Raw genomic sequence first — 56,965 nt, 5'->3', positions numbered from 1 at the left:
GCCTGTGAAAAGTACGAGGGCCGCGACGACCTGCCGCGTTGGGCGGCCGAGGGCTTGCGCTGAGTCCCGGTGAGCATCCGGTCGGCGGTCTTGGTCCAGCGGAACCGGCTGGCAGCGGCCGTTGCGGCCGTAGTTGGCCGGTACTCGCCCATCGAAACCGGCTCGATCGGCCCCGACGCGGTCCTTGCGGCACCTTTCGCGCGCAGCCGGCGGTGTGGGGTGCCGGGATCAGGCCGCGGGCAGCAGGTCGGCGTAGCGGCCCAGGTCGGTGGCGCGCAACAGGCGGGCCTCGCGCTGGAACTGGCGGGCGACGCCGCCGACCACGTGGCGCATCGAGATCGCCGGGTCCGGGGTCGCGGAGACCTCGGCGGCCTCCGCGGCCAGCAGCGCGGCGCTGCGGGCGGCGGACGCGATGGCGGCGCCGGTGAGGTCGAGGCGGGACAGGGCGTCGAGGTCGACGTCCGGGGCGAGCGGCGCGGCGGGTGGGAACGCCAGGCGCCACAGCCGGCGTCGTTCGGCCGGGCCGGGGCGGGTGAAGTTGACGGCGAAGTGGAAGCGGCGGGTGAACGCCGCGTCGATGTTCTCCCGCAGGTTGCTGGCCAGGATCGCCAGCGCGGGGCTGCCCTCCAGTCGCTGCAGCAGATAGCCCACCTCGAGGTTGGCGTAGCGATCCGTGCCGTGCTTGACCTCGCCGCGCTTGCCGAACAGCGCGTCGGCCTCGTCGAAGAACAGCACCGCCTGGCTCTCCTCGGCCTGCCGGAACGCCGCCTCCAGGTTCTTCTCCGTCTCGCCCACCCACTTCGACACGACCTGGGACAGGTCGATCGCGAGCAGCTCCATGCCGGCGGCGCCGGCCAGCACCTCGGCGGTGAGCGTCTTGCCGGTGCCGGACTCGCCGGTGAACAGCACCTTCACGCCGGTCTCCCCGGACCGCCCGCCGAATCCCCACGCCTCCGCGACCCGGGGCCAGGCGCGGAACGCGGCCGAGATCTCCCGGACGTGCGCGAGCTGTTCCGGTGGCAGCACCAGGTCGTCGAACGAGCGGCGCGGCGCGATCGCACGCAGGTAGCCGCGGGCCCGGCCGCGCGTCACCGCGGCCACCGCCGGGCCCACGTGGTCGGCCAGCGGCGAGTCCCCGGCCAGCCGGGCCCCGGTGGCCGCGACCGCGGCGACCGCGCGCAGTTCCTCGCCGTTCATCCGGTACCGGACCGCGAGGTCGTCGCGGACCGGTTCGGGCAGGCCGGGCAGCGCGGCGGCCCACGCCTCGCGCCGCGTCCGGTAGCCGGCCGGGGCCAGGTCGAGTTCCCCGTACGCGCGGGCGGACAGCAGCGACACCGGCCGCCACGGGGTCACACCGGTCAGCACGACCGGCACCCGGGAACGGGCGAGCAGGCCGGCGACCGGCGCGTCCGCGGGCAGGTCGTCGGTGCGCACCCAGACGATCGCGCCGAGCGCGGCGGCCGTGCGCAGCCCGGTGGCGACGGTGTCCGGGTCGGCGCCGGCCGGCAGCCGGCGCAGCGGCCGGCCCGCGTACGTGGCCAGTGCGAGCGCGGCGTCGCCGGGCGCGCCGCCCCACAGGCCGGCCACGTCGAGCCGGCCCGCCTCCAGCGCCGACGCCAGCCGCCGCAGCGCCGAGGTGCCGGGCGGCGCTGCGTCGCGCGGCACCACCTCGGCCGGGTCGTGGCCGATCAGTCCGGCGTCGGCGGCCTCCCCGAGCAGCAGGTCGACCAGGCCGGGCGCGGGCGTCAGCTCCTGCGCGACCCAGCTCGGCGCGCCGGGCAGCGGGCGCACCAGCCCGTAGCGCAGCAGCGGCGCGGCCGGGCCGAGGCGGCGCCGGATGCCGGGCCCGAACAGCGCGATCAGCAGTTCCGGGCCGGGCAGGCCCCGGTTCACGTTGTCGACGACGTACGCGTACAGCCGCTCGTAGGCCGGGTTCAGCTCCGGCGCGACGAGCAGCAGCAGCGCGTCCTGGTCGGCGCGGCCGAGCCGGAACCGGGCGGCCAGGTCGTCCAGCGGCAGCGTCATCCCGGCTGCGGCGGCCGTCCGGCGCAGCGCCGTCTCGGCCGCGGCCTCCCCCGGCTCCGCGATGGTCGGCGGCACGTCCGGCGGCAGCACCTGCCCGATCTGGCCGAGCAGCTGTTCGGCCTGGTCCGCGGCGACACAGTACGGCGTGAGGTCCGGCCGGGCGAGCCGTTCGGTCAGCTCGGTCCGCCGGTCCACCGCGGCGGCGAGGGCCCGGTGCAGCGGCGCGAACCGCAGGCGCAGGTGGGCGAGCGCGGGCTCGGAGCGGTCGGGCACGGTCATCCCCCGTCGAACGTCAGGGTCCGGCCGCCGAGCCAGACCGCGTGCCGGACGTCGGTGAGCAGCCCGTGCGCGGCCAGGTCGGCGTGCCGGCGGCCGAGCGGCAGCCGGACGCGTACCTCCTCGGCGGTGAACCGGACCCGGGCGCTCAGGTCACCGAGCCGGTCCAGCGCGAGCTGCGGGTCGGTCGGTTCGCGATGCCGCCACAGCAGCCACGCGATCGTGCCGAGGCCGACGCCGGCGGTGACCATCAGCGCGCGGGCGAACGCGTCGTCCACGGCGAGCGGAACCGCCGTGCGGGCGCCGAGCGCGTCGGTGAGTTCCCCGAGCCGGCCGATCAGATCAACGACCTCGGCGGTACGGGGTGGGCGCCGGCCGTCCAGCTCCGGCGCGTCCGTGCCGGGTGTGGCCAGCACCGTGGGCCGGCCGGCCGCGTGCCAGAACGGCACCAGCGCGGGTACGTCCGCGGCCCACGCGACCGGGAACAGCCCGTCGGCCTCGGCCAGCAGCACACCACCCCGCTCGGGGCGGGTCACCAGCAGCGGGCGGCCGGGCGGGTGGCCGGCGCACACGGTCAGGCCGACCGTGGCGGCCAGCGCGGGCAGCACCGGCCGGGTCCGGTGGGCCAACGCGGTGAGCGCGTCCTCGGGCGGCGGCTCGGCCAGGCCGGCGAACGCGGCGGCGGCGACCCGGTCCGCGTCCGCGCGCAGCCATCCGCGCCGGGGCGGGGACAGCACCTGGTAGGCGAGCGCGGCGGCGAGCAGCGGCGCGTCCCCGCCCGGAACCGCGTCGAAGATCGCGTCGAGCAGGCCGATCCGGGCGTACGCGGCGGCCGCCAGGAACGGCAGCGCGGAGTCGACCTCGACCTCGCTCCGCTGCCGCCGGGCCGGCGGGACGGACGCGGCGACAGCCGTCCCCGGCGCGGTGCCGCCGTCGCCGGGCGGCAGGCCGAGCGCGGCGAGCTGGTCCGGGGCGAGACGGTCGAGCACGCCTCCGTCGCGCAGCGCGGCGACGGCCGTGGCGAGCGCGTTCGCGCGTACCCTCGGCGGGCCTTCCGGGTTCTCCGGATCCTCGGCCGTGAGCCCGGCCGGTGCCCGCGCGGCCCCGTCCCGGTGGGCCGGCTCGCCGTCCGGGGCGGGCGCGGTGCGGTGGTGTCCGGCCGGGCCGCCCGGCGTCGGCTCCGGAGCCGCCGGCGTCGGCTCCGCGAGGCCCGCGAGCAGGTCGGCGAGCGTGATCGTGACGTCGAGCGTGACCGGCTCGGTGATCTCCACGTCGTGGCCGGCCTCGGCCGCGGCGGTGACGTGCGCGGGCAGGTGGGCGAGCAGCAGCTCCGGCAGCGCGTCCAGCACGCGGGCGGGCAGGGCCCGGGGGTCCGGCCCCCAGCTCCACCCGCCGCGCCGGACCACGCGCACGGTGCAGCGGTCGATCACCAGGTCCACGCCGGTCATCCCACCGTCAGCGGGTCGAGCCGGCCGGCGTACCCGGTGACCAGCGTGAGCAGGACGTAGTCGCCGTCCGGAAGGGACAGCCGCAGCGTCAGCGAACGGCCGGTCATCCGCGCCGGCAGCAGCGCGACCGGGCCGTCCTCGCCGGCCACCACGACCAGCACCGGTGTCGCGTCCGGCACGTCGGCGGGCAGCGACACGGTCACGCCGTCCGCGTCCAGCCGCACGCCGCCGCCGCCCCACGTGGCCAGCCGCAGCAGCTGCGACCGGGGCGCGCCGCCGACCGTCTCGACGCCGAAGCCGAGCGGGCCGGCCAGCAGCCCGGGCGTGGGCACCACCGCGGCCGCGGACAGGCGCTCCGCCGGCACCGTGACGTCGACGCCGGACCAGAGCGGCAGTTCGGTCCCGACCAGGTCCGCGACCGGCGGCACCCCGGCACCGGCGCCCGGCGTGGCGATCGCGCCCAGCACGTGCCCGGTCGTCGACTCGTAGACGATCGTGTCGCTCATGCCGCACTCTCCTTCGGACCGCGTCCGACGCGGCCGTTCGTGCCCGGCCGCGCGGGACGGCCCGGCCCGGCCGGCATGCGCGCCGGGTGCGCGCGGCCGGTCATGGCGTGCCCGCCGCGGTCGCGACGACCATGAAATCGGCCGCGGACGGGCGGTCGGCCGTCTCCCCGGGTGTGTCGACGCGCACCCAGCGGGTGCGGCAGCGCAGGCGGCGATCGGCGCCGACCGCGCACTCCAACGGCACGGCCAGCCAGACGCCCGGCAGGTCGGCCGGGGCCGGGGTGACGTGCGGCGTCACGGTCGTGTGCAGCAGCACGTCGCCGTCGGCGACCTCGTCGGCGCGGAACCCGGCCGGCAGCGGCAGCAGCATGCCGTCCGTGGCCACGCCGGACGCGACCGCGACGCCGAGGCTCTGCCCGCCCGTGATGCTGCCGGCCGCGCTCAGGTCGCCGCGCGGCGACACGGTCAGCAGCGGGTCGACGGTGCCGTCCGCGCGGTACCGGCCGAAGACCAGGCCGCGGGTCTCGTCGATCGTGACGACCGGCCCGCCCTCGCTCGCGGACGGCCGGGCCCGCAGCGCGAGCGTGCCCTCCCGGGCGGAGACGGTGCCGGCCCGCACGCCGGCGTGGCGCCGCCGGGCACCGGGCGCGTCCGGCTCGACCTCGGTGAACCGGCCGCCCCGCCAGCGGACGAAGCCGAGCAGGATCAGCCACGGCCGGCTGCCGTCGCCCGGCCCGTCACCGACGCCGGGCGGGCGCTGCTCGCCGACGAGCCGCTCGTCGCCGGGCCGGCCGAACAGGATCTGGTACGACTCGTCGACGCGGCCGCCGGTGTGCCGGTCGAGACCGGCCAGGAACACCGGGAACGGCCCGTCCGTGCCCGGGTCGGCGCCGTTGACGTCCTGGAAAGCGGACTCCTGCAACGCGACGTCGGCCGGGACGACGACCTCCCGGCCGGTGCCGTCGATCGCGACGCCGGCCCGCAGCGTCACCTCCACCGAGGCGAGCCCGGTCTCCGGGTCGGTCAGCGACGCCCCCGCGAGGTCCAGCCCTTCGGCGATGCCCCAGTCGTGCAGGTACCGGTCGTGCCGGGCGGCGCGGTGCCGGGCCGCGTCGACGATGGCGGACAGGTCGGTGGCGGCGAGGATCTGACCCTCGCTGAACACCGGCCGGGCGGTGACCGTCATCGCGTGCCACCCCCGCCCCGGCGGCGCGGCGTCGTCTTCTTGGCCGGCGCGGTGGTCTCCGGCTCCGCCTCCGCCTCGTCCGGCGTGGTCTCCGCGCGGGCGGCCTCGGCACCGGCGGCCAGCGCCTCGATCTGCCGGGTCAGCGACGCCACCTGCTCGCGCAACGCCGCCGTCTCCGCATCCGGCCGGCTCAGCGCGGCCACCTGCGCACGCAGCTCCTCGACCTCGGTACGGGAGTCGCTCAGCTCCGCCACCCGGGCACGCAGCGTCTCCACGTCCGCGCTCGGCCGGCTCAGCCGCGCCACCTCGGTCCGCAGCGTCGCCACCGCGGCGTTCTGCCGGGCCAGCTCCGCCACCTGCTCGCGCAGCGTGCCCACGGCCGCGCCCTGCCGGGCCAGTTCCGCCAGCTCGCCGCGCAGCTCGGCCACGCCGGACCGGTCGGTGCCCGGGTCGACCCGCCGGCTCAGCTCCGCGACCTCGTCCCGCAGCGCGTCCACGTCGGACGGCCCGGACCCGTGCCGCAGCAACCGCAGCAGCCGGTCGAGGTCGCCCGCGGGCGGTCCGGACAGCAGGTGTGCCAGGTATCCCAGCGCCACCGGCCCGTCGCCCGGTTCCCGGTCGTCGCCGTCCGGTGCGGGCAGCGGCGGCAGCACGCCGCAGCCCAGCCGGGTGGCCAGTTCCCGCGCCTCGGCCACCGACGGCGCCCAGGCCGCGTACCCCGGCCCGCCGGGCAGCACCTGCTCGCGGCCGGTCGCGCAGACCCGGACCACCTCGCAGTCGGTCACCTCGACCTCGGCCAGCAGCACGTCCGGGTCGGCGCAGTCGGCGCACGGCGGCCGGACCGCCGCGGTCGCGGTGTCGGTCACGTGCCGGGACAGCGCGCCGCCGAGCGTGACGGCCGCGCGGCCGAGCAGCGTCAGCGCCGTCATCCCCGCGGTCGCGTCGTCGCCGGACGGTTCCGCCGGCAGCGGGCGCGGCAGCGTCAGCGACTCGACCGCGCGGAGCAGGCCGCAGTCGGCCGGGTCGCCGGACTCGAGCGCGCCCAGCAGCCACCGCCGCATCCGGTGCGCGTCCGCGATCAGCGCGGCCCGGAGCGCGTACGTCAGCGGCAGTCCCTGCGCCAGCATCCGGGTCTCCAGGCCGTCGCCGGGCCCGTCCGCGTGCCGCCGCCCCTCGTCGAGCACGGCCAGCGCGATCTGCTGCCGCGTGCGGGCGGGCCAGACACGCTCCACCGCGACGCGGGGCACCGCGGCCACGCCCACGCCGAGCACCCGACGGCCCTCGGCGAGGTCCACACCGGCCTCGCCGGCGATCCGGTCCCGGTCCGCGTCCGGGTACGTGTCGAGCCGGGCCAGCGCGCTGCCCAGCGCCCGGATCTGCTCGACCAGGTCGGGCACCTCCGCGTCGGACGGCGTCTCCGGTGCCGCGCCGAGCACCGCGACCGCGTCCCGGAACCGGTCCGCGGTCTCCGCGTCGAACTCGATCGGTCGCGCGCCGGTCCAGGTGGCGTGCCGCATCGCGGTGCCGTACACGCCGAGCCGCCAGCCCTGCTCGCGCAGCCCGGACAGCTTCTCCTCGTCGCCGAGCCGCGCGGTCAGCCACACGTCCGGCCGGTAGCGGTGGCCGGCCGCGTCGTCGACCGGTTTGACCACGAAGCGGTACGTCTCCCGGACCCGGGACGGCTCGCAGCCGGCCGGGGCGCAGGTGTCCACGGTCGGGTACGCCGAGATCGGCTCGACCCGCTCCTCGGTGTAGCGGGCGTACAGCCCGAACGCACGGTCGCCGCACGGATCGCCGCAGTCCACGCCGAGCTGCCGGACCCGCAGGTCGTTGACGAGCGCGACCACGTCGACCTTCTCCGGGCAGCCGACCACGATGTCGTGGCCGGCGCAGTCCAGCGCGTAGCCGGGCCGGACCGTGACCGTACCGCCGCCGCACGGGTCGCAGGCGACCTCCAGGCCGCACACCACGCCGGACCCGGCCAGCCGGCTGTTGTGCAGGCGGTCCTTGCCGCTGACGTACGCGGTGAGCGCCCGCAGGTCGTCCTCGGTGAGCAGCATGCCGGCGAACCAGCGGGGCCGCACGAACGCCGTGCCGACCCGGGTGGCCGCGCCGCCGCACGCACCGCCGCACCCGCCGCCGCATCCGCAGCCGCATCCGCAGCCCATCAGTAGCCCTCCCTCACGAAGAACCAGCTCTCGAACACGTCGCCGCCCTTGCCGGTGCCGGACGTCCACGGCCCGTAGCCGGACGGTGGGGTCGCGCAGCCGGACGGGCGGCAGTCCTCGGTGCGCGGGTCGCCGTAACCGTTCTCGATCAGCGGGACGAGCCCGCCCACGTGGGTGCCGTCGACCGGGTGACAGCAGCGGTCGAGCAGGAACGCGCTGCGGACCGTGATGTGCACCCGGTCGTCGTCCTGCAGCGTTTCCCGGGTGGTCTGCCGGAAGCGCAGCTCACGGGTGAACTCCGTGTCCGGCACGCCGGTGAACTCGCCGCCCATGAACCAGGAGTCCGCGTTCTTCCCGGCACCGCCCTCGATCACCTGCACGTCGACCACGCCGCGGCGCAGGCACTCGGTGCGGATGTCGTCGGAGAAGCGCACCACCAGGCCGCCGTCCGGGTCGGTGGTGCCGAGCAGCTCCTTGGCCTCCTGCACGGTGTACGTCTTGCCGTGCACCCAGTTGATCCCGGTGATCACGGTGGGCACCCGGCGGCCGAACGGGCGGCGCACGGTCGGGTCGACGTCGTCCGCGCCGACCGGGCGGTGCCGTTCGGCGTTCTCGATCCGGGCCAGCCACAGCACGTCGTGCCCGTCGTCGCAGTCCGCGCAGCCGCCGCAGGAGTCGCAGGAGCGGTCCGGTTCCGGCGCGGTGGTGCTGACCACGATCGTGTAGCCCTCGCGGATCCAGCCGGGCTCACAGTCGGAGGTGTCGCCGCAGTCGGAGGTGAAGACCGTGCGGGTCGGGTCGACCGCGTCCTCGTCGTAGCGGACGCCCAGCCAGATCGTGCAGGCCTCGCCGCCGCGGTCCGCGCCGGCCAGCGCCTCGAACAGGTCGATCTCGCAGTCGTTGCGGACCACGACCTCGTTGCCGCACCGGTCGACGCCGAGGCCCGCGGTGAGGCGCACCCGGGCCCGGTTCGGACGCGGCCGGCCGCTCGCGTCCACCTCCCCGGCCTGCTCCGCCGTACCCGCCTGCTCCGCCGTCCCCGCCTGGCCGGCCGGTTCGCCGGAGGCCGCGTGCGGGTGCGGGTGGCCGGTGGCCTCGACCAACAGGCCGCACACCACGCCGTACCCGAGCAGGTTACGGACCCGCAGCCGGAGTTTGTTCCGGATGTACTCCTGCTCGCCCTGCAGATCGCGGGCGCCGAGCATCCGCCCGTGGAAGTAGCGCAGCCGCCGCAGTTCCGGAGCGTCGAAGTCGTTCTCTGTCGTGGTCATCGCCTCTCGTCCCTCCCCGTCCTCATCGGACCGTTGTCAGAAAGCCACCGTGTCCGCGCCGACGGTCGCGCGTTCGCCGACGGTGATCCCGCGGTGCGGGCCGCGCCGGCCGTCCGCCAGCACGGCGTCCCCGCCCAGCCGCGCCCGCCCGGTCACCGGCGGCGGCAGCACGGTGAAGCCGGTGTCGACGCCGACCGCGGACGCGACCCCGACGACCCAGCCGGTCCCGCCGGTCCGCACCGCGCCGAGCGTGTGCGCCGGTGCGTGCGCCGCGACCAGCTCCCGGACCGGCCCGGCCGCGACCGGCGCCGGCACCACCACCTGGAATCGGTACGCGTGCTCGGCCAGCGGGTCCGCGTGCGGGTCGCCGGTGCTGTGCAGCGGCGCGGTGTCCAGCGCGGACGTGCCCAGCCGGAACCGGGCCGCGGACCGGCCGAAGAGCCGCCCGGCCCCGAGCGCACCGCGCGGTGCGGTGCCGGGGCCGCCGAGGCCGAGCCAGGCACGCTCCCGGGCCGACTCCGCCAGGTGCGGGCGCACGCCGGTGACGATCCGGATCACCTCCTGCAACGCCCACGGCGTACCGCGCCGCCGGTACAGCTCGGGCGCGGCGGCCAGCAGCCGTCGCCGCACGTCCGCGTCCCAGGCACTGTCGAAGCCCAGCCCGAGCAGCTCACCGAGCCAGGGCAGAGCCGCATCGGGTACGCCGTCCGCGTCCAGCAGCGCCGGATAGCGGTCGATCACCCGGTCGATGCCGGCGAGCGTGGTGTCGAACAGCGACAGGAACCGCTCGGTGAAGTCGTCCGCGGCCGGATCCTGCCGGAACGCCGCGGGCAGCAGCTCGGCGCTGGTCACCCGCGGGAAGTCGAGCCGCACCCGCCGTACCACCGGCGTGTTCGTCCCGTCCCCGGCGAGCGCGAGCCGCAGGCGCAGGTAGCGGCCCGGAGGCTGGTCGATCAGGAAGTCGGTGGCACCGGCCGGCGCGGTCTGCCAGTCGGCCGCGTCCGGTGCCGGCTCCTCCGGCCCGGCCTCGGTGACCGCGACCGCGATCCGCACGGACGTGCCCGCGGGCAGGTCCACGTCGAGGCTGACCCGGTGCCATCGGCAGCGCGACAACCCGCCGTCGACCGCCTCGGTGCGCAGTTCGCCGTCCGTGTGCCGGTCGGCCACCGGTGGCGGCGGCCCGTCCAGCTCGCAGCCGTCCCAGTCGTAGCACCGGTCCGCGGCGATCCCGTCGGCACCGGGCTCCCGCAGGCAGAAGCCACCGTCCCAGGCGGCCGTCAGCGCCGAGCGGGGCAGCGCGGCCGCCAGCTCGGCGATCGTGGCCGGACGCGGTGCCCCGCCGTGCCGCGACCGCCAGAGGCGCGGGGTGCCGTCGTCGTCGGTGAGCAGCCACAGCTCGCCGTGCCGGCCGGCCCGCAGGCCGACGATCGGGTCGCGCAGCCCGGTCTCGACGCGGCCGGCCGGCGCGCCGCCGGGCGCGAACCGGCGCAGCACACCGCCGTCGGTGAGCACGGCGCCGGCGCCGTCCGGGGCCAGCGTGACCAGCCGGGCGCCGCGGACCGGCAGCACCGCGATCAGGTGCTCGCCGTCGCGCCACCACAGCCGCACCCCGTCCGCGCCGGCGATCGCCAGCCAGTGCCCGGCGTAGGCGACCGCGTCGCCGGTGGCCCGCAGCGCCGGGACGAACCCGGTGCCGCAGGCGGCACGGCGCCGCAGACCGCCCGGGGTGAGCAGGAACCAGCTTCCGGGCGCGCCGCCGGGCGCCAGCCGCGGGTCCGGGAACCAGGGCAGCAGGTCCGGGCGGCCGGGCGCGTCCGGGTCCGTCCCGAGCCGGGCCAGCCGCAGCCCTCCGGGGTCGGTCAGCCCGGCCAGCCCGGCGGCGCCGCCCTCCTCCGGGTCCCACCCGACGTGCGCGTCGAGCAGCCGAAACGTCGGTCCCGTCGTCCCACAGCTCATGCCGGACCTCCCCCCGGACCGCACGGCGGCCGGAACCGCACCGCCGTCCCACCCGGACCGGATCCCACGATCCGGCGCCGCACCGACGATTCGCACGCACGCCTGTCCACGCCGCGGGCCCGGCGTGGCCGGCGCCGAGCCGACGATGCGCACGCACGCCCACGGACGCCGGGCATCGCCGCCACGCCGCGGGCCCGGCGTGGCCGGCGCCGAGCCGATGATTCGGTCGCGAACGCGCTCATGGCGTCACCTCCGGGTCCGCTGGGAAGATCAGGGGCCGGGACGGCCAGGGCAGCGCGTGCCGGGGCAGCGCGTGATCGCCGCAGCTCGGGACCGCGACGCCGGCCACGATCAGCCGCAGGCGCGGGACCGCGCGGACGCCGGGCACCGCGAGCAGCCGCCGCATCAGGTGGGTGTGCCGGATCGGCCCGCCGAACGGCCAGCCGTCGCCGGCCGGCCCGCCGCGCACCGGGTGCAGGAAGGTCACGAGCGCGTCGGCCGCGGCCGCGAACACGGCGGCCCGGTCGGCGTCCGGATCGGGCACGATCCACGCCTCCGTCGCGACCCGCCGGTAGTCGGGCGCACCGGCCACGACACGCACGCCGGCCGGTGCCGCCTCGGCGCTCAGGTACTCCGCGACCGCGCGCAGCGTCGCCGCGCCCGGCACCGGCGGCTCCTCGCCGTCGGGCAGCGCCGGCACCACGAGCACGCCGACCACGCCGGGCCGTGGCGCACCCGGTCGTTCCGGGTCCAGCCCGGCCACGCCGTGCGCCCGGGCGACCAGAGCACCGGGGGTACGCAACGCCAGCAGCGCGTAGTCCCCCGGCGTCACCGCCCGGCCGCCCGAGCCGAGCTGCGCCGCGCCCCGCCGTGCGGCCCGCTCCGGCGGCTCCGCGTCCGCGCCGCCCCGCGCCGGGAACGGGTTCGTCACACCGGTCACGTACGCCTGCGCCGTGACCAGCGCGGCGACCGCGCCGGCCGGGACCGCGCCGGCCGCGCCGCCACCGGCCCGGTAGCGCTCCGCGACGACCGTACGGAAGCCGAGCGGCACCCGCGCGCCGTGCACGCCGTCGCCGAACGTGAGCACCCCGGCCGTGTGGTCCACCGTGAACACCCGCTCGTCCGGCGACCGGCCGGCCAGGCTCGCCACCTCGCGCCAGGTGGTCACCGGCGCCACGACCGTGCCGAACACGTCCGCGGCGTCGTCGCTCTCCACGGCGAGGCGCACGCTGCCGGGCACGATCGGGGTCTGGCTGAGCGTCATCCGGGTCCGCCCGTCGACCGGGCCGCCCTGCACCGCCTGCGGCACCTCGTCCCGGACGGTCCGCGCGGCGGTCGCGGCGACCATGTTGAGCCGGACCGCGGCCAGCACCGGCACGGTCGCCGGCGGGCCGTCGAGCAGCACGCGCAGCCAGCGCAGACGCGGCGCGGTGCCGGTGCCGGCCGGGCGGCCGGGACGCCACGTGCGCGGCGTGCGCAACGCGATCACGCCGGTGCCGCGCAGCCCGCCGGTGCCGTCCGCGACGACCTGCGCGGCCACGAACCGGTCGCCGTCGAGCACGTCCCAGCGCAGCGTCACCGGGCTGTTCGCGTCCGGCACGACGACGCCGAGCGTGAGTTCCGGGTACGGCGTGGCGTCGCCGGTCAGCCCGATCCACAGCGCGGTGCCGACCGCCGGCCGTGGCCCGAACGGCGCGAACGGCCGGTTGCCGCTGGTCGCGCCGGACACGGTCTGCAGCCGCCCGCCCTCGCCGACGAGGACCGCGCCGATCGTGGCCTCGGTGGCCCACAGGTCGGCCGCGGTCTCGAAGACGACCTGTCCGCCGGTGCCGGTCGCGGGCTGCGCGCCGGCCTGGAACCCGGCCGGGATCAGCAGCGAGTCGGTGCCGGGCGGGCTGACGGTGAACGCCAGCAACGCGGTCGCGGCGGCCGCGGGCAGCGGTCGTACCCCGGCGATGGTCAGGTGTTCGGCGCGCACCTTCTCCGGCAGCCGGTTGACGCGCTCCAGCACCGGCTCGGCCTGCGCGCCGAACACGCGGACGAGCGCGACACCGGCGTCGTGCCGGTCCGGGTCGGTCCACTCCGGCGTGTACGCCGGGATCCGCGCCCCGATCGCGGCCCGCACGCTCTCCCGGGTCGCGTCGACCAGGTCGGGCCGCCACGTCCCGCTGCCGGCCCGCTCCCACCAGACGTCGGTCACCGCGTGCCCTCCCTCACCGTGATGTCACCGGCCGCGACGAGCTCACCGGCGCGCAGCGGCACGTCGGCGCAGTCCTCGGCCGGTGGCGCGCCGTCCAGGCCGATCGCGACACCGGTCACCTCCGCGGTGTCGCCGGCCGCGTCCTGCGCGACCCGGCGCAGCGCGGACGGCCGCAGCGGCCCGCCGAACGGCCAACCCGCGCCGCCGTCGCCGACCACCGGGTCGAGGTGGCGGCGCAGGCCGTCCCGGATCCGGCGGGTCACCGCGGCCGGGTCGGCCGGCCGGGACGCGAGCGTGACGCGCAACGCGACCCGCCGGTAGCGCGGCGGGCAGACGAAGACCTCGGTGCCGATCAGCCGCGCCGCGGCCAACCGCTTCCGGACCGCGGCGAGCATGCCGGGGTCCGGCCGCACCGGGGAGCCGAGGCCGTCGTCGCGGCGCACGTCCGGCACGATCCGCACGGTCACCGCGCCCGGCACCGGTGTGCCCGGATACGCCGGGTGACCACCGACCTGCGCGTGGGCGCGGGCGATCGCGACCCCGGGCGTACCGGCGGCCAGTTCCTCGAAGTCGGCCGCGGTCACGGCCCGGTGCACGGCCGCGAGTTCGTCACCGGCCCGGGCGCGCGCCTCGGCGACGGTCTCCGGGTCGCGGCCGCCCTCGGCCGGGACCGGATTGTGCGCGGTGACCAGCACGTCGTCGCCGACGCCGCGGACGGCGACCCAGTTCGCGGTGCGCCCGCCGTTGCCGGCCGTGCCACCACCCAGCCGGTACCGCACCGCGACCGCGCCGCCGTCGCGGTCGGGTACCGGGATCGCGCCGGTCAGGCCGTCGCCGAAGCGCAGCTCGCCGGTCTCCCGGTCGAGCCGGAACACCCGGTCGCCGGGACCGGCGAACGTGAACGCGTCCACCCGCCGCCACGTCTGCCACTCGCCGCCGCGGCGGATGCGCAGCACGGCGTCGAGCAGCCGGCCCCGCGCGTCCGGCAGCGTCAGGTGCTGCCCGGGCAGCCGCAGCCACGCACGGGTCTGCTCGTCCAGTTCGGCGTCGGCAACGCGGGTCTCGGACTGCTCGGCCGCGCCGGCGTTCGGGACGAGCGCGAGCAGCACCGGCGGTGCCGCGAACGTCGCGGACCGAGCGCGCACCCGCAGGCCGTACACCGGCCGTTCGCCGGGCAGCGTCAGCGTGACGATGCCGGAGCGGCGCAGCCCCGCGGTCCCGTCGACGACGTCACAGGCCGCCTCCGCACGGCCCGGCCCGTCGCCGCCGGGCCGCGAGCCAGCGGACGACCCGCCGCCGGGACGGGAGCCACCGGTCCGCGAGCCGTCGCCGTCCGGCCGGTACCACGACCAGGTCAGCGCCGCCGGAGCCGGCACGTCGGCCGCCTGCGCCGACCACGACGGCGGGTGCCGCACGCCGGCGTCCAGCTCGACCAGCAGCGACAGCGTCGCCCCGGCCGGCACCGGCCCGGTGGCCCGCAGCTCGACCCGGAACTCGGCCGGCTCACCGGTCGTGGCCAGCAGCGGCACGCCACGCCGGGCCGCCAGGTCCGCGGCGCGGTCCCGGCCGCCGGCGATCAGGCGGGACACCTCCACCGGCAGCACGGTGACGTCGTCGCGGAGCGTGAACGTGACCCGCGCCAGCGGGTCGCGGGAGAGGACCGTTCCGGCCGGTACGGTGCCCGCGTGCGACGTGCTCAGGGCCAGCACGGTGCCGGCCGGCCGGGCCGGGAGCGGGCCGGGCACGCCGAGCAGCCGCAGCACGGCCACGACCAGCTCGTCCGGCACCTGGTCGAGCCGGTAGAGCTGCTGCTCCAGCAGGTAGGCGAGGAGTTCGACGAGCGTGATGCCGGGGTCGACCGGCGCGTGCAGCGTCCACTCGCCCAGCGACTCCGCGGGGATGCGGCGGCGGGCCGCCTCCACCATGGCGTCCCAGGTGAGGTCGTCGAGGACCGGCGGGGTCAGGCTCACGACGGGCTCCCGGTGAGGCCCAGGTAGTACGGGAAGACGAGGTTCGCGCGGGTGTTGCTGCGCCGCACCCGGTAGACGACGGTGACCGTGACGTGTCCCTCGGCGCCGGCGACCCGCTCGGCGCGCACCTCGTCCAGGTCGACGCGCGGCTCCCAGCGGCGGACCGCGTCGCGCAGCGAGTCCTCGAGGTCGCCGAGGTGCTGCGGGCTGTCCGGCGCGAACACCAGCGCGGGCGCGCGGGTGCCGAGCTCCGGGCGCATGACGCGTTCGCCGAGCGCGGTCAGCAGCAGCGCGCGCAGGCAGTGCTCGATGCTCTCCGCCCCGCGTGCGTAGGCGAGCCGTCCGGTCTCGTCCGGCAGGATCGGGAACCGCCATCCCGTACCGAGGAAGTCGTCACTCATGCCGTCGCCCCGGTCGGCAGGCCGCTGGTCCCGCCGGAGGGCGGCACCGGGTGGACGTGCCGAAGCAGTGCCGACAGCAGGTCGGTGCGCTCGCCGACCGTGATGCTGTTGCTGTCCAGGTGGATCGCGCCGGCCTGCAGCGTGATCCGCCCACCGTTCGCGGCCCGGACCCGGATCTCGTTGCCGGCGTCGTCCAGCTCGATCTCGTGCCCGGCCGCCGACGTGATCCGCACGGCCGCCCGGCTCCGCGTGTCGTCGAAGACCAGCCGATGACCGTGCCGGGTACGGATGATCTTCTCGTCCCGGCCGCCGGTGCGCGCGGTCGGCGGCCGGTCGACGCCGTTGTAGACGCCGCCGAGCACCACCGGGAAGCGCATGTCGCCCTGGTAGAACGCGACCACCACCTCGTCGCCGGTCTCCGGGACGAACACCGCGCCGTAGCCGTTGCCGGCGTAGAACTGGCTGACCCGGCACCAGTCGCTGACGAACGCCGGGTCGAACCACGGGTAGCGCAGCCGCACCCGGGTCTCGTCGTCGCCGTCGACCTCGTCGACCAGCGCGGCGACGACGCCGTAGTAGCGCCGGTCGGTGCTGAACGAGCGGGGTTCGATGCCGTTCATGCCGTTCCTCCGTCGTGGATGCGCCGCGCCGTGAAGTCGGTCAGGAATCCGCCGGTGCCGAGCGAGTGCTCGACCCGTTTGACGTAGTACGACCCGGTGAAGCGGCGGCCCAGCCCGTACACCTCGAGGTTGTCGCCGGGCCGCAGCTCGGGGAGCCCGGCGATCCGGCCGGTCGCGGTGATGAACTCGTACGCCCGCTCGCGGAGCAGGCTGATCGCCAGCTCCCGGGCCTCCTCGTCGCTGGCCACCGGCGCGTCCACGATCACGTCCTGCCGGTCCGGGATGGCGGACGCGGCCGCGGCCGGCCCGCTCTCGCCGTCACCGCCGCCGGGCGGCAGGTTCTCCGCGGTCGCGGTGAACGCGATCGGCTGCTTGGTGCGCGGGTCCCAGCCGCGCACGGTCACCTTGCCGACCTGCCGGGAGATGGTGAGCGTGGGCGTGAAGCTGATCAGGTTGGGCACCAGCCCGGCCGGTTGCGCGCCCGGGCCGGTCGCCAGGCCCGGCGCGTACGCGAGGCGGTAGACGCGGACCGGCCGCCCGTCCCGCCCGTCGGTGGGCCGGATGAAGTAGAGCGTGTCCTGGCCGGTGTCCGGGTCGGTGAGCAGGAAGCAGTCGAAGTCGACGCGTTTCGCGCGCTCCATCAGGAACGTGGCGTCGTCCTGGTTCTTCTGCACCACCACCTCGTGCGTGGGCCCCTCCCGGGTGACCTCGATGCGCAGGTGGTTGCGGGCCGCGATCTGCTCGGCGATCTGCCAGTCCGCCACGTTCCGGTAGATCTTGGCCTCGTTCTCGGCCGGCTTGCGCTCCTTGAGCTTGACCAGCCCGTCGACGCCGCTGATCGCCACCGTGGGCGAGGCGCCGTCCGGGAACGCCGGGCTGACCGTGGTGATCATCCCGGTGACCACGGTGATCAGCTTGTCGGCGTAGCCGAGCCGGACCGCGACCCGGCGCCCGGTGCCGAACCGGGGCGCGTCACTGTGCTTGAAGGTCAGCGCGACGTCGTCCCAGTTGTTCAGCGTCAGGTCGAAGCCGGACATCTCGTCGAGGTCGCGGACCACCTTCAGGTCGATGATGTCGTTCTTCGTCGACGGGTCCAGCTCCAGGCCCTCGATGTCGACGCGGAACTCCGGCGCGTACCGGTCCGCGGGCGCGACCTCGACCAGGTTCGCGGGCGCGGTCATCGCAGCCGCGGCACGGTCAGGACCTGGCCGGGGCGCAGGTCACGGGGGTCGGTGATGCCGTTCGCGCGGGCCAGCTCCCGCCAGGCGCCGGCCCGGCGGTAGAGCGCGGCCGCGATCGACGGCAGCGTGTCGCCGCGGCGCACCACGTAGCTCTTCTCCACGGTCGGTGACGAGCGGGGCGGGTCGACGGCCTGCGGCGCGACCTGGCGGTACTCCTTCAGGCCGAGGTCCAGCTTGGCGCGCAGCGGCACGCCGCCGGGCAGGAACAGCTGGTAGGTGACGTCCAGCTTCTCCAGCACGCCGGTGAAGACGGACCGGTCCCAGACGAACCGGACGATCGGTGGCGCGTGCTCGCGGCTGTCCGGCGTCATCAGCGACCGCAGCCGGTCGACGTAGCGCTCGCGGACGTCCTCCAGCGTGTCGGACGTGTCGGCCAGCGCCTCCAGCGTCAGCGTCTCGCTGCCGCCGCGCACGTACTGGATCGGTGGCGTCTCCAGCCCCGGGATCGGCACCTCGGCGAACGTGTTCGCCTTGCTCAGCTTGTAGTCGGCCGGGTTGAACCGCAGCGGCACCCGCCGGGCCCGCTCGTCGGCGATCTCCGGGCGGACGATCTCCAGGTGCGCGACCGCGATGCCCCGGCCCGCCGCGACGGCCGGCGCGGTCACGGCGTCACCCGCCGGTCACCGAAGCTGCGGTCGGCCGCGCCGCGCTCCCGCCGGGCGCACTCCTGCTGGTAGGCGCGGTCCCAGGCGCGCATGTGCCGCTCGAACAGCCGGGTGAAGACCGCGTTGTCGTCGCCCTCGACGGTGAACCGCACCTCGAGGTTGTGGATGGTCACGGACGCCATGCCGTCTCACCTCAATCCGCTCAGCCGCGACAGCGCGGCGTCCGTGCCGACCTTGGTCAGCCCCTCGTGCGCGATCTCCAGCGCCTCGACCGCGACCGCGTTCTGTTCCGCGTGCAGGTCCGGGCCGGTCCACTTGGCCGCCAGACCACCCCGGAAGGCCCAGGCCACCGCGGGTACGCCGCTCGGCGCGAGCAGCAGCACGGCGCCGTCCCGGCGGGCGCCGAGCGAGTCCGCGAGACCGGCCACGTACCAGGCCCAGAGGCCGGCGTCGCGGGCCACGCCGCGCTTGAGCGTGATCCGGTTCCAGCTGTGCCGGACCGGCAGCTGGTGCACGGAGTCGTTCCGCCCGCCCTCGGCGTGGGAGATCACCTCCAGTTGCGCGCCGAGCCCGGTCACCTCCTGGAACGCGCCGGCCGCGACCATCGGCAGCAGCTGCGCCTGCGCGGGCGGCAGGTAGGCGTCGCCCGGGTCGAGCGTGACCAGGAACCGGTACTTCGGCAGCGGATCCAGCGGCGTCGTCATCGTTCGATCACCTCCAGGCCGCGGTCCTGGCCCAGGACGAGCCGGATCTCGATGAACTCCATCGGCGTCGCCGGCAGCACCTCGACGTCGCAGACGACCCGGCCGGGGTCGCCGCCGGGCGGGTTGTTCTCCTCGTCGCACCGCACCCGGAACGCCGCCTCGGGCCGGTCACCGGCGAGCGCACCGGCCCGGTACGCGTCCAGCAGCACCGACGTCACGCCGCGCACCAGCGCCAACCGCAGCTCCGGCCCGTTGACGTCGAAGACCAGCGGCCCGGCGATCCCGCGGATGGCGCGCACCAGCACGTGCATCAGGCGGCGGTGCGCCACGTACCGCCCGCCGGGCACGGCCGACGGTGTGCGCCCGCCCCACACGCCCAGGCCCTGGCCGGGCGCGCAGCGCAGCAGGTTGACGCCGCCGGTGAACAGCCGGGTCTGCTGCGGCGCGGGCAGTTCCTCGGCCAGGTCGACCGCCTCGAGCAGCACCGCGTTCGCCGGGGTGTGGTGCGCGCCGCGTTCCGCGTCCAGCCGGGCGATCAGCCCGGCCACGTGCCCGGACGGCGGCACCGTGCGCAGCGGCGCGCCGGCGTCGGGCACCCGTATCCACGGGTGGTAGACCGCGGCGGCCCGCACGTCGTCGGTGGACAGCCCGGCCAGCCAGTCCAGCGCCGCGTCCGCGCCGCGCACCGGCACGTCGACGAGGACCAGCCGGTCCTTGGCCGCCTCGGCCGCGGCGAGCAGGGCCCGCACCGTCCCGGTGCGCACCGGCTCGGCCAGGTCGCCGGCCAGGTCCGGCGCCGCGACCAGCGCCGGTTCGGGCAGCTCGGCCTGGGTCTCGATCGCCCGCGCGTACTCCTCCGGCGTCGGCGGCTCGTCCGTGCCGCCGGTGAGGGACAGCTCCCAGCGCGCGGTCAGCGGGCCGGCCGGCTCGGTCGCGCCGGCCGGCACCGGGTCGCCGGCCGGCAGCAGCCGAATCAGCCGGGATTCGGCGAGCCGCCGCTCCACGTCGGCCGGTGGCACGTCCGGGAACACCTCGGCGGGCTCGCCGGGCAGGCTGACCCGCACGGTCAGCGACGGCGGCCCCGCCACGCTGCTGGCCCGGAACCGGATCGACACCCGCACCCGGCCGCCCCACGCGCCGGGGCTGGCCGCCACCACCCGGTAGCGGGCGTACCGGAAACCGCCGCGCGCCGGGCCGCCCGGCAGCCAGCGCCCGTCCCGCACCTCACCGAGGACCCAGTCGGCGGCCGCGGTTCCGCTCGCACCGGCCAGCCGGATCACCCAGGCGGCCCGGCCGCCGTTCTCGAAGAACCCGCGCAGCGCGTACGGCGTGGCGGCCGCGCCGTCCGGCGGGCCGAACGCGCCGGCCGCGTCGTCCCGGCCGGTGACCCGGACCGGCTCACCGGCCGGCCCGCGCGTGGTCCGGCCGAGGAACACCGCCACGTCGGTACGCAGCGGCGCGGGCTCGGCCGGCGGCGGCACCGCGGTGAGCGTGAGCCCGGGCAGCGAGGTGACGGTCATGGTGGCCCGCTACGCGATCGTCAGGCTCTCGACGCTCAGCACGAGCGTCTCCATGGCGATCTCGTTCTTGCCCGCGGCCAGTGACGGCCCGGTGTACTTCGTCGGCCAGGCGCGGTCGAAGTTCCACCGCATGACCTCCTGCCGGTTCTCGTCGAGCAGCAGGATCGACCCGGACGTACGCCGGACGCGCCCGTTGAGGGCCTCGACGATCCACTGCCAGAAGCCGACGTGCCCGGTGATCCCGCGCTTCAGCGTGATGTTGGTGAACTTCTTCAGGCCCGGGATCTTGCGGACCGTGATGTCCTCCGCCCCGGTGCGGTACTCGATCGGCGGTATCTCCAGCTCCAGGCCGCTCACCTCGGTGAACGCGCCACTGACCGCGACGCCGTCGTCGCTGACGTTGGTGACGATGACCTGGAAGTTGTATGCGGCGTACGGGTCGTCCCGGACGACGGGCGGCATCGCTCCCCCTCTCTGTCGAAGGTGCCGGCTCAGGCCAGCTGGGTCTCGCGGGTCTTCTGCTGCACGCGGAACACGACGAACTCGGCCGGATGCACCGGCGCGACGCCGACCACGCAGATCAGCCGCCCGTTCAGCACGTCGTCCTCGGTCATCGTGGTGCGGTCGCAGGCGACGAAGAACGCCTCGTCCGGCGTGGTCCCGGCGAGCGCGCCGCTGCGCCAGACGGTGCCGAGGAAGTTCTCCACGGTCTGCCGGACCAGCGCCCACAGCGACTCGGCGTTCGGCTCGAACACCACCCACTGGGTGCCTTCGTCGATCGACTCCTCCAGGAACAGGAACAGCCGGCGCACGTTGACGTACCGCCACGCCGGGTCGGACGACAGCGTCCGCGCGCCCCACACCCGATGGCCCTGCCCCGGGAAGAAGCGCAGCGCGTTGATCCCGCGCGGGTTGAGCAGGTCCTGGTGGCGGCGGGTCAGGTGCTGGGCGAGCCCGTCGCGGGCGCGGATGCCGCGGATGATCGCGTTGGCCGGGGCCTTGTGCACGCCGCGCTCCACGTCGACGCGCGCGTAGATGCCGGCCACGTGCCCGGACGGCGGCAGGTCGACGGCGGCGCCGGTGACCGGGTGCAGCGTCGTCACCCACGGCTGGTAGAGCGCGGCGTAGCTGGTGTCGAACGGCTCCCGGAACTCCAGCACGCCGTCGACGCCCAGGCCCTCGCGCGGGTCGAGGATCGCGAACCGGTCCTTCATGTACTCGCAGTGCGCGATCAGCGCGGACTGCACCGTGCCGGACCACATGCCGGGCACCGCGACGATCGCCACCTCGTCCACGTCCTCCAGTGCCACGATGCCGGTACGGGCACCGCTGCCGCCGTCCGCGCCGGCGAAGTCCGCCACGCTCAGCCCGGCGTAGCCGTCGTCGCCGTCGGCCAGGCCCAGCCCGCCGCCGTCCGGCAGGCTCGGGAACAGCAGCGGCTCGCCGTCGCCGGCCGGCAGCGCGACCAGCGGGCCCAGCCCTTCGGCGCGGACCAGCTGGGATCGGCTGTTGACCGCGGTCACCAGGCTCGACGGGCCGTCGCCGAGCAGCCGCAGGTTGCCCAGGCGCTCGGTGACCGCGTCGCCGCGCGCGTCCGAGTAGCCCGCGGTGACCTCAGCCTCGACCAGCGTGAGCCGGTCGTTCTCCAGCAGCCCGGCCGGGAGCGTGCCGTCGATCGTGACCTCGTCGCCGCGGATCGCGGTCACCCGCCGGGTGCGGATCGTCCCGGCGGAGTCGATCTGCACGAGCGCGTCCGGGTAGAGCCGGGACGCGCCCGCGACCCGCACCGCGGCGCCGTCGGCCGAGGTGGCCCGGCGCACCCGCTGCACGGCGGTGCCGGCCGGCCACGCCGGATGGTCCGCGGTGGCGAACGTCAGCACGACCTCGCCGTCGGACGGCGCGCCGACGGTCACCCGGTGCCGGCCCGCGCCGACCCCGACCCACACCTGGTCCGGCAGCTCGTCCGGGTCGAGGCCGGGAACGGCGCGCACGGTCACCGTGGCCGAGTCCGCCGCCGCGGCCTCGGCCAGCGTGGTGACGAACGGACGGCCCTCGCCCGGGTCGGCCTGCAGCGGCAGCGTCGCACCGGCGACCGGCGTGACGTGCACGCGCAGGCCCTGGCCCCACACGCCCGGGCTCGCGGCGGTGAACCGGACGCTGTCGCCGGTGCCGCCGCCGGCCACCCGCAGGTGGTCGCCGCGGGCCGCGCTCAGCCCGGCGACCAGCGGGTCGGCCAGCTCGACCCGCGGGCCGGACGCCGAGTAGGACGCGATGGACGTGGTCTGCAGCGCCGCCGTGCCGTCGCCGCGCCACACCTCGACCGGCTGCCCGGCACCGGCGAACCCGATCAGGCTGCGCACGTCCACCGTGGTGCCACCGGCCGCGGCGTCCCGCGTCACCGCGGTGGTCAGCCCGAGGCCGAGCACGCCGGACGCGGCGGTCGCGCCGCCCGGGACCACGCGCTTGACGTACAGCCGCTGCCCGCCGTTCTCGAAGAAGCCCTTCACCGACAGCGGGAACGTCCACCACCGCCCGCCCTCGGCCGCGTCGTCCGCCCAGAGCGCGGCGGCCGGACCGGGGTCGGGCAGGTAGCCGCCGAACGTGCTCTGGAACTCCAGGAAGTTGGTGACCAGCACCGGTTTCCCGGTGGCCGGGCCGCGGGCGGTCACGCCGACCATGCCCGCCGTGCTGGTGCTCACGCCGGCGATGGGCCGTGGCCCCGCGTCGACCTCCTCGACGTACACGCCAGGGCTCAGGTATTCGGGCATCGGCGTCGCTCCTCACTCACTGATCTCGATGGGGTGGGACAGGGCGGCGTCCTCCGGCAGTCTCAGCTCGGCCTGCCCGGTGCGGCCCGGCCGCTCGGTCGCCGTGAGCGTGACGAGCTCCCCCGGTGTCCCGGCGAGCCACCGCAGCGGCAGCCGGAACGCCCCGGTCTCGTCACCGAGCACGCGCTCCCGCCAGCCCCGCAGCCCGCCGTCGGCCGTGCCGGCGGTCTCGACCAGCGCGTTCGCCACCGGAGCGCCGGTGCCGGCACGGCGCACGACGCCGTGCACCACGGGCAGCCCGGGCGGGAACGCGAACGCCGGCCCGGGCAGCAGCCGCACGGTCTCCGGCTCGGCCGCGATGCGCGGCGGACGGTCGTCGTCGAACGGGTAGGCCAGGAACTCTCGGCCGACCTTGGCCGCGTCGAACGGCTCGTCGTCCGCCGGGTACATCGGGCGGAGTCCGGGCGCCGCGAACCGGGCCCGGTAGAGCACCGGCTCGGCCGTCCACGGCTCACGCCGCCGGCCCAGCCCGGGGTACGCCACCACGCCGCTCGGCGTCACCACCGGTGCCACACCGGTCGGCTGCCACGCGGCGCCGTCCCACCGGTCCAGCTCGACCACGAGGCGGGCCGCGACGTGCCGGCGGTGGAACTCGTCCCACGGCATCAGCCAGGCCGGGCTGTGCAGCAGCCGCCGCCCGACGCCGATCACCGCGGCACCGTCCCCGTCACCAGCGACCGCCGCAGCACCGGCGACGCCGCGGACTCCGTCGTGGAGTCCAGGTTGACCACCCGCACCTCGTAGTTCAGCGAGAGCCGGTAGGGCTTCTGCAGCGCGTACCACACGTAGGACTTCTGGTCGAGCGTCAGCGGGGTGAGCGTCAGGTGCAGCGCGTCGGTGCTGCCGGCCAGCCCGCCGCCGAGCTGCGCGCCGTTGAAGATCGCGTCGTCGTACAGCGTCTGCATCACCCGGCCGAGCATCTGGTGCTGGGTGACCTGGTCGCCGCCCCACGCCGTGAACAGGTATCGCAACAGCAGCGCCATCGGCGGTTTACGGGTGCGCAGCGGGCTGCCGGCGACCGGCTCGACGCGCACCGGCGGCCGGTTGCGCGACGCCGGGTCCTCCGCGATCTCGTACAGGAAGATGGTGAGCTTGGGCGTCGGGTACTGCACCGGCTCGGAGAGATCGTTGAGTTCGGCCGCGATGCCCATCGGGCTGAGCGCGGCGTTCAGCACGTCGCGCAGCGTCGTGGACACGTCCGCGATGACGTTGTGATCCCCCATGAACGGCCCCCCGAGTGCCGGCGTCCTGCACCCGGAACGGTAGGACCGCGTGGGCACCCGGGGCGCCGATGAAATCCCTAGTCGGCTCCCTGGGGTATCTGCCCGATCATGTGGGCCAGCTCGGCCCGGGACCGCACGCCGACCTTGCGGAAGACGCTGCGCAGGTGGAACTCGATCGTCTTCGGGCTGACGTAGAGCGCGCCGGCCGCCTCCCGGTTCGTGGCGCCGTGGCCGACCAGCAGCGCCACCTTCCGCTCCTGCAGCGTGAGGCCCGCGATAACCGGCGCCGGCGCGGCCGGGGCCCACGCGCCGCCCGGCAGCGCACGCCGGGCCCGGTCCGCCCAGGGACGCGCGCCGAGCCGGTCGAACGTGGCCGCGGCCGCGGCCAGCACCTCGGCCGCGCCGGGCCGGTCGTGCGCGACGCGCCACTCGCCGAGGCAGAGCTCCGTGCGGGCCCGGTCGAACACCGGCAGGTCCCGCGCCAGCGCCGCGGCGAACGCGTCCTCGGCCCCGGCGGGCGGGGCGAGCAGCGCGGCACAGCGCGCGTCGTCCGCGCCGTGCTCGCGGTGCGCGGCCACGGCGCTGCGGGCCACGTCCCGGTGCCCGGCCGCGATCGCGGCCTCCACCAGGTCGGGCAGCCAGGAGAGGTCGGCCGGGCCGCCCCGGGTCAAACCCTGCAGCCGCGCGTACGCCGCCGCGTGCTCGCCCGCGCCCAGTGCCAGCAGGCCCTCCACCACGTCCACCGCCCGGCCCAGGCCGTCCAGCCGCCGGTGCGCGCAGACGTCCCGGAACCGCTCCAGCGTGGCCGCGCACTCCGCGTGGTCGCCGCGCGCCGCCGCGACCTGGGCCAGCGTGAGCAGCGCCGCCGCGCCGTCCGTCGCCTGACCGAGCTCGTCGGCCAGGTCGGCCGCCTCGGCCGCGAGCGCCCGCGCCCCGTCCCAGTCGCCGGTGTAGCGGTGCAGCTCCGCGCAGAGCGCCAGCAGCGACGGCAGGATCCCGTACGCGGACAGGTCCCGGGCCCGGCCGAGCGACTCGAACGCCAGCCGCGCGGCCGCCTCCCGCTCCCCGAACGCGGCCAGCACCGCCGGCGCGGTCACCCAGAGCACCCGCCACCAGGTCACCGGCGCGTCCGCGTCGGTGACCACCCGGTCCAGCGCGGCCCGGCGATCGGCCAGCACCCGCCGGGCCTCGTCCAGCGCGCCGCCGCGGGCCAGGATCGCGGCGTGCTGCACCGCGCACAGGTCGCGCAACCCCGGTGCGCCGTTCGCCGCGATCTGCCGGGCCTGCTGCGCCGCGACCGTGGCGCCGTGCGGCGCGCCGGCCAGCCAGGACGCCTCCGCCGCGTCGAGCAGCATCAGCACGGCCGCGTCCGGGTCGTTGTCCCGCACCCGCACGGCCTCGCGGATCAGCAGCCGGTACGCCTGGGCGGGGCAGCCGCGCCGGTACTCCACGCGCGCGGCCAGCGCCTGCACGTTCGCCCGCACCCAGACGTCGTCGCCGAGCCGGCGGGCGCCCTCGAGCACCTCGTCGGCCGCGACCGCGACGCCGGCCGCCTGCCACAGTTCCGCGGTGCGCACGCACCGCTGCGCCCGGGTCCGGCCGTCCTCACTGAGCTCCGCGGCCCGCTGCATGAGCTGCGCGGCGTCGCTGACCGCGGCCGTACCGACGGACGTCCGGGCCGCGCGCTCCAGCTCCGCGGCCGTCTCCTCGCCGGGCCCGAGCGCGGCGCAGCCCAGGTGCCGGGCCCGGGTGCCACCGGACGTCACGGCCGCGATCGCCCGGTGCACGGCGCGCCGGTGCGCGACCGAGGCCTCGTGGTACGCGACCGCGCGCAGCAGCGGATGCCGGAACGTGACGCCGCCCGCGCCCAGGTCGATGACGCCGTGCGTCTCCGCGGACTCCAGCGCCGCGGCCGGCAGCCCCTGCGCGTCCAGCACGGCCAGCACCGCCGGCAGCCCGATCTCCCCGGCGGCCGCGGCCACCACCAGCGCGGCGCGCTCGACCGGTCCGAGCGGCGCCAGCCCGGGCAGCAGCGCCCGGTGCGTCGCACCGCCGACCGGTGGCGGATCGGGCAGCGGGTCGGTGCCGGCGCGCTGGCCCGGGGTCAGCACGCCGGGCAGCTCGGCCAGCGCCAGCGGTACGCCACCGGCGGCCGCGACCAGGCGGTCCGCGACAGCCGGCACGATCGGGTCCGCGCTCGCGCGGCGCAGCAGCTGCCGGCTGGCCGCCGCGTCCAGCGGCGGGATCCGGTACGTGGGCACGCCGCAGTCGTCCTCGTCCAGGCATTCCCGGCCGGAGGCGAGGATCACGCCGACCGGCACCGTGCCCGCGCGCCGGGCCGCGAACAGCAGCGCGGCCTGCGAGGTCTCGTCCCACTGGTGCACGCCGTCCACCAGGACCAGCACCGGTACGTCGTCGGCCGCGGCCGCGAGCAGGCTGAGCGTGCCGGCCGCGATCGCGAAGACGTCGTCGGTGGACTCCGCGGAGACCGCGAGCCCGGCCGAGAGCGCGGTGCGCTGCCGTTGCGGGATGCGCGGCAGCAGCGGCAACAGCGGCCGGAGCAGGCCGTGCAGCCCGGCGAACGGCAGGCCGGTCTCGGCCGGCACCCCGGCGGCGGTGAGGACCCGCAGATCGTGCGCGCGGTCCGCGGCGTACCGCAGCAGCGCGGTCTTGCCCATGCCGATGTCACCGGTGAGCATCAGGCTGCCGCCGGCCCCCGCGCGCAGTTCGTCAATGACGGTGCCGAGTAACCGGCATGCCGTTTCTCGCCCGAAAAGTTCTACTCCCCCCGAAAGCATGAGAACGATTCTAATGAGATCGGTGCAACCACCCCGGAGCCGCGGAGATCCACATATTCCGGAACGCATCCTTACCGTTACGCAGGGCATCCAAGGGCGTCACCCGGACCACCCCAGGTGCGACATATGGGCTGCTCACGCCTTTGCTTGCGCGGGGTTAAGCAATTACTCCGCATTCACTGTGTCCAATCTTTTACATGCTGAGAGCGTCGCCCTTAGATCATTTACCGCCTCCGGCGCGCCCATTGTGATCACTGATCCCAGGGACGATCCTGGGGATTTCATCGGTCCACGATGGAGGCCGGCGTGTCGGTGGTCAGCGGCGCCGGCGCGGACTCGGCGATCAGCCGCCGGTCCGCGGTGTAGAGCGCGACGCGGTGCCCGGTCCTCGTGCCGAGTTGTCGCAGCAGGGGGCCGACCTCGTCCCACGACCGGTGCGTGGCCGCGAAGCCGCGTAGCTCCTCGTGCACGGCCTTGTCGTCGGCGAGGGAGCGGCCCTGCTGTCGTGCGATGGCCTGGGTGGTGGTCTTCACCGCCGGCCAGGCCGTGCCGGTGACCGCGCAGACGGCCACCAGCGTCGAGGTGGCCAGCAGCCGCACCAGGATGCTGCGGTGCAACGGGACCGAGTGGCGGCGGCCCATCAGGCGCCGCCGATCCGGCGGAGGCCGGCCGGGTCCGGCGGTGTCACCGACCGGCGCGGCAACCCGCGGACGCGGGCCGTCAGCACGCGCGAGCTGTACGGTTCCGCCGGGTAGTCGTCCACGGCGACCAGCACAGATGCACTCACGCCGGGCACTATAGGCGGATCATGTCGCTGATGTCGCCATGCGAATCGTTGTCGTCGGCCAACAGGTTCCTGACTCCTCGCCGTGAGGATCGCTGCGATGAAAACACGCATCGCACTCATGCTCATCGCGGTGGCGGTGACGGCGGCGGCCGGTGGCGCGCTGCTGATCTGGAACACCCAGCGCGATGTCGCCCCGGACCCGGCGGCCGACGCCGTCACGGCCGCGACCGCGCAGGTCGTCCGCACCGATCTGAGCGACACCCGCACGCTGCAGGGCACGCTCGGTTTCGGTGCCTCCCGGCCGGTCAAGGGCCATGGCGGGACGGTCACCTGGCTGCCGGCGGCCGGCGCGACGATCACGCGCGGTGAGCCGCTGTTCCGGGCGGACGACCGGCCGGTGACCCTGCTCTACGGCGAGGTGCCGCTGTTCCGCGAGCTCCGGGACCCGCTGTCGACCGGGCAGGACGTGCGGGTGGTCGCGAACAACCTGAGTGCGTTCGGCTACACGGTCGGCAGTCTCGGCGGGAACCCGCAGGCGCCGCGCTACACCGAGACATTGATCCTCGCGGTCAAGGCCTGGCAACACGACACCGGCCGCACCGCCAACGGTGTGATCAACCCGGCCGACTTCGTGGTGCTGCCCGGCGAGGTCCGCGTCGACTCGCTGTCCGCGCAGACCGGCGACGCCGCCGCGGCACCACTGATGTCGGTGACGCCGACGACGAAGGTCATCTCGATGGACGTCGAGGCCGCCGACCTGACCGTCGCCAAGGTCGGCGGCGCGGTCACGGTGACGCTGCCGGACGGGAAGACGGCCCCGGGCCGGATCACGGACATCAGCGCCACGCCGCAGCAGGCGGCGACTGCCGTGCAGGCACCGGACACGTCCACGGCCATGATCAAGCTCGACGATCCCGGCGCGCTCACCGCGTTCGAGTCCGGGACGGTCAGCGTGGACGTCGTCTCCCGGACCGTCCGGGACGTGCTGGCCGTGCCCGTCGGGTCGCTGCTGGCGCTGGCCGAGGGCGGGCACGCGGTCCAGCTCGCCGACGGCACGCTCGTCGCGGTCGAGACCGGCATGTTCGCCGGCGGCCTGGTCGAGGTCAGCGGCCCCGGCCTGGCCGAGGGTCAGACGGTGGTGACCACGTCGTGACCGCGGTCATCGAGGTCCGGGACGCGCGGATGGACCATCCCGGCGGCGTCACCGCGCTGCACGGCGTCTCGATCACCATCGAGGCCGGCGAGTTCGTCGGCATCGTCGGCCCGTCCGGCTCCGGAAAATCCACTCTGCTCAACATCATGGGTACGCTCGACCGCCCCACCTCCGGCACCGTGCACCTGCACGGCGAGGACGTCGCCACGCTCAGCGACCGGCGGCTCTCCGCGCTGCGCGGCCGCGCGCTCGGCTTCGTGTTCCAGCAGTGCCACCTGACCGACGGGCTGACCGCGGCCGAGAACGTCGCCACCGGGCTGCTCTACGCGGGCGTGCCCCGCCGGCACCGGCGCGCGACCGCGCTCGCGGCGCTGGAACGCGTCGGGCTCGGGCATCGCACCGGCCACCGCGCGCATCAGCTCTCCGGCGGTGAGAAGCAGCGGGTCGCGATCGCCCGCGCGCTGGTCAACGATCCGGCGCTGGTACTGGCGGACGAGCCGACCGGCGCACTGGACACCCGGAACGGGCAGGCCGTTCTGGACCTGCTCCGCCGCCTGCACGAGGAGGGCACCACCATCGCCGTCATCACCCACGACCGGGACATCGCCGCGCGCCTCCCCCGCCGCATCGAGATCCTCGACGGCCGCGTGGTCAGCGACGCGCGCACCCCGGCAGCCGCCGCGCCCACGGTCGTGCTGCCCGCCGTCGACCGGACGCGCCGATGAGCCGGCACGACAGCCGGGACCTGACCCGGCCGGCCCGGCTCTCCCCGCGCGACCTGCTCTCCCTGGGCCTGGTCGGGATCCGCACCCGGATGGCCCGCGCCGCCCTGTCCGCGCTCGGCATCTCCATCGGCATCGCGACCATCATCGTGGTCACCGGCATCCCCGCGTCCAGTCAGCGCGCGCTCGCGGAGGAACTGTCCCGGCTCGGCACCAACCTCCTGCAGGCGGTGCCCCGCGACCCGGACAGAGGACAGTTCCCGCAGAACGCCGTCGAGACGGTCGCCAGGATCGGCCCGGTCTCCGGCGTCAGCGCGGTGGCGAACGTGCACAGCACGGTACGCCGTTCGGACGCGGCCGACGACCACTCCGGCACCGGCCTGACCGTGCTGGCCGGGCGCCTCGACCTGCTCCCCGTGCTCGACGCGCGGATGGGTCAGGGCAGCTGGCTGTCGCCCGCGACCGAGAAGTACCCGGCGGTCGTGCTCGGCGCGGTCTCCGCGGCCCGGCTCGGCATCACCTCGGTCGTCATCGACGGGACCGCTCCACAGATCCTGATCGGTGACCGGTTCTTCACCGTCGTCGGCATCCTCGCCGCCACGCCGACCTCACCGGACATCGACCGGTCGGTGCTGGTCGGCTGGCCCGCCGCGGCCACCTACCTGGGCTTCGACGGCCACCCCACGGTCGTCTACGTACGGTCCCGGGAGGACGCGGTCGAGGCGGTCCGCGCGGTGCTGCCCGCGACCATCGACCCGGAGAGCCCGGGCGGTGTCCAGGTCAGCCGCCCGTCCGACGCGCTCACCGCCAAACGTGCCGCGGATTCCACGTTCTCGTCGCTGTTCCTCGGTCTCGCCGCGGTCGCCCTGCTGGTCGGCGGCATCGGCGTCGCCAACACCATGGTGATCTCGGTGCTGGAGCGCCGCGCCGAGATCGGCCTGCGCCGCGCGCTCGGCGCCAGCCGGGGCCAGATCCGCGGCCAGTTCATGACCGAGTCCACCGCGCTGGCCCTGCTCGGCGGCCTGGCCGGCGTCACGCTCGGCCTGCTCGCCACGGTCGGTTACGCCACGGTCCAGGGCTGGCCGGTGGTCGTTCCGCTCTCCTCGGTCGCGTCCGGTCTCGGCGGCGCGCTGCTCGTCGGCGTGCTGGCCGGCCTCTACCCGTCCGTGCGCGCGTCCCGGATGACCCCGACCGCCGCGCTCGCCACCTGAGCGCACATCCCACGTGCCGGGGCGTGGCATCGCGGTGTCCCGTAAGGTCGCGGCGTGTTCGCGTACGAGGTGGGCGCCGGCCGCCCGGTGGTGCTGATTCATGGGTTCGGGCTCGATCATCGGAGCCTGCTGCCGCTGGAGGCGACGTTCACCCGGGTGGGTGGCTGGCGGCGGATCTATCTCGACCTGCCCGGGGCCACCGGGTCGCCGGCCGGCGATGTGGCCGGCTCGCAGGAGGTGGCGGACGCGGTGGTCGCCGAGATCCGCGGGCGGCTCGGTGAGGAACCGTTCGCGGTGCTGGGGTGTTCGTTCGGCGGGATGATCGCCCGCCACGTCGCCCATGAGCTGCGGCCGCGGGTGCTCGGGCTGGCGACCCTGGTCGGCGTCTTCGTCGCCGCGCACGACCGCCGGGCCGTGCCGCCCCGCACGGTGCTGCGACGGGATCTCGACGTGGCGGCGCTGCTCGGGCCCGCGGTCACGCAGTACCGGGAGGACGCCGTGGTCGAGTCGGTGGACGACGCACGGGCGTTCCTGGAGTACCTGCTGCCCGGGCTTGACGGCGCCGATCAGCGCGCCCTGGAGCTCGTCGCGCGGCGCTACTCGCTCGACCGGGAACCGGAGGACGCGCACCCGGAGCCCTTCCGGCAGCCGGCACTGCACGTCACGGGCCGGCAGGACCACGTCGTCGGGTACGCCGACGCCTGGCGCCGGGTCGAGCACTACCCGCGTGCGTCGTTCGTGACGCTCGACGCGGCCGGGCACAACCTGATGTTCGAACAGCGGCAGCTGTGCGCGGCCCTGGTCGCCGACTGGCTGGAGCGGATCCGGCGGGACGCCTGACCTTCGAAAGTTTCGGTCTCTTATCGGCAGAATCCACATATCGCAGGCAGTGAGCATTGACGTTGTTCGCTGCGTTGCTTAGCGTGCGATGCGGTCGCTTTCGGGGAGAATTCCGGAACTTTGACAGGGAGGGGTCTCGATGAGGAGGAACCGTGTCGCCGTGGCCGCGATGGCGGTCGTGGTGCTCGCCGGCGGCTGGACCGCGCCGGCGCAGGCGGGCGGGCGGGAGGACACGCTGCGGAAGGCGGCGCCGCACGGGCTGCGGATCGGCACCGCGGTGGCCGGCGGCGGGCACCACCTGGAGCAGGAGTACCCGGATCCGTTCACCGCGGACCGGGCGTACCGGCGGGTGCTGGCACAGCAGTTCAGCTCGGCGAGCCCGGAGAACCAGATGAAGTGGGAGTTCATCCATCCCGGGCGGCACGAGTACCGGTTCGGGCCGGCGGACGCGATCGTGCGGTTCGCGCGGCAGAACGGGCAGGCGGTGCGCGGGCACACGCTGCTCTGGCACAGCCAGAACCCGGCGTGGCTGACCGAGGGCACGTTCACCAAGGCGGAGCTGCGGGCGATCCTGAAGGACCACATCCTCACCGTGGCCGGACGGTACCGCGGGCAGATCCACCAGTGGGACGTGGCCAACGAGATCTTCGACGACAACGGCGCGTACCGGCAGGAGAACATCTTCATCCGGGAGCTCGGGCCGGGCATCGTCGCGGACGCGTTCCGGTGGGCGCACCGGGCCGACCCGCACGCGCAGTTGTTCCTCAACGACTACGGCGTGGACTGGCCGGGTGCGAAGGTGGACGCCTACGAGGCGCTGGCCCGGCAGTTGCTCGCGGACGGCGTACCGCTGCACGGTTTCGCCTCCCAGGCGCACCTGAGCACGCGGTATCCGGCGCCGGACCAGCTCCGGACCGTACTGCAGCGCTTCGACGACCTCGGTCTGCACACCGCGATCACGGAGCTGGACGTGCGGATGGACCTGCCGGAGGGCGGCGTGCCGACCGCGGAGCAGCTGGCCACGCAGGCGACGTACTACACGACCGTGCTGGACGCGTGCCTCGCGGTCGACGGCTGCAACTCGTTCACGATCTGGGGCTTCACGGACAGGTACTCGTGGGTGCCGCACTTCTTCCCGGCCGAGGGCGCCGCGACCGTGATGTGGGACGACTTCCGGCGCAAACCCGCCTACTACGCGCTGCGGGACACGCTGGCCGCGGCGTAACCCGGGACGGGCATCAGCGGGTCCCACCGTCGCCTCGCCGGCGACGGTGGGACCCCGCCCCTGTTACCCGAACGCGGGTCTGCCGGGGCGCGCCGGCCCGGTCGTACGCTGGCCGCCGTGAACGAACATGTGACCAGGCCACGGGCGCTGACCTGGGCGGTCGTGCTGCTGATCGTGAGTGCGGTGCCGTGGACGCTGGTGTTCCTGGACAACACGGTGGCCGCGGTGCGCGAACCGGTCTACGGCGGGTCCGAGGGCGGGCTGCTGCTGCTCAACCTCGGCTACCTCGGCCTGGTCCTGACGCTGCCCGGCGGGCGTCGGGGCGCGCTGTGGACGGTCACCGTGGGCACGGTCCTGTTCGACGTGGCGATGGCGGCCGGCACGGTGACGCTGTTCGCCGAGGGCCAGGCGGCGGTCGCGCTGCTCAGCCTCTTCACGATCCTCACCTCCGGCGCCGGCCTGGTCCTGCTGTGGAGCCCGGCGGCCCGCGACCACCTGGAGTTCCGCCGCGCGCGCTGAGCCCCCGCGGCCGACAGCGAGCGTCGGCCGTCAGCGAGCGTCGGCCGTCAGCGGCCGTCAGCGGGCGTCGGCCGTCAGCGGGCGTCCAGGCGGGCGACGCGGCGTTTGCCGGCGGTCCGGCGATAGCTGGCGTCGAGCAGTTCCGCGACCTCGGCCCAGTCGGTGCCGTCGTCGAGGTCGACGCCGACCCAGCCGGCCGGGCCCAGGTAGGCGGGCAGGTAGCCGCGGTCGCCGCCCAGCAGCGCGGCGCGGTCGTCCGGGTCTGCGAGCACCAGCAGCGACCGCTCGTGCTGCACCCACTCGCCGTCCACCTTCAGCGAGCCGCCGTAGTAGGCGAAGACCTTGGTCGTGTAGAACGCCGGATGGCCGTGCGAGATCTTCTCCGCCGCGTCCGGGAACGCGAGCGCGATCTCCCGCACCCGCCGCAGCAGCGGATCGGCGTCGTCGAACATGATCGGATGCGTCATGCCCCACAGTGTGCCGGGGCGTGATGTCGGTTTGGGCGGGAGTCGCCACAATCGACGGTTCCGTAACGGCCCGGGACGCGCGAAGCATGGCGGTGACAGCGGCGTAAAGGGAGGCAACGATGCCAGCCAATCGCGCGGTGATCTATCAGGGGCCGGGGCAGGTCGGGATCCGGGAGATCGACTACCCGGGGTACGAGTTGACGGACGGGCCCGGAGTCAACAAGGCGAACGTGGGGCGGCGGACGCCGCACGGCGTGATCCTGCGGACCGTGGCCAGCAACATCTGCGGCAGTGACCAGCACATGGTGCGCGGGCGGACCACCGCGCCGGAGGGGCTGGTGCTCGGGCACGAGATCACCGGCGAGGTGGTCGACGTCGGGCCGGACGTGGAGTTCATCAGGGTCGGCGACATCTGCTCGGTGCCGTTCAACATCGCCTGCGGGCGGTGCCGCAACTGCAAGGAGGGCAAGACCGGCGTCTGCCTGAGCGTCAACCCGGACCGGCCCGGCTCGGCGTACGGGTACGTCGACATGGGCGGCTGGGTCGGCGGCCAGGCCGAGTACGTGATGGTGCCGTACGCGGACTGGAACCTGCTGCGGTTCCCGGACCGGGACCAGGCGCTGGAGAAGATCCTGGACCTGGCGATGCTGGCCGACATCTTCCCGACCGGCTACCACGGGTGCGTCAGCGCGGGCGTGACCACCGGCTCCACGGTCTACATCGCGGGTGCCGGACCGGTCGGGCTGGCCGCGGCCACGTCCGCCTGGCTGCTCGGCGCGGCCGTCGTGATCGTCGGTGACCTGAACGAGGAGCGGCTGGAGCAGGCGCGCAGCTTCGGGTGCGAGACCGTGAACGTGGCCGACGGCGACCCGGCCGAGCAGGTGCAGCAGATCCTCGGCCGGTCCGCGCCGGCGATCGGGCAGCCGCTGGTCGACGCGGCCGTCGACGCGGTCGGGTTCGAGGCGCGCGGCCACGGGGCCGACGCGCGCACCGAGATGCCGGCCACCGTGCTGAACTCGCTGATGGACCTCACCCGCGCCGGTGGTGCGATCGGCGTGCCCGGGCTCTACGTGACCGGCGACCCCGGCGGCGTGGACGAGGCCGCACGGGTCGGGTCGCTGTCGCTGCGGCTCGGGCTCGGCTGGGCGAAGTCGCACTCGTTCGTGACCGGCCAGTGCCCGGTGATGAAGTACAACCGGGGCCTGATGATGGCGATCCTGCACGACCGGGTGCGGATCGCGGAGAACGTGAACGCGACCCCGATCCCGCTGGACCAGGCCGCCCGCGGCTACCAGGACTTCGATCGGGGCGCGGCCCGCAAGTACGTCCTCGACCCGCACGGCATGTGCGGCTCCCGCGCCTGAGTCACGCGGCGGTCGTGGCGCCCACCCGGGGCCACGACCGCCGCGCTCCGGCCCCGACACGTCGGCCGTCACAGGTCGACTGTCGCACCGCACCGGCTGTCGCACCGCATCGGCCGGAAGAGCCCCGGAAGTTCCGGTGACCAGCAGTCGCACCATCTGACATTCACGCACTTGAATGCATCGATAGTGCTCCGTAACGTCGGCCCGGCGACCGGCGCGCCCCGCGCACGGCGGGGAGGAGTGCGGAGTGAGGACGGCAGCACTGGCGACGGTCATCCTGATGCTCAGCGCCACGGCGGCGACCGCCGCGACACCCACGGACGACACCGGCACGGTACGCGGCCGGTGGTCGATGGGCGGCCACGACCTGGCGAACAGCCGCTCCAACCCGGGCGAGCGGGTCCTCGGCCCGCGGACCGCCGGGCGGCTCGCGGTCGACTGGACCGCGACCACCGCCGGGGACGTCTCGGCCACGCCGGCGGTGGCCGACGGCGCCGTCTACGTCCCGGACTGGGGCGGCACGCTGCAGAAACTCGACGCGCGCACCGGCGCGGTGCGGTGGACCCGGTCGGTGCCGGAGCTGTCCGGCGTGGCCGGCACGTTCTCCCGGACCAGCCCGGTCGTGCACGGCGACACCGTCTACCTCGGCACGCAGGCCGGCGCCGTGCTGCTCGCGCTCGACGCCCGCACCGGTGACCTGCGCTGGCGTACCGCGACGGACCCGCACCCGCAGGCGATCCTCACCTCGTCGCCGGTGATTCACGACGGCGTGCTCTACCAGGGCGTGTCGTCGCTGGAGTTCCTGCTCGCCGGCGACCCGGCGTACGACTGCTGCACGTTCCGCGGCAGCCTGGTCGCGGTCGACGCGCGCACCGGCGCGGTCCGCTGGAAGTCGCACACGCTGCCGGACCAGGGCCCGGGCGGCGATGTCTTCAGCGGCGCGTCCGTCTGGGGCAGCACGCCGACCGTCGACCCGCGCAGCGGCACGGTCTTCGCCGGCACCGGCCAGAACTACTCGGTGCCGGACAGCGCCCGGGAATGCCAGGACAACGGGGGTACGCCCGCCGAGTGCCTGCCGGCGTGGAACGCGAAGGACTCGATCGTCGCGTTCGACCTGCGCACCGGGCGGATCAAGTGGTCGACCGGGCCGGAGCGCTTCGACGAGTGGAACCTCGGCTGCGTGCCCGGCTTCCCGCCGAACAACTGCCCGAACCCCGGACCGGACCACGACACCAGCGACGGTACGCACCTGTTCACCCTGCCCGGCAAGCACGGAGAACCACGGCCGGCGGTCGGCGCCGGGCAGAAGAGCGGCGAGTTCTGGATGCTCGACGCCGCGACCGGGGAGATCATCTGGAGCGCGTCGGTCGGCCCCGGCTCGGTCCTCGGCGGCATCGAGTGGGGCACGGCCACGGACGGGCGGCGCATCTACTTCGCGGAGACGAACAACGACCGCGTCCCGTACACGCTGCCGGACGGCCGGACGATCGACTACAGCTCGTTCGGCGCGCTGGACGTGGCGACCGGCCGGGTGCTGTGGCAGGTGCCGGAGCCGCACGGCGGGCTGGCGGTCGGCCCCGCCACGGTCGCGAACGGCGTCGTCTACCACGGCGCGCTCAACGGGTACATGTACGCGCTGGACGCCGCGACCGGCGCGGTGCTGTGGGAGTTCCAGGGCGCGGGCGCGTCGAACGCCGGACCGGCCGTCGTGGACGGACGGCTCTACTGGGGCAACGGCTACCAGCGGCTCGGCGCGGCCAGCACCACGTTCTACTCCTTCGCGCTGCCCCGGCCGTGAGCACGACCCGGCCGTGAGCACGACCCGGCCGTGCACGCGACCCGGCCGTGCACGCGACCCGGCCGTGCACGCGACCCGACCGTGAACGCGACCCGGCCGTGCGCGGACTCCCGGGGCGGGCCGGAACCCGGCCCACCCCGGGGGGGTGGTCAACGGCTGGCCCGCAGGCCCCGCAGCGTGAAGTCGAGGCGGCGGCGGTAGTCGTCGCGGGTCTGGCGGTCGCAGGCCCGGATGATCGCGCCGCGTTCCAGGATCAGCTGCACCAGGTCCTCCGGCGTGATGTCCGCGCGCACCACGCCGGCCGCCTGCGCGTCGGCCAGCAGCCGCCGGCCGACCTCGCAGGACCGGTCGAACAGCGTGGTCAGCGGCGCCGAGTCGGGCAGCACCCGCATCAGCACGTCGTTCGCGGCCGGCTCGTCGAACTGCAGCAGCCAGGTGCGCAGCAGGTACTCCTCGAACCGTTCCAGCGGCCCGTCGAGCGCCTCGACCGCGTCGATGATCTCGCCGATCCGCGCGGCGACGAGCTCGTCGACGACCGCGTCGATCAGCCCGCGCCGGCTGCCGAACCGGTGGTAGATCGTGCCCTTGCTGACCCCGGCGGCCCGCGCCACGTCGTCCAGCGGCACGGTCAGCCCGCCGGTGCGGAACGCGTCGATGGCGGCCCGGCGGATGCCCTCGATGTTCCGCCGGGCGTCCGACCGCAGCGACGTCATGCCGGGGTGGCGGCGCGGTCCTGCCAGCTCACGTCGAGCGCGTGCCGGAACGTCTCCAGCGGCTGGGCACCGGAGACCGCGCGCTTGCTGTCGAAGACGAAGAACGGCACGCCGGTGATCCCGTACTGCCGGGCCTGCCGCAGATCGGCCTGGATCTCCTTCTCGTACCCCTTGGTCTCCAGCGTTTTGATCGCCTCGTCCCGGTCCAGGCCGAGCTCGACCGCGAGGTCGGCCAGCACGGTGTGGTCGGAGACGTCGAGGCCGTCGGTGAACTCGGCCTTGAACATCCGCTTGACGGCGTCGATCTGCCGGCCGTGCGCGTCGGCCAGGTGGATGATCCGGTGCGCGTCCATGGTGTCGGCCATGAGCGCCTTCTCGAACCGGTAGTCCAGGCCGACCTCGGCACCGCGCGAGGCGATCTGCGCGTGCGACGCGTCCAGCTGCGCCTTCGGCAGGCCGAGCTTCGCCACCACGTAGTCGTCCGCGGGGACCGCCCGCGTGATGCCCGGGTGCAGCTGGAAGCTGCGGTAGCGGACCCGCACCGACGAGCCGTGCGGGAACTGCGCGATCGCCTGCTCCAGCACGCCGTGGCCGAGGTAGCAGAACGGGCACACGACGTCGCTCCAGACGTCGATCACGATCGGCTCCGCGGCCGCGCCGAACACGCTCGCGCTCATCAGGCGCACACTCCGTCCACGTCACAGACCGCGGCGTCGTCCGCGGGCTCCAGCATGATCAGGGCCGGGGGCGCGACGGTCTCCGCGTCCTCCGGGACGTCGTCGAGAACGTCCGTCGCTGTACTTGACTCCATGGTCAAGAAGCCTGCACCCAACTTGACGCCGCCGTCAAGATTGTGTGACGTGGAACCACGGCCCGCGCCCGTGCGACGCGGGACCGGCAGGGAGGCCCCCCGGGGCCGACCGGTGCCCGCGGGAGCACCGGCGGCCGAGCCGCCGGGAGCGGGACATGTCAATGCACCTGGATCGCGCCCGACGGGCAGCGGTTGACCGCGTCCTCCACCACGCGGCGCGCGTCCTCCGGCGGTGTCTCGTCGCGCAGGATCACCATGGCCTCGTCCTGGTCCTGGTCGAAGATCGCCGGCGCGGTGAGCACGCACATGCCGGCGCCGATGCAGCGGTCACGGTCCGCGGTGACCTTCATGACCAGGCCACCGGCAGTTCGGCCGGGCCGCGCACCACCGAGTCCGACTTCCAGTCGACCTCGGCGAGCGGCACCGCCAGACGCAGCGACGGTACGCGGGTGGCGAGCCTGCCGAGCACCGCGGCCAACTCCATGCGCGCGATGTGCTGGCCCACACAGGCGTGCGCGCCGTGCCCGAAGCCCAGATGCGGGCCGGGCCGGCGGGCCGGGTCGAACGTGTCGGCGTCCGGCAGCAGCTCGGGATCGCGGTTGCCGGCCTGGATCGCGACGACCACGAAGTCACCCGCGGCGATCTTCTGCCCGTGCAGTTCGGTGTCCTCGACGGCCTGGCGCAGCAGGCCGACGCCGGCCGACAGGTAGCGGACCAGCTCCTCGCCGGTGGCGGCGGACAGTGCCGGGTCCTTGCACAGCGTCTCCCAGTACGCGCGGTGGCCGAGCAGCAGCACCAGGCCGTACGTGATCATCGAGGCGGTGGTGTCGAAGCCCGCGACCAGCAGCGCCGCGTTCATCCGGACCAGCTCCTCGTCCGTCAGCGGCCGGTCGCTGTCCGCGCTGTGCCGGATCATGCGGCTGAGGACGTCGTCGCCCGGCGCGGCGCGGCGCCGCGCGACCTGCTCCATCAGGTACCCGAACAGCGGCGCGAGCGCGGCCTGCAGCTGCGCCGGCGTGGTGTTCGTGCCGAACAGCGTGTAAGCCGCGTCCTGGAGCAGGTGATACTTCTCCGGCGGTACGCCGATCAGCTCCGCGATGACGCCGGTGGTGATCGCGGTGGAGAACTCCCGGTGCAGCGGGAACGGCTCCGGTGAGGCGAGCATCCGGTCGATCGCCTCGTCCGTGATCCGCGCGACCATCGGCTCCATCTCACCCAGCCGGCGCGCGTGGGTGACCTGCGGCGCGAAGTTGCGCCGGATCCGGACGTGCTCCGGCCCGTCCATCTGCGAGAAGCCCCCGATCGGGGCATTCGGGTCGAAGCCGCTGATGACGTGCGCCGCCATGCCGGCGCGGGTGGAGAAGCGGCGCCCGTCGCCGAGCACCTCCCGGATCGTGCGGTAGTCGGACACCAGCCACGCGTCCAGGCCGGTCGGCGTCGCCACCCGGGTGATCCGCTCACCGTCCCGCAGGTCGGCATAGGCGGGCGGCGGATCGAACGGATGGGTGCGCTCCTGCGGCAGCGGCATCATGGGCAGCGTCGTCATCACAAACCCCCCGAGATCATCACAGCGCGTAGTCAATGCCGACCGTACGCTTATTCGACCAAGGTCGATATGCCATGTTGCCGGGCCCCCTGCCCGAGCGCGCCGTCGTGGACGTGGACGACTTCCGGTCGCGGACGGTCGAGCACCTCGACGTAGCCGGCCACGACGGCCTCGCGCCGCGCCGCCGTGACGGTGCGGAAAGGTTCGGGTGACCGGCGGCGGGACCGGTGCCCGCGGGAGCACTCGGGACGCGACCACGCCGGGCGTGGGAAGATCATATTTTGGTCTGTGACGGCGGAGGCGCTGGTGGAGCTGAGCACGGTCGAGTGGGTCGTGCTCGCGGGGGCAGCGTGCCTGATCGGGTTCGCGAAGACGGGGGTCGGCGGGGTCGCGGGCGTGGCGGTGGCCGCGTTCGCGACGGTGCTGCCGGCCAAGGAGTCGACGGCGGCGATCCTGGTGCTGCTGATCGTGGGCGACGTGCTGGCGGTGGCGCTGTACCGCAAGCACGCGGACTGGCGGCTGCTGGTCCGGCTGCTGCCCGCGGTGGTGCCGGGGCTGGTGCTCGGCGCGTGGTTCGTGCACGTCGTCGATCAGGCGGTGATGCGGCGGTCGATCGCGGTCATCCTGCTGGTGATGGTGGCGCTCCAGCTGTGGACGTCCCGGCGCCGGCACGAGGCGGCGTCAGCGGCGGAGGCAGCCTCAGCGGCGGAGGCAGCGTCAGCGGCGGAGCCGGCAGCCGTGTCCGGCACCGAGCCGGCGAGCACGGACGGAACCACACCGGCGACGGCGAACGGCGAGACGTCGACACCCGCGAGCGGCGGCACGTCGGCGGAGGCCCACGGCCGGGCGGCGTGGCGGCAGCGGGTGGAGGCGGCCGTGGTCGGGACGGTGGCGGGGTTCGCGACGATGACGGCGAACGCGGCCGGCCCGGTGATGACGCTGTACCTGCTGCTGTCCGGGCGGACCGTGATGCAGTTGCTCGGCACCGGCGCCTGGTACTTCCTGCTGGTCAACGTGACCAAGGTGCCGTTCAGCGCGGGCCTGGGCCTGTTCAGCGCGGACGCGCTGCTGATGGACCTGCTGCTGGTCCCGGCGCTGCTGGCCGGCGCGGCGGTCGGCTCGCTGGTCGCCCGCCGGATCTCGCTGCGGCTCTTCGGCGACGTGACGCTCGTGCTGACCTCCGTCTCCGCGGTCCTGCTCCTGCTGTGACCCGGGGCCCGCTCCGCCTCGCCACCACCGCCGTCCACGGGCTCCGCCGCTCCCGGCCCGCCCGAACGGTCATCGCCCGGCCGCCGCGAGCACCGCCGCCGGAGGCACGGGCGCCGCGGGCATGGACGCCGCGGGCATGGGCGCCGCGGGCGGGTCGGACCGGTGCACCGCTCGTAGCTCGTCGTCGTCCAGCAGGTACCGGTACGGGCAGAGTTCCGGCCCCGGTGCGCTGCAGGCTCCGCACGGCCGCCCGGGATCGACCACACACCGCTCGCCCGACCCACCGAGTTCCATGCGTCCAGACTGGCCGCACCGGACGCCGACGGTCAGGGTCCGAGGTCCCGTCCCGGCGATCCGTCGGACACCCACCCGAGTGTTTCGTAACCGACGCAACAGGTTCCCGTTCGGATGATCACAGCGTGGCAATTGTCGATTCATCAATGCTCCATAGCGTGTGACGTGCGCCAGAACGGCGCGTCCACGCTCTCGACAGGAGCCACCGCATGTCCATCAGGTCCCTCGGTCTCGCCGCCATCAGCGGCGCGGCCGTCACCGCGCTGCTCGCCGCCCCCGCGCTGGCCGGCACCCCGGTCGGCACCGTTCTCGCGGCCGGCAGCGACACCGCCGTCCCCGGCAGTTACATCGTCGTGCTCAAGGACAGCAGCACCGCCACCCCGGCCGGGATCGCCGGCAAGTTCGGCGGTGAGGTCGACCGGGTCTACGACCGGGCGCTGCGCGGGCTGGCCGGCCGGTTCAGCGCCAGCGAGGCGCGCCGGCTCGCGGCCGACCCGGCCGTCGCCCACGTCGAGCAGAACCAGCGCGTGCGGCTGGCCGCGACCCAGGCGAACCCGCCGAGCTGGGGCCTGGACCGCGTCGACCAGCGGAACCTGCCGCTGAACCGGTCGTACTCGTACCCGGCGAGCCCGGGTGTGCGGATCTACGTGGTGGACACCGGTGTGCGGATCTCGCACGCGGACTTCGGCGGGCGGGCGAGCAACGGTTACGACGCGGTCGACGGCGACGGCGTGGCGCAGGACGGCAACGGGCACGGCACGTTCGTGGCCGCGGTCGCGGCCGGCGCCTCGTACGGCGTGGCGAAGGACGCGTCGATCGTGGGCGTCCGGGTGCTGGACGACAACGGCTCCGGCACCACGGCCGGCGTGATCGCGGGCGTGAACTGGGTGACGGCCAACGCGGTCGCGCCGGCCGTGGCGAACCTCAGTCTCGGCGGCGGCGCCAGCACCACGCTGGACACCGCGGTGCGCAACTCGATCGCTTCCGGGGTCACGTACACGATCGCGGCCGGCAACAGCGGCGTGAACGCGGGCGGCACCTCGCCGGCGCGGGTCACCCAGGCGCTCACGGTCGGCGCCACGTCGAGCACGGACGCGCGCGCGTCCTGGTCGAACTACGGCAGCGTGCTGGACCTGTTCGCGCCCGGCGTGTCGATCACGTCGGCGTGGGCGGCGGGCGACACGGCCACGTACACCGGATCCGGCACGTCGTTCTCGGCACCGCACGTGGCCGGCGCGGCCGCGCAGTACCTGTCCGCGCACCCGGCGGCGAGCCCGGCGACCGTGCACGCCGCGATCGTGGGCAACGCGACGCCGAACGTGGTGTCGAACCCGGGCGCCGGCTCCCCGAACCGCCTGCTCTTCGTGGGCTGATGTCCGGAAATGCCCGGCCCCACCGGGGCCGGGCATCTTATTGATCCACCTGCATTCACCTATCGGTCGCCCGGATCACCTAGAGTCCACAGTCGATCACCCAGCCGCCGCCCCGGTCACCCCCTGACCGGAGTGGACGCTGCCCATCCACTGGAGGCTCTTGAATGCACCCACCTCGATCCCTCGCCGGGTTCGCCGTCGCCGCGTCGGCCGCGGCCGTGCTGGTCGCGGTCGCGCCGGCCGCGCCCGCGGCCGCTGCGCCGTCCAACGACCCCACCTGCAACACGATCGTCAACGGCACCCCGGCCGGCGCGGCCGGCCAGTCCGCCACCGGTTACGTGCTGAACGTGGGCGGCGCCAGCGAGCTCGCCAACATCCACACGCCGGCCGGCCAGACGCAGGCCGCGTTCCCGTACATAGTCGGCGCGGACACGGTGACCGCGGACGGTACGCCGGTCCGCCGCCAGACCGCGAACTTCAGCCTCACCCCGGACGACGCCAACGCCACGCCGCGCGCGGGCCAGGTCACGTCCGTCGACGGCGCGCAGACGTTCCCGGCGAGCACGTACACGGAGGACGTGCTCGCCACCCCCGCGCTGGGCGGCGTCATGCGGCTGCGCAGCGGTGTGCTGCTCGGCTACAGCTTCAAGGCGCAGGCCGGCAAGCACAGTGGCCTGCAGGTCACCTACACCGCGTTCCGGTCCACCGACGACGGTGCGACCTGGACCGGCGAGGACGCGGTCTTCAACATGGTGTCCAACTCGCTCGGCACCCGGGTGGCCGGTCAGCCGCTGGAGCTGGCCGACGGCACGATCCTGGTCACCGTCTACGGCACGTTCAGCGACGGCGTCAGCGACCGGGTGCAGCTGATGGCCAGCACGGACGGCGGGCGCACGTTCACCCGGCGGTCGATCATCGCGAACGGCAACGCCACCAACGGTTACAACGAGACCGGCATCGCGCAGCTGCCGAACGGCAAGCTGATCGCGGTCATGCGCCACCACGTGCCGCAGAGCGACGGCCAGGTGCGCGGGCTCGGCACGCCGGTCTACACCACCTCGACCAACAACGGTACGACGTGGGCGGCGCTGGCGAACCTGAGCGTGTCGTTCCCGTACGGCTACGACCCGATCAACGACACGACCGGCGCGTTCACGGCCGTACAGCCGGATCTGAAGCTCATGCCGAACGGTGTGCTGGTGCTGCGCGGCGGCCGCCCGGACAACTGGGTGGCGATCTCCACGAACGGTGAGGGCACCGGCTGGGTCGGCCAGCTGACGTACCGGAACTGCCCGAGCGACGGCAACCGGGTGCACGGCTCGACCGGCTACGGCGGCATCGACTACGTCGCCGCGAACCGGGGCGTGGTGATCGGCGACAACTGCGAGCTGACCTGGGCGTGCGTGACCGCGGCGGAGACCGACTTCACGGTGGACAAGCGCACGAAGGTGTGGCGCCGCTGGTTCGACGTGCTCACGCCGGACGTCGGCCGGATCGACCTGGCCACGAAGTACCGGCAGGGCCACATCTCGGTCAGCACGGACCTGTCGGACAGCGTTCCCGGCCACCCGCGGGCGCGCGCCGACGGCGCGTTCGACGGCAGCACGGAGTACTGGTCGAGCGCGGTCAAGGCGAACGGCGGCGGCTCCTTCACGATCAACCTGGACCGGCAGTACCCGCTGACCAAGGTGGGTCTGGCGCTGCGCAACGGCCGCCCGGCGACCGGCCGCGTCTTCGTCTCGTCCGACCTGACGACGTGGACGCAGGTGGCGAACGCCGCGAACCGCACGCACCTGGCGATGGAGTACTTCACGCTGCCGGCCGGGACCAACGCCCGGTTCGTCCGGATCGACCTGGACGAGACCACCGGCTGCGACGCCGGCCTCGGCGACACGTGCGCGTTCCTGAACGAGGTCGAGCTCTACTCGGCGATCAACTCGTTCGAGAACGACCCGGTGAACAACCGGCCGCGTGGCTTCACCGGCATCGTGCAGAGCTGGCAGACGCAGCGCACGCCGGAGCTGGCCGACAACAGCAGTGCCTCCGCGCTGCGGATCATCGACACCAACCCGGAGGCGCACTCGCAGGTCAACTTCGACGGCCCGGCGAGTACGACCAAGCGGCTGGAGTTCCGGATCAAGCCGATCGAGCTCCACGGTCACCTGTTCGACGTGGTCGGCCGCAACTCCGCCGGCACGTCCGTCGCCGCGCATCACTTCGCGGTGCAGGCGAACGGCTCGCTGGCCCGCTACAACGGCACCGCGTGGGTGACGCTGACCCCGGCCGGCACGATCCCGGTCGACGCCTGGTCCACGATCGTCGTCACGGCGAACGTGAACACCGCGTCGATCGAGGTCAACGGCGAGGTGGTGGCGACGAACCTGCCGAGGTGGAACACCGCGACCACGCTGTACGGCTACAAGTTCGCCAGCTCCGGCACCGCGCCGGTCGGCGACAACTTCCTGATCGACGACGTGCTCTTCACGTCCTGACCCGCACCGGGCCCGGCACCACCCGGTGCCGGGCCCGGTCCCCTACTGCCCCACCGGCGCCTCGGACGCGGCGGGCGTCGGCCCGCCCCGGACCGCGTATGCGGTCAGGCCGGCGAGCAGCAGCACCACGGCCGTGACCGCGGCCGGCCGGTTGCCCGCCGGCTGCGTCATCCAGTACGCCACCTGCCGCCACGCCTGCCCACCCGGCGCACCGAGCGCCTGCACCGCCGCCACCACGACCGGCGCCTGCCAGCCGGGCCCGGCACCGAACAGCGCCGCCGCCAGCCCGGCCACGCCGGCCAGCCCGGCCACGTTCCGGACGATCTGCCCGGCCGGCCCGAAGTCCGCGCCGCCCAGCCGCGCCGCGTACAGCAGTCCCGTGACGACCGCGCCGCAGGCGATCAGGTGGGCGAGCCGGCGCGGCGGCCACGGCAGCGCGGCGGTCGCCTCCAGCGCCGCGTCGTTGCCGGCCAGCGTCGGCATCAGCGGCGCCAGGGCCAGCGCGACGGCCAGCACGGTGAGCACCGGGAACACCGGCCCCTCCGCGGCGAACAGCGCCCACACGGCCATGACCGACCCGACCGCGCCGACCGAGGTGAGCAGTGCGGCCGGGACGCGCCGGGCCCGCAGGTACCGGCCGGTCACGGCGTGGTCCCGGCGGTCAGCGGCGTCATCAGGTCCGGCTCGCACCGCCGCGCCGCGTCGCGTACCGCCGTGACCCGGGCCAGCTGTTCCGCCCGGGGCAGCGCGCGCAGCGCCCGCAGCCGCTCCCGGATCTCCGGCTGCAGCTCGTCCGAGAGCCAGTAGCCGAACGTCGGCAGCCAGACGCGGAAGTCGTCGGTGCCGAGCAGCCAGGCGCCGGTGACGGACATCGGCACCTGCGCGTTCTCGGCCGGTGGTCCGCAGGGCGAGAGGTAGGTCCCGCCGCCCATCACGATCCGCTGCGCCACCCCGGGATCCCGGCCGATGCTGGTGTCCGGGCCCAGCGCGACGTAGACGGTGCCGGGTTCGTCGTCCGGTGTGAACCGTCGCCACTGCGCCTCGCTGTGGTCGCCGACCGTGTCGAGCCGGACCTCGGCCACCCGGGTCGGCGCGCCGGGCAGCACCGCGAGCGCGTCGAGCGCGCGGCGTGCCTCCGATGCCACGTCGGGCAGCAGGTACCGGTGCACCTCGGTCACGCACACCTGCGGCAGGCCGTCCGCGCAGACCGGGCGCTGCGCGGCCGGGTCGATCCGCCACTTCGCGGCCGCGCCGGTCGGCACGATCAGCGCCATCCCGGCCAGCCCCGCGGCCAGTGCGGCGGCGGCACCGGCCCGCCCCGGCCAGGAGCGGCTCGCGATCAGCAGGAGCCCGGCCGTGATCAGTCCGGCCGCGAGCGCGAGCCGGGCGAGCAGCGCCGCGGTGGTCGGCGTCTCCCAGGGGGCGGCGGCGCCGGGCGTGATCGCGAGCGTCAGGTTGGACCTCAGGCCGTACCGGCCGTCGACCCGGACCGGCGGCACGACGAACAGCAGCACCAGCGTCCCGGCCCCGAGCAGCGGCGGCAGGATCGGCGACGACCAGAGCCGGCCGGCGCCGATCCCGATCCAGGTGGCCCCGGCGAGGATCAGCGCGCCGAGCAGCGGCATCAGGACGTCGTGGAGGCCGAGGTAGCCGTCGCCGGCCACGACCGCCACCAGGAGGGTCGCGGTGGCGAGCAGGAACGTGGCCGTGACCGTGCCGCCCAGCGCCGCGGTCGTCGGCAGGAACCGCTGCCAGCGCGGCCGGCCGGTGCTGGCCATCAGCTCCACGGTCCGGGTGCGCGCCTCGCGGCGCCCGAGGATCGCGCCGCAGGCCAGCACGAGCGGCACCGCCAGCGACAGGCCCACCATCAGCTCCTGGGCGGCCAGCGCCGAGGACGCCCGCCAGTACGGATAGGAGTTGCCGACGAGCAGCACGGTCGCGGCCGCCACCAGCAGCGCGGTCACGCGCGCGTTGGAGCGGCGCAGCTCGGTCCGGATCGGCGCGATCATCGGCCCGCCCGGTGCCGTGCGAGCAGCCGCGAGTAGCCGCGCTCGGCCGGGCTGTCGCCGGTGCCGCCGCCCTCGCCGAGCCGGGTCAGGTCGGCCGGCGTGCCCTGGAACACGTGCGTACCCTCGTTGATCACGACGACGTCGGTGCAGGCCGCGACCACGTCCTCGACCAGGTGGGTGGAGACCAGCACGCACGCGCCGGTGCCGAGGTCGCGCAGCAGCTCGCGGAACTCGACGCGCTGCTCCGGGTCGAGGCCGACGGTCGGCTCGTCGAGCAGCAGCAGCGCCGGGTCGTTGACGATCGCCTGGGCGATGCCGGCCCGCCGGAGCATGCCGCCGGACAGCGTCTTCAGCCGCGCGCCGGCCTTGCCGGTCAGCCCGACCCGGTCGATCGCGCGCTGCGCCGCGTCCGGGACCTCCGCGCGCGGCACCTCCCGCATCCAGGCCATGTACTCCACGTACTCGCGGACCGTGAACTTCGGGTAGTACCCGAACTGCTGCGGCAGGTAACCGAGCCGGCGCCGCATGCCGCGCAGCGCCCGGGCGCCCGCGGTGGCGTCCGTGCCGAGCAGCGACAGCGTGCCGCCGGCCGGCGCGACCACGGTGGCGAGCGCGCGCATCAGCGTGGTCTTGCCGGCCCCGTTCGGGCCGAGCAGGCCGTGCACGCCGACGCCGAGTCGCAGGTCGAGGCCGTTCACGGCGAGGTGCCGGCCGGCTTTCACGCGCAGGCCGGCGGCCTCCACGTCCCAGGCGTGCAGCCTGGGTTGCACTTCCTCCGCGCTGATCGCGCGCATGGTCGTCTCCTGAGGTCGGTCGGGTGGGAGGTCAGCGCCAGCTGCGCAGGCGCAGGAAACCGTCGGCGCGCACCAGCGCCAGCACGGTGCAGATCACGGCGGCGGCGGCCCAGCCGGGCACGCCTTCGGCGCGGATCACCGGGGGTACGTCCGCGGTGAGCACGGCCGGCACGATCACGGTGGCGGTCCAGGCGGCGGCCAGCACGCCGGCCGCCCGGGTCACGCCGATCCGGCCGCCGAGCCACAGCGTCGCGGACGTGCCGGTGATCGCGGGCAGCAGCCACAGCGCCGGTGACTCGCCGAGCAGCAGCCCGGCCGCGGTCAGCGTGGGCAGCGTGGCCGAGAGGACCAGGAGGGCACGGCGCAGCACCAGCTCCAGCCCGGCGCGCGGCATGCCGGCGAGCGTCTCCCACGCCGGGTCGGTGCGCCGGGACCAGGCGACCGCGAGCCCGCTCATCGGGGCGAGCGGCGCCACCAGCAGCACCGCGGACGGGAACTGCGGGTAGGCCCGGTCCAGCAGGAACGCGGCCAGCACCGCGGTCACCGCGGTGACCGCCCAGCCGAGCGGTGACCAGCCGGTCCACCGCCGCCACCGGCTCCGGCCCGGCGCGGGCTGCGGGCCGGTGCGCGCCTCGTGCAGCAGCGCGGTGCGGGTGGCCGCCAGCAGGTCCCGTACCGGTGGCGCGGCCCGGTCGGCGAGCCGGGCCCGGCAGGGCGCGCACGTGTCCAGGTGCGCCTCGACCCCCCAGGCCGCGACGTCGTCCAGGGCGGGATCACCGGCGGCGTAGGCGGCCAGCGCCGCGGCCGGGACGTGGGTGCTCATGACAGTGCCTCCCGCAGTGCGGCGCGGGCCCGGCGCGCGCGGCTCTTGACCGTGCCCTCGGGCAACCCGAGCAGCACCGACGTCTCCTTCACGGTGAGCCCGTCGAGCACCAACGCGCGCAGCACCGCGCGCAGCTCCGGAGCCAGGTCGGCCAGCGCGGCGCCGAGCTCGTCGCCGACCGTGCCGGCCAGCGCCTCCTCGTCCGCGCCCGGCGACACGTGCACCGGCAGCGTCGCCGCGGGCGTCTCCGGCCGGCGGGCCGCCCGGCGCAGCGCGTCGACGAGGCGCCGGGCCGCGATCGTCCACAGCCAGCCGGTCGCGCCGCCGTCACCGGCGGACACCGCGGCGAACGAGCCCGCGGCCCGCCACACCGTCAGGTACGTGTCCTGCAGCACCTCGGCGACCAGCTGCTCGTCCGCGCAGCGCCGCCGAAGCCGCAGGAACAGCCACGGCGACGTCCGCCGGTACAGCTCGTCGAACGCGGCCAGGTCCGCCCGCGCGATCCGCCGCAGCAGACCCGCCTCGTCGTCCTCGCTCGCTCTCACACCCGGTAGATCGCCGCGACCCCGGCGCGCGGATCACGCAGGACGGTGACGCCGGTCACATCTCGGCCTGCCGCCCCGGTTCCTCGCGCAGGATCGCCGCGTGCAGCCACGCGTCCGGGATGCCGAACGCGTCGACCAGCGTGGTCATCCGCGGGCGCAGCTCGTTCAGCAGGTCGTTGACGGCACCGGTGACCGCCTTCGCCCGCGCCGGGGTGAGCCGCTCGTGCTCCAGGAACCAGCCCTTGTCCGCCTCGATCGTGCTCAGCGCGTACAGGTCGCACACCTTCTCCAGCAGCTGCTTCGCGGCCGGGTCGGTGGTCTCCTCGATGCCGGCCACGAACGCCTCCAGGACGATCCGGTGCACGTGCGCCTGGGCCGCCTCCAGCACGTGGTCCTGCACGTCGTTGAAGATGTCGAACGGCCGGTCCCGCTTGGTCTCCGCGCCCCGGCGCAGCCGCCGGACCGCGCCCTCGAGCAGGTGCTTCTCCCGCTCCTCGAACATGTTCAGGTGCCAGCCGCGCTCGGTCAGCCCGACGCTCGCGTCGCCGCGCTTCGGCACCGCGTCGACCAGCCGGGTGATCAGCGTACGGGCCGCGGTGCGCTCGAGGACCATCTCGCGGACCTGCTCCGCCGCGAACGCGGCCTTGCCCCAGCCGTCCAGCGACCCGAACGCGTCCCGGTAACCGGTCAGCAGCCCCTTCCCGACCAGTTGCAGCAGGACCGTGTTGTCACCCTCGAACGTGGTGAACACGTCCGTGTCGGCCTTCAGCCCGGGCAGCCGGTTCTCCGCCAGGTAGCCGGCGCCGCCGCACGCCTCCCGGCACATCTGGATCGTCCGGGTCGCGTTCCACGTCTGCATCGCCTTCAGCCCGGCCGCGCGCGACTCCAGCTCGCGCTGCCGCCGGTCGTCCACCTCACCGGCGGTGAGCGCGTCGGACAGGTCCCGGACCAGCCGCTCCTGGGCGAACGTGTACGCGTAGGAGCGGGCCAGCGCGGTGAGCAGCTTGCGGCGGTGCGCGAGATAGTCGTTGAGCACCACCTCGCGGTCCGAGTCCGGCGCGGTGAACTGGCGGCGGGTCTCGCCGTACCGTACCGCGATGGTCAGGGCGTTCTTCGCCGCCGCGGAGGCCGACCCGCCCACGCTGACCCGGCCGCGGACCAGCGTGCCGAGCATGGTGAAGAAGCGCCGCGTGTCGTTCTCGATCGAGCTGGTGTACGTGCCGTCCGGCGCCACCTGGCCGTAGCGGTCGAGCAGCATCTCCCGGTCGACCCGCACGTGGTCGAACGAGATCCGCCCGTTGTCCACGCCGAGCAGACCCGCCTTCGCGCCCGCGTCCCCGATCGTCACGCCCGGCAGCGGCCGCCCGTCCTCGTCGCGGATCGGGACCAGGAACGCGTGCACGCCGTGCCGCCGCTCCCCCACGACCAGCTGCGCGAAGACGACCGCCATCCGCCCGTCCCGAGCCGCGTTGCCGATGTAGTCCTTGCGCGCGCCCTGGTACGGCGTGTGCAGGTCGAAGCTCTGGCTCGCCGGGTCGTAGACCGCGGTGGTGCGCAGCCGCTGCACGTCCGAGCCGTGCCCGGTCTCGGTCATCGCGAAGCAGCCCATGACGTCGCCGGAGATGATGCCGGGCAGCCAGGCCTCGTGGTGCCGCCGGGTGCCGAGCGAGAAGACCGCGCCCCCGAACAGCCCCCACTGCACGCCCGCCTTCACCATCAGCGACAGGTCGACCTGCGCCAGCGTCTCGGTCGCCACCATCGAGCCGCCCGGGTCGCCCGCACCGCCGAACTCCGCCGGGAACCCGGCGGCCACGCCGACCTCGGCCGGGATCTGCCGGACCAGCCGGCTGATCCGCTCCCGGGCCTGCTCACCGGTCTCCCCCGGCACGGTCACGAACCGGTCGTCCAGCTTGTCCCGCGCGGCCTGGCGCAGCGGCGCCCAGCGTCCGTCCAGCACCTCACGCACGCGGTTCGGCAGATCATCCGTCATACGTTCGATAGTGCCCCAAGATCGTGTCGCTCATGCCCGCTACCGCCCGGGATACCGGCGGTTCCCGAGCGGGGCCGGCAGCGCGAAAGCCGTCAGGGACGCGTACGCGCGGGTCTCACTGAGCAGCTCCCAGGCCAGGAACGGGTTGACCAGGAACGTCTGGCGCACCTGCGCCAGACGGTCGAGCAGCCGGCCGCCGTCGCCGTGCACCAGCCGGATCAGCGCGTCGGTCTCCTCGTCGGAGCCGGCCCGGAAGAGCTCCAGCAGCGTACGGCAGTAGTAGGCGTACCCGAGCAGTTCGACGGTGAGCCTGAGCAGCTCGCGGCCCCGGATCACGTCGTCCGCCGGCTCGCCGGCCATGACGGGCAGGGCCTCGGCGCGCGCGAGCCACCCCTCGTCGAGCAGACACGCCGAAGGCTCGCCGTGACCGCAGGTGTCCAGGTCGCGAAACATCCGCAGGACCGCGGAGACGGCGGGCTCCAGCATGATGGTGGTGATCGCGGCCGTCACCGCCTCCGTCTTGCCGAGCAGGTCGCGGTGCACCACGCGGTGGGCGACCGTGGCCAGTCGCGCCCGGTCGTCCTCGGCGAGCGCCAGCATCCGGGCGGTCGCCCGCAGCAGGTCGCGGGGCAGGCCGCCGGACTGGCAGTAGGCGAGTGCCGCGTACGGCACCGGTGCCCCGGTGATCCGGCTGCCGATCAGGTCGAAGCTCTCCGCGGCGGACAGGTGCGGTGCGCGGACCACCTCGTCGAACGCGCTGTCGAAGACGTCACGGAACGGCAGGCCGCGGCGTTCGAAGCTGCCGATCGCGTCCTCCGACATGGAGATCAGGAAGAAGCAGCGGTCGGCGTCCAGGATGCCCTTGATCTCGTTCAGGAAGTCCCGGGCCCGCTCCACCGACTCGATCTTGTCCAGTTCGTCGATCGCGACCAGCGCCGGCCCCCGGGACGGCAGCAGCCGCTTGATGCCGTCGACGAGATCGGGGACGCCCAGCGGGAGCGCCGCCTCACTGGTGCTGCCGGACACGCCGAGGTCCGCGCCGATCGGGAGCCAGGACGGTGCGGCCTTGAGCGCACCGGACCAGCCGGAGACCACGGTGGTCTGATAGTGGATCCGGGCCAGCGCCCGGGCGGCCGCCCGGCTCGCCTCGTCGCCGGGCGGCCCGGACGGGCGGTGTGATCGCAGCTGCCGGTACCGGTCGGTGCCGGCCCACAGCGCCGAGCCGGCCACGGCGGTCACCAGCGCACCCACAAGGACCGGTACGGGCGGGAGCGGCACGGTCGCCGGGAGAGCCAGCAGCAGGGCGCCGAGCACGGCGGCGGACACGTCGACGGCGGCGACCGCGATGACCGCGACCGTCCGCCGGGCGGCCGCCGACGATCGTGACGAGAGCGGTTCCCGCCGATCCGGCCGGGTCTCGCCGGGCCACCTGGCGCCGAGCCGGGACGGCCACACGCTGCCGCCCGCCGCGACGATCAGTAAGGTGACGCCGCCGAGCTGACGGGGCGTCAGGGATCCGGGCGGCGCCAGCGCGGTCACCAGGCCGCACAGCCCCGCGGTCGCGAGCCATCGCCCCGGTCCCGGAGGACGCCAGAGGTACGCGTCGCGCCTGAACCACGACCGCAGCGCCCACACCAGCAGCAGCGGCACGCACGCGGTGGCGGTGACGGTGAGACCGATCCCGGCCGGCCCGGCCGCCGGTGCGCGGAGTGCCGCGGTGACCGCCACCGTCGCGCCGAGCAGCGTCCCGACCAGCGGCGCGACGATCAGCGCGAGCAGGTTCCGGGAGCGGCGCGCGGCGGTGTCCGCAGTCCCCGCACGGCCGGCCGCCGGGTCGTCGGCGTCCCGGCTCATCACCTCGGCGCACACCCGCCCGTACAGGTGGAGCAGGAACTCCCGCGGCGCGTAGCCGGCCGGTGCGGGCAGCAGGATCCGGACGCCGCGCGTACCCCACCGGGCATAGGCGTCACCGAGCAACGTGCTCTTGCCGCAGCCGCGAGCGCCCGCCACTCCGATGCTCGCCCGGGCGGACCGGTCCGGGTCGAGCAGGTCGTGCAGTTCCCGGCGGGCGGCGGTACCGACCACGGTGCCGTCCGACGGCAGCCGGCGCAGCCCGCGCGAGTCGACATCGGTCAGCGGCCGGCGGATCTCCGACCGCTGCAGCTCCCGGTTCGCGCGGGCCCGCTCCTCCCGGCGGTTCGCCACCGCCAGTCGCAGCCGCGGCATCATCACCTCGTCGACCAGCGTCTGCCGCAGCCGCAACCGTGCCGGCTCCGGATCCGGTCGCGCGCGCATCCGGACGCGTTCCGCCTCGCACGGGCGCCACAGTTCGTCATCCGGAAGGTCCAGCGCCACGGCCAGATCGCCCCGGTCGGCGCCGCCGGCCGCCGCCTGCTCGCGCAGCGTCGTGTCGTTCATCGCGCGCAGCTTCGCCTCGCGTAGCAACTGGTGATCGTCCCAGGCGTCCACGACCGCGGCCTCGTCCGCCGGGGTACGGCAGACCAGCATGATCGCGTCGGGCCGTTCGGTGGACGACCGGAGCACGGTGTCGATCGCGCGCAGGATCGACACCGCGACGTCCGCGGCCGGCATCCCGAGCACCCCCGCACCCAGCAGCGGCAGCGCCACCCGCCGGCCGCCGCACCGAACCGCCAGGGCCAGTCCCGTCCCGGTGGCACGCCGCACGCCGTCGAGTGTCGGCGGGCCGTCGAGCGACGAGTCCTGGCCCTCGTGCACGCTCACCAGCACCGCGCGCCGCGCCGCGGTCCGCGGACCGGCCGCGAGCGGCGGCAGGTCGACCGCGATCGGCTCCCGCACCAGCGTGGTCAGGTCCAGCTGGGCCCAGCGCACGTCCCGGTACGCCCGCTGCAGCGCGTAGCCGAGCTCCCCGAAGCCACCGATCGGCCCGGCCGAGACGACGACCGTGTCCGGCCCGTCGAGCCATGGCGTGGCGGAGCGCAGCACCTGCACCGGCACGCCGTGCAACCGGCCGAGGTCACCGACCGGGCGGCGCCCGACATCGATGTTTCCCTCCGCCGACAGGTCCGCCACGATCCCGGATCCTCCCAGATCACCGGCGGCCGCGTGGACCCCTGTCGATGAGCCGACCGCCGCGGCGGTGCCGGGCGCGACCGGGCGAGCGCGGCGACCCGGCCGTCACCGCGGTCGACGCCGCCTCCGAGAAGCTGGTCGCACGGCCCTGACCTCCGTGTCCACATCGCGCCATGTCAACTTTGATCCACCATGACGAAACACAACGGTAAATATTGGACGACGATCATGCGTGCAGCGAATAACGCATGAAGGAGCCACCATGCTCGGTCGTCTGCTCGCCTCGGTCCTGATCGGGACCACGGCGATACCCGTGGTGGCCGCGCCCGCGGCCGCCGCACCGCAACCCGTCACCGCCGTGCCGGCCGGCCCGGCCGTGCACGCGCTCACGCTGGTCACCGGCGACACGGTCACGCTGACCGAGGCGGCGCCGGGGCGGTACGCGGCCGGTGTCACGCCCGCGCCCGGCCGGGAGACGCTCAGCTTCCACACGTACGAGGTGGACGGCAGTGTGCGGGTGGTCCCGGAGGACGCGATCCCGCTGATCGGCGCCGGGCGGGTCGACGCGGACCTGTTCGACGTGCAGCGCCTGATCGAGCAGGGCTACGGCGACGCGGAGTCGGACACGCTGCCGCTGATCGTGCGCGGTGGCGACGCCGGCCTGCGCACCGCGGGCACCGGACTGCGCAGCATCGGCGCCACCGCGGTCGCACCGGCGAAGGCCGCGCTGGCCGACTTCTGGAAGCGGTCCACCACCGCCCGCACGGCCGGCGAGACCACCGTCTACCTGGACGGCCGGGTGGCGGCCGCGCTGGACCGCAGCACCGCGCAGATCGGCGCGCCGGCCGCCTGGGCCGAGGGCCGGGACGGCACCGGCGTCACCGTCGCGGTGCTGGACACCGGCGTCGACGCGACCCACCCCGACCTGGCCGGGAAGATCGTCGAGGCGCGGAACTTCAGCGCCGGCCCGGACGCGGTCGACCGGCACGGGCACGGCACGCACGTCGCGTCCACGGTCGCCGGCTCCGGCGCCGCGTCCGGCGGCACCCGCCGGGGCGTGGCGCCGGGCGCGAGCCTGCTGATCGGCAAGGTGCTCGGCGACGACGGCTACGGCATGGAGTCGGACATCATCTCGGCCATGGAGTGGGCGGCCGGCTCCGGTGCCGCGGTCGTCAACATGAGCCTGGGCGGTGACCCGACCGACGGTCTGGACCCGATGAGCCTGGCCGTCAACGAGATCAGCGCGGACACCGGCACGCTGTTCGTGATCGCGGCCGGCAACGCCGGCGACAACGGCGACTCCACCGTGGGCACGCCGGGCAGCGCCGCGGCCGCGCTCACCGTCGGCGCGGTCGGCCGCGACGACCGGGTCGCGAGCTTCTCCAGCCGGGGCCCGCGCGCCGGCGACCTCGGCCTGAAGCCGGAGATCACCGCGCCGGGCGTGGCGATCGTGGCCGCGCGCGCGGCCGGGACCGCGATGGACTCGCCGGTGGACGCGCACTACACGGCCGCGTCCGGCACGTCGATGGCGACGCCGCACGTGGCCGGCGCGGCCGCGATCCTGAAGCAGCAGCACACCGGCTGGTCCGCCGAGCAGCTCAAGGCGGCGCTGGTCAGCACCGCGAAGCCGACGGCCGGCGAGACCGTGTGGACGCAGGGCGCGGGCCGGGTCGACCTGGCCCGGGCCACCACGCAGACGGTGACCGGCAGCCCGGTCGTGGACTTCGCGCGGCAGACCGTGGACAGCCCTGCCGCGACGCGGACCGTGACGTACGCCAACGCGGGCCCGGCCGCGGTCACGCTCACGCTGACACCGCCCGCGTTCGCCACCGCGCCGAAGACCGTGACCGTCCCGGCCGGCGGGACCGCCACGGCCACGGTCGGGGTCTCGTTCACGAGGATCGGCCGGCTCAGCGGCGTGCTGACCGCGACCGCGCCCGGTGGTGTCGTGGTCGGCACCGCGGTCGGCGCGGTCGTCGACGGCCCGGTCCACCAGGTCACGTTCAAGCCGCTGGACCGGGACGGCAAGCCCGCGTTCGTGACCGGCATGACCGTGTTCGGCAAGGACAGCCGGTTCGACGTCGTGCGCCCGGTGGACGCCGCCGGCGAGACGTTCGCGCTGCAGGAGGGCAGCTACGTGCTGACCGCGCAGGTGGCCCAGGACCAGGACTCGGACAACTTCGTGGTGATCCCGGAGCTCACCGTCACCGGCGACATGACGGTGCTGCTGGACGCGCGCAAGGGCACGCCGATCCGGATCGAGACACCGCGCACGGCCGTGCC

General features: G+C 75.0%; 50 protein-coding genes (2 of these 50 cut by a window edge). 14 read left to right on the top strand and 36 right to left on the bottom strand.

What is annotated here, in order from left to right:
• A protein-coding gene (locus J2S44_RS37865; protein ID WP_310424555.1) for a hypothetical protein crosses the window boundary here: on the top strand, positions 1-63 show its 3' end. The gene continues 129 nt to the left of window position 1, outside the view; 63 of the gene's 192 nt are visible here — the last part of the coding sequence; the start codon falls outside the window, past its left edge; it ends in the stop codon at positions 61-63.
• 165 nt (positions 64-228) lie between these two features.
• On the opposite strand, the gene J2S44_RS37860 is transcribed toward J2S44_RS37865, so the two are convergent.
• The 23 genes from J2S44_RS37860 to J2S44_RS37750 form a co-directional block, all read right to left on the bottom strand.
• A complete protein-coding gene (locus J2S44_RS37860) occupies positions 229-2,304 on the bottom strand; it encodes an AAA family ATPase (protein ID WP_310424553.1) in 2,076 nt (691 codons plus the stop codon).
• Complete coding sequence (locus J2S44_RS37855; protein WP_310424551.1) at positions 2,301-3,749, bottom strand: hypothetical protein; 1,449 nt, start codon at positions 3,747-3,749, stop codon at positions 2,301-2,303. Before J2S44_RS37855 ends, J2S44_RS37860 begins: the two co-directional genes overlap by 4 nt.
• Positions 3,746-4,255: a hypothetical protein gene (locus tag J2S44_RS37850; RefSeq protein ID WP_310424549.1), complete on the bottom strand. Its 510-nt coding sequence runs from the start codon at positions 4,253-4,255 to the stop codon at positions 3,746-3,748. The genes J2S44_RS37855 and J2S44_RS37850 overlap by 4 nt, the downstream gene beginning before the upstream one ends.
• Before the next feature lie 100 nt (positions 4,256-4,355).
• On the bottom strand, positions 4,356-5,441 hold the full coding sequence (locus J2S44_RS37845; RefSeq protein ID WP_310424547.1) for a hypothetical protein: 1,086 nt from the start codon (positions 5,439-5,441) through the stop codon (positions 4,356-4,358).
• Positions 5,438-7,609, bottom strand: coding sequence for a hypothetical protein (locus tag J2S44_RS37840; protein ID WP_310424545.1), 2,172 nt, complete (start codon positions 7,607-7,609; stop codon positions 5,438-5,440). Before J2S44_RS37840 ends, J2S44_RS37845 begins: the two co-directional genes overlap by 4 nt.
• Positions 7,609-8,880 carry a hypothetical protein gene (locus J2S44_RS37835; protein ID WP_310424542.1) on the bottom strand — a complete coding sequence of 424 codons (1,272 nt, stop codon included), beginning with the start codon at positions 8,878-8,880 and terminating at the stop codon, positions 7,609-7,611. Before J2S44_RS37835 ends, J2S44_RS37840 begins: the two co-directional genes overlap by 1 nt.
• A gap of 36 nt (positions 8,881-8,916) precedes the next feature.
• Positions 8,917-10,836 carry a phage tail protein gene (locus J2S44_RS37830; protein WP_310424540.1) on the bottom strand — a complete coding sequence of 640 codons (1,920 nt, stop codon included), beginning with the start codon at positions 10,834-10,836 and terminating at the stop codon, positions 8,917-8,919.
• Positions 10,837-11,074: 238 nt separating this feature from the next.
• Entirely contained in the window at positions 11,075-13,036 is a 1,962-nt protein-coding gene (locus J2S44_RS37825) for a putative baseplate assembly protein (protein ID WP_310424538.1), read from the bottom strand.
• On the bottom strand, positions 13,033-15,006 hold the full coding sequence (locus tag J2S44_RS37820; RefSeq protein WP_310424536.1) for a putative baseplate assembly protein: 1,974 nt from the start codon (positions 15,004-15,006) through the stop codon (positions 13,033-13,035). Before J2S44_RS37820 ends, J2S44_RS37825 begins: the two co-directional genes overlap by 4 nt.
• Positions 15,003-15,407 (bottom strand): GPW/gp25 family protein, encoded by a 405-nt coding sequence (locus J2S44_RS37815; RefSeq protein WP_310424534.1) that lies wholly within the window; start codon positions 15,405-15,407, stop codon positions 15,003-15,005. Before J2S44_RS37815 ends, J2S44_RS37820 begins: the two co-directional genes overlap by 4 nt.
• Positions 15,404-16,027, bottom strand: coding sequence for a phage baseplate assembly protein V (locus tag J2S44_RS37810; protein WP_310424532.1), 624 nt, complete (start codon positions 16,025-16,027; stop codon positions 15,404-15,406). Before J2S44_RS37810 ends, J2S44_RS37815 begins: the two co-directional genes overlap by 4 nt.
• A complete protein-coding gene (locus J2S44_RS37805) occupies positions 16,024-17,208 on the bottom strand; it encodes a phage late control D family protein (RefSeq protein WP_310424530.1) in 1,185 nt (394 codons plus the stop codon). The genes J2S44_RS37810 and J2S44_RS37805 overlap by 4 nt, the downstream gene beginning before the upstream one ends.
• On the bottom strand, positions 17,205-17,873 hold the full coding sequence (locus J2S44_RS37800; RefSeq protein ID WP_310424528.1) for a CIS tube protein: 669 nt from the start codon (positions 17,871-17,873) through the stop codon (positions 17,205-17,207). Before J2S44_RS37800 ends, J2S44_RS37805 begins: the two co-directional genes overlap by 4 nt.
• Positions 17,870-18,055: a putative phage tail protein gene (locus J2S44_RS37795; RefSeq protein WP_310424526.1), complete on the bottom strand. Its 186-nt coding sequence runs from the start codon at positions 18,053-18,055 to the stop codon at positions 17,870-17,872. Before J2S44_RS37795 ends, J2S44_RS37800 begins: the two co-directional genes overlap by 4 nt.
• Before the next feature lie 6 nt (positions 18,056-18,061).
• A complete protein-coding gene (locus J2S44_RS37790; protein ID WP_310424524.1) occupies positions 18,062-18,577 on the bottom strand; it encodes a phage tail protein in 516 nt (171 codons plus the stop codon).
• Entirely contained in the window at positions 18,574-20,097 is a 1,524-nt protein-coding gene (locus tag J2S44_RS37785; protein ID WP_310424522.1) for a phage tail sheath subtilisin-like domain-containing protein, read from the bottom strand. The genes J2S44_RS37790 and J2S44_RS37785 overlap by 4 nt, the downstream gene beginning before the upstream one ends.
• Before the next feature lie 9 nt (positions 20,098-20,106).
• Complete coding sequence (locus J2S44_RS37780) at positions 20,107-20,559, bottom strand: phage tail protein (RefSeq protein ID WP_310424520.1); 453 nt, start codon at positions 20,557-20,559, stop codon at positions 20,107-20,109.
• A gap of 29 nt (positions 20,560-20,588) precedes the next feature.
• Positions 20,589-22,865 carry a phage tail sheath family protein gene (locus J2S44_RS37775; protein WP_310424518.1) on the bottom strand — a complete coding sequence of 759 codons (2,277 nt, stop codon included), beginning with the start codon at positions 22,863-22,865 and terminating at the stop codon, positions 20,589-20,591.
• A gap of 12 nt (positions 22,866-22,877) precedes the next feature.
• Positions 22,878-23,576, bottom strand: a complete 699-nt coding sequence (locus J2S44_RS37770; RefSeq protein ID WP_310424516.1) for a hypothetical protein — start codon at positions 23,574-23,576, stop codon at positions 22,878-22,880.
• Positions 23,573-24,148, bottom strand: a complete 576-nt coding sequence (locus J2S44_RS37765) for a Pvc16 family protein (RefSeq protein WP_310424514.1) — start codon at positions 24,146-24,148, stop codon at positions 23,573-23,575. Before J2S44_RS37765 ends, J2S44_RS37770 begins: the two co-directional genes overlap by 4 nt.
• Before the next feature lie 77 nt (positions 24,149-24,225).
• Entirely contained in the window at positions 24,226-26,946 is a 2,721-nt protein-coding gene (locus J2S44_RS37760) for a helix-turn-helix transcriptional regulator (RefSeq protein WP_310424512.1), read from the bottom strand.
• Positions 26,947-27,227: 281 nt separating this feature from the next.
• Entirely contained in the window at positions 27,228-27,587 is a 360-nt protein-coding gene (locus tag J2S44_RS37755; protein ID WP_310424510.1) for a hypothetical protein, read from the bottom strand.
• Positions 27,587-27,733 carry a hypothetical protein gene (locus J2S44_RS37750; protein WP_310424508.1) on the bottom strand — a complete coding sequence of 49 codons (147 nt, stop codon included), beginning with the start codon at positions 27,731-27,733 and terminating at the stop codon, positions 27,587-27,589. The genes J2S44_RS37755 and J2S44_RS37750 overlap by 1 nt, the downstream gene beginning before the upstream one ends.
• Before the next feature lie 97 nt (positions 27,734-27,830).
• On the opposite strand from J2S44_RS37750, the gene J2S44_RS37745 reads away from it, so the two are divergent.
• From J2S44_RS37745 to J2S44_RS37720, 6 genes are all read left to right on the top strand, one after another.
• Positions 27,831-28,886, top strand: a complete 1,056-nt coding sequence (locus J2S44_RS37745; protein ID WP_310424506.1) for an efflux RND transporter periplasmic adaptor subunit — start codon at positions 27,831-27,833, stop codon at positions 28,884-28,886.
• A 29-nt stretch (positions 28,887-28,915) separates the two neighbouring features.
• On the top strand, positions 28,916-29,611 hold the full coding sequence (locus J2S44_RS37740) for an ABC transporter ATP-binding protein (protein WP_310430107.1): 696 nt from the start codon (positions 28,916-28,918) through the stop codon (positions 29,609-29,611).
• Positions 29,608-30,819: an ABC transporter permease gene (locus J2S44_RS37735; protein ID WP_310424504.1), complete on the top strand. Its 1,212-nt coding sequence runs from the start codon at positions 29,608-29,610 to the stop codon at positions 30,817-30,819. Before J2S44_RS37740 ends, J2S44_RS37735 begins: the two co-directional genes overlap by 4 nt.
• Positions 30,820-30,873: 54 nt before the next feature.
• Positions 30,874-31,659 (top strand): alpha/beta fold hydrolase, encoded by a 786-nt coding sequence (locus tag J2S44_RS37730; RefSeq protein ID WP_310424502.1) that lies wholly within the window; start codon positions 30,874-30,876, stop codon positions 31,657-31,659.
• A 139-nt stretch (positions 31,660-31,798) separates the two neighbouring features.
• Positions 31,799-32,884 carry an endo-1,4-beta-xylanase gene (locus J2S44_RS37725; protein WP_310424500.1) on the top strand — a complete coding sequence of 362 codons (1,086 nt, stop codon included), beginning with the start codon at positions 31,799-31,801 and terminating at the stop codon, positions 32,882-32,884.
• A 117-nt stretch (positions 32,885-33,001) separates the two neighbouring features.
• A complete protein-coding gene (locus J2S44_RS37720; protein ID WP_310424498.1) occupies positions 33,002-33,403 on the top strand; it encodes a hypothetical protein in 402 nt (133 codons plus the stop codon).
• 74 nt (positions 33,404-33,477) lie between these two features.
• On the opposite strand, the gene J2S44_RS37715 is transcribed toward J2S44_RS37720, so the two are convergent.
• A complete protein-coding gene (locus J2S44_RS37715; RefSeq protein ID WP_310424496.1) occupies positions 33,478-33,870 on the bottom strand; it encodes an MmcQ/YjbR family DNA-binding protein in 393 nt (130 codons plus the stop codon).
• 119 nt (positions 33,871-33,989) lie between these two features.
• Between J2S44_RS37715 and fdhA the strand changes: the two genes are divergently transcribed.
• Together fdhA and J2S44_RS37705 are read left to right on the top strand one after the other, a co-directional pair.
• Positions 33,990-35,234, top strand: coding sequence for a formaldehyde dehydrogenase, glutathione-independent (gene fdhA, locus J2S44_RS37710; protein ID WP_310424494.1), 1,245 nt, complete (start codon positions 33,990-33,992; stop codon positions 35,232-35,234).
• 247 nt (positions 35,235-35,481) lie between these two features.
• Positions 35,482-37,032, top strand: coding sequence for an outer membrane protein assembly factor BamB family protein (locus tag J2S44_RS37705; RefSeq protein ID WP_310424492.1), 1,551 nt, complete (start codon positions 35,482-35,484; stop codon positions 37,030-37,032).
• Positions 37,033-37,181: 149 nt separating this feature from the next.
• Here the strand turns inward: J2S44_RS37705 and J2S44_RS37700 are convergent, their stop codons facing one another.
• From J2S44_RS37700 to J2S44_RS37680, 5 genes are all read right to left on the bottom strand, one after another.
• On the bottom strand, positions 37,182-37,745 hold the full coding sequence (locus J2S44_RS37700) for a TetR/AcrR family transcriptional regulator (protein ID WP_310424491.1): 564 nt from the start codon (positions 37,743-37,745) through the stop codon (positions 37,182-37,184).
• Positions 37,742-38,422 (bottom strand): DsbA family oxidoreductase, encoded by a 681-nt coding sequence (locus J2S44_RS37695; RefSeq protein ID WP_310424489.1) that lies wholly within the window; start codon positions 38,420-38,422, stop codon positions 37,742-37,744. The genes J2S44_RS37700 and J2S44_RS37695 overlap by 4 nt, the downstream gene beginning before the upstream one ends.
• Positions 38,422-38,556, bottom strand: a complete 135-nt coding sequence (locus tag J2S44_RS37690; protein WP_310424487.1) for a hypothetical protein — start codon at positions 38,554-38,556, stop codon at positions 38,422-38,424. Before J2S44_RS37690 ends, J2S44_RS37695 begins: the two co-directional genes overlap by 1 nt.
• Positions 38,557-38,714: 158 nt before the next feature.
• Complete coding sequence (locus tag J2S44_RS37685) at positions 38,715-38,906, bottom strand: ferredoxin (RefSeq protein ID WP_310424485.1); 192 nt, start codon at positions 38,904-38,906, stop codon at positions 38,715-38,717.
• A complete protein-coding gene (locus tag J2S44_RS37680; protein WP_310424483.1) occupies positions 38,903-40,102 on the bottom strand; it encodes a cytochrome P450 in 1,200 nt (399 codons plus the stop codon). The genes J2S44_RS37685 and J2S44_RS37680 overlap by 4 nt, the downstream gene beginning before the upstream one ends.
• Before the next feature lie 74 nt (positions 40,103-40,176).
• On the opposite strand from J2S44_RS37680, the gene J2S44_RS37675 reads away from it, so the two are divergent.
• From J2S44_RS37675 to J2S44_RS37660, 4 genes are all read left to right on the top strand, one after another.
• Positions 40,177-40,314 (top strand): hypothetical protein, encoded by a 138-nt coding sequence (locus J2S44_RS37675; protein WP_310424481.1) that lies wholly within the window; start codon positions 40,177-40,179, stop codon positions 40,312-40,314.
• Between the two features lie 76 nt (positions 40,315-40,390).
• Positions 40,391-41,311 (top strand): TSUP family transporter, encoded by a 921-nt coding sequence (locus J2S44_RS37670; RefSeq protein WP_310424479.1) that lies wholly within the window; start codon positions 40,391-40,393, stop codon positions 41,309-41,311.
• Positions 41,312-41,814: 503 nt separating this feature from the next.
• Positions 41,815-42,978 (top strand): S8 family peptidase, encoded by a 1,164-nt coding sequence (locus J2S44_RS37665; protein ID WP_310424477.1) that lies wholly within the window; start codon positions 41,815-41,817, stop codon positions 42,976-42,978.
• A 164-nt stretch (positions 42,979-43,142) separates the two neighbouring features.
• Entirely contained in the window at positions 43,143-45,470 is a 2,328-nt protein-coding gene (locus J2S44_RS37660) for a discoidin domain-containing protein (RefSeq protein ID WP_310424475.1), read from the top strand.
• 42 nt (positions 45,471-45,512) lie between these two features.
• Here J2S44_RS37660 and J2S44_RS37655 read toward each other — a convergent pair whose 3' ends face one another.
• The 7 genes from J2S44_RS37655 to J2S44_RS37625 are packed head-to-tail and all read right to left on the bottom strand — an operon-like array spanning position 45,513 to position 54,682.
• On the bottom strand, positions 45,513-46,115 hold the full coding sequence (locus J2S44_RS37655; protein WP_310424473.1) for a hypothetical protein: 603 nt from the start codon (positions 46,113-46,115) through the stop codon (positions 45,513-45,515).
• Complete coding sequence (locus J2S44_RS37650) at positions 46,112-47,479, bottom strand: hypothetical protein (RefSeq protein ID WP_310424471.1); 1,368 nt, start codon at positions 47,477-47,479, stop codon at positions 46,112-46,114. The genes J2S44_RS37655 and J2S44_RS37650 overlap by 4 nt, the downstream gene beginning before the upstream one ends.
• Positions 47,476-48,273: an ATP-binding cassette domain-containing protein gene (locus J2S44_RS37645; protein ID WP_310424469.1), complete on the bottom strand. Its 798-nt coding sequence runs from the start codon at positions 48,271-48,273 to the stop codon at positions 47,476-47,478. Before J2S44_RS37645 ends, J2S44_RS37650 begins: the two co-directional genes overlap by 4 nt.
• 31 nt (positions 48,274-48,304) lie before the next feature.
• Positions 48,305-49,096, bottom strand: a complete 792-nt coding sequence (locus J2S44_RS37640) for a zf-HC2 domain-containing protein (protein ID WP_310424467.1) — start codon at positions 49,094-49,096, stop codon at positions 48,305-48,307.
• Entirely contained in the window at positions 49,093-49,641 is a 549-nt protein-coding gene (locus J2S44_RS37635) for an RNA polymerase sigma factor (RefSeq protein WP_310424465.1), read from the bottom strand. The genes J2S44_RS37640 and J2S44_RS37635 overlap by 4 nt, the downstream gene beginning before the upstream one ends.
• Before the next feature lie 55 nt (positions 49,642-49,696).
• Positions 49,697-51,631, bottom strand: a complete 1,935-nt coding sequence (locus J2S44_RS37630) for an acyl-CoA dehydrogenase family protein (protein ID WP_310424463.1) — start codon at positions 51,629-51,631, stop codon at positions 49,697-49,699.
• 39 nt (positions 51,632-51,670) lie between these two features.
• Positions 51,671-54,682 carry a hypothetical protein gene (locus J2S44_RS37625; protein ID WP_310424461.1) on the bottom strand — a complete coding sequence of 1,004 codons (3,012 nt, stop codon included), beginning with the start codon at positions 54,680-54,682 and terminating at the stop codon, positions 51,671-51,673.
• A 262-nt stretch (positions 54,683-54,944) separates the two neighbouring features.
• Here J2S44_RS37625 and J2S44_RS37620 point away from each other — a divergent pair, with 262 nt between their 5' ends.
• A protein-coding gene (locus J2S44_RS37620) for a S8 family peptidase (RefSeq protein ID WP_310424459.1) crosses the window boundary here: on the top strand, positions 54,945-56,965 show its 5' portion. 1,426 nt of this gene lie beyond the right edge of the window; 2,021 of the gene's 3,447 nt are visible here — the first part of the coding sequence; it begins with the start codon at positions 54,945-54,947; its stop codon lies beyond the right edge, outside the window.

Origin of the sequence: Catenuloplanes niger (genome assembly GCF_031458255.1) — a bacterium.
In the GTDB taxonomy this organism is placed as follows: Bacteria; Actinomycetota; Actinomycetes; order Mycobacteriales; family Micromonosporaceae; genus Catenuloplanes; species Catenuloplanes niger.
This window is presented reverse-complemented; position numbering and strand designations above follow the sequence as displayed.

Bases quoted from the DNA above. Each gene is read 5' to 3' on its own strand.
- J2S44_RS37860 (WP_310424553.1), bottom strand. From the start codon at position 2,304: ATGACCGTGCCCGACCGCTCCGAGCCCGCGCTCGCCCACCTGCGCCTG.
- J2S44_RS37855 (WP_310424551.1), bottom strand. From the start codon at position 3,749: ATGACCGGCGTGGACCTGGTGATCGACCGCTGCACCGTGCGCGTGGTC.
- J2S44_RS37850 (WP_310424549.1), bottom strand. From the start codon at position 4,255: ATGAGCGACACGATCGTCTACGAGTCGACGACCGGGCACGTGCTGGGC.
- J2S44_RS37845 (WP_310424547.1), bottom strand. From the start codon at position 5,441: ATGACGGTCACCGCCCGGCCGGTGTTCAGCGAGGGTCAGATCCTCGCC.
- J2S44_RS37840 (WP_310424545.1), bottom strand. From the start codon at position 7,609: ATGGGCTGCGGATGCGGCTGCGGATGCGGCGGCGGGTGCGGCGGTGCG.
- J2S44_RS37835 (WP_310424542.1), bottom strand. From the start codon at position 8,880: ATGACCACGACAGAGAACGACTTCGACGCTCCGGAACTGCGGCGGCTG.
- J2S44_RS37830 (WP_310424540.1), bottom strand. From the start codon at position 10,836: ATGAGCTGTGGGACGACGGGACCGACGTTTCGGCTGCTCGACGCGCAC.
- J2S44_RS37815 (WP_310424534.1), bottom strand. From the start codon at position 15,407: ATGAGTGACGACTTCCTCGGTACGGGATGGCGGTTCCCGATCCTGCCG.
- J2S44_RS37810 (WP_310424532.1), bottom strand. From the start codon at position 16,027: ATGAACGGCATCGAACCCCGCTCGTTCAGCACCGACCGGCGCTACTAC.
- J2S44_RS37805 (WP_310424530.1), bottom strand. From the start codon at position 17,208: ATGACCGCGCCCGCGAACCTGGTCGAGGTCGCGCCCGCGGACCGGTAC.
- J2S44_RS37795 (WP_310424526.1), bottom strand. From the start codon at position 18,055: ATGGCGTCCGTGACCATCCACAACCTCGAGGTGCGGTTCACCGTCGAG.
- J2S44_RS37790 (WP_310424524.1), bottom strand. From the start codon at position 18,577: ATGACGACGCCGCTGGATCCGCTGCCGAAGTACCGGTTCCTGGTCACG.
- J2S44_RS37785 (WP_310424522.1), bottom strand. From the start codon at position 20,097: ATGACCGTCACCTCGCTGCCCGGGCTCACGCTCACCGCGGTGCCGCCG.
- J2S44_RS37780 (WP_310424520.1), bottom strand. From the start codon at position 20,559: ATGCCGCCCGTCGTCCGGGACGACCCGTACGCCGCATACAACTTCCAG.
- J2S44_RS37775 (WP_310424518.1), bottom strand. From the start codon at position 22,865: ATGCCCGAATACCTGAGCCCTGGCGTGTACGTCGAGGAGGTCGACGCG.
- J2S44_RS37765 (WP_310424514.1), bottom strand. From the start codon at position 24,148: ATGGGGGATCACAACGTCATCGCGGACGTGTCCACGACGCTGCGCGAC.
- J2S44_RS37760 (WP_310424512.1), bottom strand. From the start codon at position 26,946: ATGCTTTCGGGGGGAGTAGAACTTTTCGGGCGAGAAACGGCATGCCGG.
- J2S44_RS37755 (WP_310424510.1), bottom strand. From the start codon at position 27,587: ATGGGCCGCCGCCACTCGGTCCCGTTGCACCGCAGCATCCTGGTGCGG.
- J2S44_RS37745 (WP_310424506.1), top strand. From the start codon at position 27,831: ATGAAAACACGCATCGCACTCATGCTCATCGCGGTGGCGGTGACGGCG.
- J2S44_RS37740 (WP_310430107.1), top strand. From the start codon at position 28,916: ATGGACCATCCCGGCGGCGTCACCGCGCTGCACGGCGTCTCGATCACC.
- J2S44_RS37735 (WP_310424504.1), top strand. From the start codon at position 29,608: ATGAGCCGGCACGACAGCCGGGACCTGACCCGGCCGGCCCGGCTCTCC.
- J2S44_RS37725 (WP_310424500.1), top strand. From the start codon at position 31,799: ATGAGGAGGAACCGTGTCGCCGTGGCCGCGATGGCGGTCGTGGTGCTC.
- J2S44_RS37715 (WP_310424496.1), bottom strand. From the start codon at position 33,870: ATGACGCATCCGATCATGTTCGACGACGCCGATCCGCTGCTGCGGCGG.
- fdhA (WP_310424494.1), top strand. From the start codon at position 33,990: ATGCCAGCCAATCGCGCGGTGATCTATCAGGGGCCGGGGCAGGTCGGG.
- J2S44_RS37700 (WP_310424491.1), bottom strand. From the start codon at position 37,745: ATGACGTCGCTGCGGTCGGACGCCCGGCGGAACATCGAGGGCATCCGC.
- J2S44_RS37695 (WP_310424489.1), bottom strand. From the start codon at position 38,422: ATGAGCGCGAGCGTGTTCGGCGCGGCCGCGGAGCCGATCGTGATCGAC.
- J2S44_RS37690 (WP_310424487.1), bottom strand. From the start codon at position 38,556: ATGGAGTCAAGTACAGCGACGGACGTTCTCGACGACGTCCCGGAGGAC.
- J2S44_RS37685 (WP_310424485.1), bottom strand. From the start codon at position 38,906: ATGAAGGTCACCGCGGACCGTGACCGCTGCATCGGCGCCGGCATGTGC.
- J2S44_RS37680 (WP_310424483.1), bottom strand. From the start codon at position 40,102: ATGACGACGCTGCCCATGATGCCGCTGCCGCAGGAGCGCACCCATCCG.
- J2S44_RS37675 (WP_310424481.1), top strand. From the start codon at position 40,177: ATGTTGCCGGGCCCCCTGCCCGAGCGCGCCGTCGTGGACGTGGACGAC.
- J2S44_RS37665 (WP_310424477.1), top strand. From the start codon at position 41,815: ATGTCCATCAGGTCCCTCGGTCTCGCCGCCATCAGCGGCGCGGCCGTC.
- J2S44_RS37660 (WP_310424475.1), top strand. From the start codon at position 43,143: ATGCACCCACCTCGATCCCTCGCCGGGTTCGCCGTCGCCGCGTCGGCC.
- J2S44_RS37650 (WP_310424471.1), bottom strand. From the start codon at position 47,479: ATGATCGCGCCGATCCGGACCGAGCTGCGCCGCTCCAACGCGCGCGTG.
- J2S44_RS37645 (WP_310424469.1), bottom strand. From the start codon at position 48,273: ATGCGCGCGATCAGCGCGGAGGAAGTGCAACCCAGGCTGCACGCCTGG.
- J2S44_RS37640 (WP_310424467.1), bottom strand. From the start codon at position 49,096: ATGAGCACCCACGTCCCGGCCGCGGCGCTGGCCGCCTACGCCGCCGGT.
- J2S44_RS37630 (WP_310424463.1), bottom strand. From the start codon at position 51,631: ATGACGGATGATCTGCCGAACCGCGTGCGTGAGGTGCTGGACGGACGC.